At 70.2% G+C, this 55,998-nt stretch carries 50 protein-coding genes, 1 tRNA gene and 3 pseudogenes (1 of these 54 only partly in view); 22 read left to right on the forward strand and 32 right to left on the reverse strand.

Translation table 11 applies throughout. The annotated features are described in order from the left end of the window. Positions 1–96: 96 nt before the first annotated feature. Together ACWDEX_RS05610 and ACWDEX_RS05615 are read right to left on the reverse strand one after the other, a co-directional pair. The gene (locus ACWDEX_RS05610) at positions 97–1,401 is read right to left on the reverse strand and encodes an MFS transporter (RefSeq protein WP_450461912.1); all 1,305 of its coding nucleotides are present in this window, start codon (positions 1,399–1,401) and stop codon (positions 97–99) included. Beyond that, positions 1,398–2,081, reverse strand: coding sequence for a GntR family transcriptional regulator (locus ACWDEX_RS05615; protein WP_450461913.1), 684 nt, complete (start codon positions 2,079–2,081; stop codon positions 1,398–1,400). The genes ACWDEX_RS05610 and ACWDEX_RS05615 overlap by 4 nt, the downstream gene beginning before the upstream one ends. A gap of 206 nt (positions 2,082–2,287) precedes the next feature. Here ACWDEX_RS05615 and ACWDEX_RS05620 point away from each other — a divergent pair, with 206 nt between their 5' ends. Continuing rightward, positions 2,288–3,181 (forward strand): D-alanyl-D-alanine carboxypeptidase family protein, encoded by an 894-nt coding sequence (locus tag ACWDEX_RS05620; RefSeq protein WP_450461914.1) that lies wholly within the window; start codon positions 2,288–2,290, stop codon positions 3,179–3,181. A gap of 78 nt (positions 3,182–3,259) precedes the next feature. Here the strand turns inward: ACWDEX_RS05620 and ACWDEX_RS05625 are convergent, their stop codons facing one another. From ACWDEX_RS05625 to pdhA (ACWDEX_RS05635), 3 genes are read right to left on the reverse strand one after another with little or no spacing between them, the layout of a single operon-like run. Further along, positions 3,260–4,672, reverse strand: a complete 1,413-nt coding sequence (locus tag ACWDEX_RS05625) for a dihydrolipoamide acetyltransferase family protein (RefSeq protein WP_450461915.1) — start codon at positions 4,670–4,672, stop codon at positions 3,260–3,262. Positions 4,673–4,682: 10 nt separating this feature from the next. Further along, positions 4,683–5,660, reverse strand: a complete 978-nt coding sequence (locus ACWDEX_RS05630; RefSeq protein WP_450461916.1) for an alpha-ketoacid dehydrogenase subunit beta — start codon at positions 5,658–5,660, stop codon at positions 4,683–4,685. A gap of 1 nt (position 5,661) precedes the next feature. Further along, entirely contained in the window at positions 5,662–6,852 is a 1,191-nt protein-coding gene (pdhA, locus tag ACWDEX_RS05635; RefSeq protein WP_450461917.1) for a pyruvate dehydrogenase (acetyl-transferring) E1 component subunit alpha, read from the reverse strand. 484 nt (positions 6,853–7,336) lie between these two features. Between pdhA (ACWDEX_RS05635) and ACWDEX_RS05640 the strand changes: the two are divergent. Further along, positions 7,337–7,733, forward strand: a pseudogene (locus ACWDEX_RS05640) (phosphotransferase). A 173-nt stretch (positions 7,734–7,906) separates the two neighbouring features. On the opposite strand, the gene ACWDEX_RS05645 reads toward ACWDEX_RS05640, so the two are convergent. Then, a complete protein-coding gene (locus tag ACWDEX_RS05645; RefSeq protein ID WP_450461919.1) occupies positions 7,907–9,499 on the reverse strand; it encodes a protein kinase domain-containing protein in 1,593 nt (530 codons plus the stop codon). Positions 9,500–9,872: 373 nt separating this feature from the next. Between ACWDEX_RS05645 and ACWDEX_RS05650 the strand changes: the two genes are divergently transcribed. Next, on the forward strand, positions 9,873–11,507 hold the full coding sequence (locus ACWDEX_RS05650) for a protein kinase domain-containing protein (RefSeq protein WP_450461920.1): 1,635 nt from the start codon (positions 9,873–9,875) through the stop codon (positions 11,505–11,507). 96 nt (positions 11,508–11,603) lie between these two features. Here the strand turns inward: ACWDEX_RS05650 and ACWDEX_RS05655 are convergent, their stop codons facing one another. Together ACWDEX_RS05655 and ACWDEX_RS05660 are read right to left on the reverse strand one after the other, a co-directional pair. After that, positions 11,604–12,149, reverse strand: a complete 546-nt coding sequence (locus tag ACWDEX_RS05655) for a bacterial proteasome activator family protein (RefSeq protein WP_450462143.1) — start codon at positions 12,147–12,149, stop codon at positions 11,604–11,606. 574 nt (positions 12,150–12,723) lie between these two features. Continuing rightward, positions 12,724–13,101: a hypothetical protein gene (locus ACWDEX_RS05660; protein WP_450461921.1), complete on the reverse strand. Its 378-nt coding sequence runs from the start codon at positions 13,099–13,101 to the stop codon at positions 12,724–12,726. A gap of 70 nt (positions 13,102–13,171) precedes the next feature. On the opposite strand from ACWDEX_RS05660, the gene ACWDEX_RS05665 reads away from it, so the two are divergent. Then, positions 13,172–13,333: a hypothetical protein gene (locus ACWDEX_RS05665; RefSeq protein ID WP_450461922.1), complete on the forward strand. Its 162-nt coding sequence runs from the start codon at positions 13,172–13,174 to the stop codon at positions 13,331–13,333. 97 nt (positions 13,334–13,430) lie between these two features. Here ACWDEX_RS05665 and ACWDEX_RS05670 read toward each other — a convergent pair whose 3' ends face one another. Together ACWDEX_RS05670 and ACWDEX_RS05675 are read right to left on the reverse strand one after the other, a co-directional pair. Continuing rightward, positions 13,431–14,408, reverse strand: a complete 978-nt coding sequence (locus tag ACWDEX_RS05670) for an NAD(P)H-quinone oxidoreductase (protein WP_450461923.1) — start codon at positions 14,406–14,408, stop codon at positions 13,431–13,433. A gap of 10 nt (positions 14,409–14,418) precedes the next feature. Then, positions 14,419–15,153 (reverse strand): annotated as a pseudogene (locus tag ACWDEX_RS05675) (potassium channel family protein); the annotation flags it as partial. A 378-nt stretch (positions 15,154–15,531) separates the two neighbouring features. Here ACWDEX_RS05675 and ACWDEX_RS05680 point away from each other — a divergent pair. Continuing rightward, a complete protein-coding gene (locus ACWDEX_RS05680) occupies positions 15,532–16,482 on the forward strand; it encodes a potassium channel family protein (protein ID WP_450462144.1) in 951 nt (316 codons plus the stop codon). A gap of 83 nt (positions 16,483–16,565) precedes the next feature. Here the strand turns inward: ACWDEX_RS05680 and ACWDEX_RS05685 are convergent, their stop codons facing one another. From ACWDEX_RS05685 to pdhA (ACWDEX_RS05705), 5 genes are all read right to left on the reverse strand, one after another. After that, complete coding sequence (locus ACWDEX_RS05685) at positions 16,566–18,059, reverse strand: molybdopterin molybdotransferase MoeA (protein ID WP_450461924.1); 1,494 nt, start codon at positions 18,057–18,059, stop codon at positions 16,566–16,568. Further along, entirely contained in the window at positions 18,056–18,988 is a 933-nt protein-coding gene (locus tag ACWDEX_RS05690) for an NTP transferase domain-containing protein (protein ID WP_450461925.1), read from the reverse strand. Before ACWDEX_RS05690 ends, ACWDEX_RS05685 begins: the two co-directional genes overlap by 4 nt. A gap of 105 nt (positions 18,989–19,093) precedes the next feature. Next, complete coding sequence (locus tag ACWDEX_RS05695) at positions 19,094–20,560, reverse strand: dihydrolipoamide acetyltransferase family protein (RefSeq protein ID WP_450461926.1); 1,467 nt, start codon at positions 20,558–20,560, stop codon at positions 19,094–19,096. After that, positions 20,560–21,564 carry an alpha-ketoacid dehydrogenase subunit beta gene (locus ACWDEX_RS05700; protein ID WP_450461927.1) on the reverse strand — a complete coding sequence of 335 codons (1,005 nt, stop codon included), beginning with the start codon at positions 21,562–21,564 and terminating at the stop codon, positions 20,560–20,562. The genes ACWDEX_RS05695 and ACWDEX_RS05700 overlap by 1 nt, the downstream gene beginning before the upstream one ends. Continuing rightward, positions 21,561–22,706, reverse strand: coding sequence for a pyruvate dehydrogenase (acetyl-transferring) E1 component subunit alpha (pdhA, locus tag ACWDEX_RS05705; RefSeq protein ID WP_450461928.1), 1,146 nt, complete (start codon positions 22,704–22,706; stop codon positions 21,561–21,563). Before pdhA (ACWDEX_RS05705) ends, ACWDEX_RS05700 begins: the two co-directional genes overlap by 4 nt. 189 nt (positions 22,707–22,895) lie before the next feature. On the opposite strand from pdhA (ACWDEX_RS05705), the gene ACWDEX_RS05710 reads away from it, so the two are divergent. Next, positions 22,896–23,381: an Lrp/AsnC family transcriptional regulator gene (locus ACWDEX_RS05710; protein ID WP_450462145.1), complete on the forward strand. Its 486-nt coding sequence runs from the start codon at positions 22,896–22,898 to the stop codon at positions 23,379–23,381. A gap of 24 nt (positions 23,382–23,405) precedes the next feature. Here ACWDEX_RS05710 and ACWDEX_RS05715 read toward each other — a convergent pair whose 3' ends face one another. Together ACWDEX_RS05715 and ACWDEX_RS05720 are read right to left on the reverse strand one after the other, a co-directional pair. Further along, positions 23,406–23,996 (reverse strand): TetR/AcrR family transcriptional regulator, encoded by a 591-nt coding sequence (locus ACWDEX_RS05715; protein ID WP_450461929.1) that lies wholly within the window; start codon positions 23,994–23,996, stop codon positions 23,406–23,408. After that, a complete protein-coding gene (locus ACWDEX_RS05720; protein WP_450461930.1) occupies positions 23,993–25,507 on the reverse strand; it encodes a 3-hydroxyacyl-CoA dehydrogenase in 1,515 nt (504 codons plus the stop codon). The genes ACWDEX_RS05715 and ACWDEX_RS05720 overlap by 4 nt, the downstream gene beginning before the upstream one ends. Positions 25,508–25,655: 148 nt before the next feature. On the opposite strand from ACWDEX_RS05720, the gene paaN reads away from it, so the two are divergent. Next, positions 25,656–27,347 (forward strand): phenylacetic acid degradation protein PaaN, encoded by a 1,692-nt coding sequence (paaN, locus tag ACWDEX_RS05725; protein ID WP_450461931.1) that lies wholly within the window; start codon positions 25,656–25,658, stop codon positions 27,345–27,347. A gap of 6 nt (positions 27,348–27,353) precedes the next feature. Here the strand turns inward: paaN and ACWDEX_RS05730 are convergent, their stop codons facing one another. The 3 genes from ACWDEX_RS05730 to ACWDEX_RS05740 all read right to left on the reverse strand — a co-directional run bounded on the left by ACWDEX_RS05730 (position 27,354) and on the right by ACWDEX_RS05740 (position 30,385). Then, on the reverse strand, positions 27,354–28,121 hold the full coding sequence (locus ACWDEX_RS05730; protein WP_450461932.1) for a TrmH family RNA methyltransferase: 768 nt from the start codon (positions 28,119–28,121) through the stop codon (positions 27,354–27,356). Between the two features lie 120 nt (positions 28,122–28,241). Beyond that, positions 28,242–29,465 carry an HTTM domain-containing protein gene (locus tag ACWDEX_RS05735; RefSeq protein WP_450461933.1) on the reverse strand — a complete coding sequence of 408 codons (1,224 nt, stop codon included), beginning with the start codon at positions 29,463–29,465 and terminating at the stop codon, positions 28,242–28,244. Further along, positions 29,462–30,385, reverse strand: coding sequence for a DUF5819 family protein (locus tag ACWDEX_RS05740; RefSeq protein ID WP_450461934.1), 924 nt, complete (start codon positions 30,383–30,385; stop codon positions 29,462–29,464). The genes ACWDEX_RS05735 and ACWDEX_RS05740 overlap by 4 nt, the downstream gene beginning before the upstream one ends. A gap of 284 nt (positions 30,386–30,669) precedes the next feature. On the opposite strand from ACWDEX_RS05740, the gene paaA reads away from it, so the two are divergent. Genes paaA through ACWDEX_RS05765 form a run of 5 tightly spaced genes read left to right on the forward strand, consistent with a single transcriptional unit; the run spans position 30,670 to position 34,328 of the window. Then, the gene (paaA, locus tag ACWDEX_RS05745; protein WP_450461935.1) at positions 30,670–31,722 is read left to right on the forward strand and encodes a 1,2-phenylacetyl-CoA epoxidase subunit PaaA; all 1,053 of its coding nucleotides are present in this window, start codon (positions 30,670–30,672) and stop codon (positions 31,720–31,722) included. Positions 31,723–31,724: 2 nt separating this feature from the next. Further along, positions 31,725–32,012 (forward strand): 1,2-phenylacetyl-CoA epoxidase subunit PaaB, encoded by a 288-nt coding sequence (gene paaB, locus ACWDEX_RS05750; protein WP_450461937.1) that lies wholly within the window; start codon positions 31,725–31,727, stop codon positions 32,010–32,012. Beyond that, positions 32,009–32,728, forward strand: a complete 720-nt coding sequence (gene paaC, locus ACWDEX_RS05755; protein ID WP_450461938.1) for a 1,2-phenylacetyl-CoA epoxidase subunit PaaC — start codon at positions 32,009–32,011, stop codon at positions 32,726–32,728. The genes paaB and paaC overlap by 4 nt, the downstream gene beginning before the upstream one ends. After that, the gene (gene paaD / locus ACWDEX_RS05760) at positions 32,722–33,264 is read left to right on the forward strand and encodes a 1,2-phenylacetyl-CoA epoxidase subunit PaaD (protein ID WP_450461939.1); all 543 of its coding nucleotides are present in this window, start codon (positions 32,722–32,724) and stop codon (positions 33,262–33,264) included. The genes paaC and paaD overlap by 7 nt, the downstream gene beginning before the upstream one ends. Further along, positions 33,264–34,328 carry a 2Fe-2S iron-sulfur cluster-binding protein gene (locus ACWDEX_RS05765; protein ID WP_450461940.1) on the forward strand — a complete coding sequence of 355 codons (1,065 nt, stop codon included), beginning with the start codon at positions 33,264–33,266 and terminating at the stop codon, positions 34,326–34,328. The genes paaD and ACWDEX_RS05765 overlap by 1 nt, the downstream gene beginning before the upstream one ends. A gap of 291 nt (positions 34,329–34,619) precedes the next feature. Here ACWDEX_RS05765 and ACWDEX_RS05770 read toward each other — a convergent pair whose 3' ends face one another. The 3 genes and pseudogenes from ACWDEX_RS05770 to ACWDEX_RS05780 form a co-directional block, all read right to left on the reverse strand. Continuing rightward, entirely contained in the window at positions 34,620–34,949 is a 330-nt protein-coding gene (locus tag ACWDEX_RS05770; RefSeq protein WP_450462146.1) for a rhodanese-like domain-containing protein, read from the reverse strand. A gap of 86 nt (positions 34,950–35,035) precedes the next feature. After that, positions 35,036–35,920 carry a hypothetical protein gene (locus ACWDEX_RS05775; RefSeq protein ID WP_450461941.1) on the reverse strand — a complete coding sequence of 295 codons (885 nt, stop codon included), beginning with the start codon at positions 35,918–35,920 and terminating at the stop codon, positions 35,036–35,038. Between the two features lie 289 nt (positions 35,921–36,209). Continuing rightward, a pseudogene (locus tag ACWDEX_RS05780) lies at positions 36,210–36,461 on the reverse strand (flavodoxin domain-containing protein); the annotation flags it as partial. 96 nt (positions 36,462–36,557) lie between these two features. Here ACWDEX_RS05780 and ACWDEX_RS05785 point away from each other — a divergent pair. Then, positions 36,558–37,040 (forward strand): MarR family winged helix-turn-helix transcriptional regulator, encoded by a 483-nt coding sequence (locus tag ACWDEX_RS05785; protein ID WP_450461942.1) that lies wholly within the window; start codon positions 36,558–36,560, stop codon positions 37,038–37,040. A gap of 232 nt (positions 37,041–37,272) precedes the next feature. Here ACWDEX_RS05785 and ACWDEX_RS05790 read toward each other — a convergent pair whose 3' ends face one another. From ACWDEX_RS05790 to ACWDEX_RS05800, 3 genes are all read right to left on the reverse strand, one after another. After that, entirely contained in the window at positions 37,273–37,857 is a 585-nt protein-coding gene (locus tag ACWDEX_RS05790) for a TerD family protein (RefSeq protein WP_450461943.1), read from the reverse strand. A gap of 166 nt (positions 37,858–38,023) precedes the next feature. After that, on the reverse strand, positions 38,024–38,314 hold the full coding sequence (locus tag ACWDEX_RS05795) for a Sec-independent protein translocase subunit TatA (protein WP_450461944.1): 291 nt from the start codon (positions 38,312–38,314) through the stop codon (positions 38,024–38,026). Between the two features lie 126 nt (positions 38,315–38,440). Beyond that, positions 38,441–40,150 (reverse strand): LCP family protein, encoded by a 1,710-nt coding sequence (locus ACWDEX_RS05800; RefSeq protein WP_450461946.1) that lies wholly within the window; start codon positions 40,148–40,150, stop codon positions 38,441–38,443. 304 nt (positions 40,151–40,454) lie between these two features. On the opposite strand from ACWDEX_RS05800, the gene ACWDEX_RS05805 reads away from it, so the two are divergent. Continuing rightward, positions 40,455–40,856, forward strand: coding sequence for a hypothetical protein (locus tag ACWDEX_RS05805; RefSeq protein WP_450461947.1), 402 nt, complete (start codon positions 40,455–40,457; stop codon positions 40,854–40,856). 9 nt (positions 40,857–40,865) lie between these two features. Here the strand turns inward: ACWDEX_RS05805 and ACWDEX_RS05810 are convergent, their stop codons facing one another. The 5 genes from ACWDEX_RS05810 to ACWDEX_RS05830 all read right to left on the reverse strand — a co-directional run bounded on the left by ACWDEX_RS05810 (position 40,866) and on the right by ACWDEX_RS05830 (position 46,339). Then, the gene (locus ACWDEX_RS05810) at positions 40,866–41,162 is read right to left on the reverse strand and encodes a hypothetical protein (RefSeq protein WP_450461948.1); all 297 of its coding nucleotides are present in this window, start codon (positions 41,160–41,162) and stop codon (positions 40,866–40,868) included. A 207-nt stretch (positions 41,163–41,369) separates the two neighbouring features. Next, positions 41,370–44,042 carry a magnesium-translocating P-type ATPase gene (gene mgtA / locus ACWDEX_RS05815; protein WP_450461950.1) on the reverse strand — a complete coding sequence of 891 codons (2,673 nt, stop codon included), beginning with the start codon at positions 44,040–44,042 and terminating at the stop codon, positions 41,370–41,372. Continuing rightward, positions 44,035–44,436, reverse strand: a complete 402-nt coding sequence (locus ACWDEX_RS05820) for an ArsR/SmtB family transcription factor (RefSeq protein ID WP_450461951.1) — start codon at positions 44,434–44,436, stop codon at positions 44,035–44,037. The genes mgtA and ACWDEX_RS05820 overlap by 8 nt, the downstream gene beginning before the upstream one ends. A 94-nt stretch (positions 44,437–44,530) precedes the next feature. After that, a complete protein-coding gene (locus ACWDEX_RS05825; protein WP_450461953.1) occupies positions 44,531–45,652 on the reverse strand; it encodes a TerD family protein in 1,122 nt (373 codons plus the stop codon). Between the two features lie 111 nt (positions 45,653–45,763). Further along, entirely contained in the window at positions 45,764–46,339 is a 576-nt protein-coding gene (locus ACWDEX_RS05830; RefSeq protein ID WP_450461954.1) for a TerD family protein, read from the reverse strand. 200 nt (positions 46,340–46,539) lie between these two features. On the opposite strand from ACWDEX_RS05830, the gene ACWDEX_RS05835 reads away from it, so the two are divergent. Both ACWDEX_RS05835 and ACWDEX_RS05840 read left to right on the forward strand, forming a co-directional pair. After that, positions 46,540–46,923: a BlaI/MecI/CopY family transcriptional regulator gene (locus tag ACWDEX_RS05835; protein ID WP_450461955.1), complete on the forward strand. Its 384-nt coding sequence runs from the start codon at positions 46,540–46,542 to the stop codon at positions 46,921–46,923. Positions 46,924–46,928: 5 nt separating this feature from the next. Continuing rightward, positions 46,929–47,861, forward strand: coding sequence for a M56 family metallopeptidase (locus ACWDEX_RS05840; protein WP_450461956.1), 933 nt, complete (start codon positions 46,929–46,931; stop codon positions 47,859–47,861). A 392-nt stretch (positions 47,862–48,253) separates the two neighbouring features. Here the strand turns inward: ACWDEX_RS05840 and ACWDEX_RS05845 are convergent. After that, positions 48,254–48,340: transfer RNA gene (locus tag ACWDEX_RS05845), tRNA-Leu, on the reverse strand. Positions 48,341–48,946: 606 nt separating this feature from the next. On the opposite strand from ACWDEX_RS05845, the gene ACWDEX_RS05850 reads away from it, so the two are divergent. The 6 genes from ACWDEX_RS05850 to pknB all read left to right on the forward strand — a co-directional run. Then, positions 48,947–49,783: an FhaA domain-containing protein gene (locus tag ACWDEX_RS05850; protein ID WP_450461957.1), complete on the forward strand. Its 837-nt coding sequence runs from the start codon at positions 48,947–48,949 to the stop codon at positions 49,781–49,783. Between the two features lie 10 nt (positions 49,784–49,793). Then, complete coding sequence (locus tag ACWDEX_RS05855; RefSeq protein ID WP_450461958.1) at positions 49,794–50,315, forward strand: FHA domain-containing protein FhaB/FipA; 522 nt, start codon at positions 49,794–49,796, stop codon at positions 50,313–50,315. A 90-nt stretch (positions 50,316–50,405) separates the two neighbouring features. After that, positions 50,406–51,953 (forward strand): Stp1/IreP family PP2C-type Ser/Thr phosphatase, encoded by a 1,548-nt coding sequence (locus tag ACWDEX_RS05860; RefSeq protein ID WP_450462147.1) that lies wholly within the window; start codon positions 50,406–50,408, stop codon positions 51,951–51,953. 27 nt (positions 51,954–51,980) lie between these two features. Continuing rightward, a complete protein-coding gene (locus ACWDEX_RS05865; RefSeq protein WP_450461959.1) occupies positions 51,981–53,420 on the forward strand; it encodes an FtsW/RodA/SpoVE family cell cycle protein in 1,440 nt (479 codons plus the stop codon). Beyond that, positions 53,417–54,895: a peptidoglycan D,D-transpeptidase FtsI family protein gene (locus tag ACWDEX_RS05870; protein ID WP_450461960.1), complete on the forward strand. Its 1,479-nt coding sequence runs from the start codon at positions 53,417–53,419 to the stop codon at positions 54,893–54,895. The genes ACWDEX_RS05865 and ACWDEX_RS05870 overlap by 4 nt, the downstream gene beginning before the upstream one ends. Before the next feature lie 170 nt (positions 54,896–55,065). After that, positions 55,066–55,998, forward strand: partial view of a Stk1 family PASTA domain-containing Ser/Thr kinase gene (gene pknB, locus ACWDEX_RS05875; protein ID WP_450461961.1) — the 5' end (the start) only. Its footprint extends 1,023 nt past the window's final position; the window shows 933 of its 1,956 coding nt (coding positions 1–933); it begins with the start codon at positions 55,066–55,068; the stop codon falls past the right edge of the window.

Here is a 55,998-nt window from a genome sequence, read left to right on the forward strand (position 1 = left end):
TGTTGATGTCGCAATCCACACCGAACCCGGAAGGCCCTCACTCGTTCAAGATCACTCCACCGTGAACCCTGTCACCAACCTCCGTGGACAGAACAACTAGACCGCGGGCACGTGCACCGTCTCCACGCGGCTCGCCACCAGCCGCTCCCGCTCCCGGCGCACGGCCCGCCCCCGCAGCCTGAGGATCTGGCTCAGCCCCAGCGCCTGGAGAAAGAACACCGCGGAGAACGCCACGGTGTAGTCGTCGCCCGTCGCGTCCAGAAGCAGTCCGATCGCCAGCAGCGTCGTCATGGACGCGATGAAGCCACCCATGTTGGTGATGCCGGCACCCGTGCCCTGCCGCTCGGGCGGGTTCGCCGGGCGCGCGAAGTCGAAGCCGATCATCGAGGCCGGGCCGCAGGCACCGAGCACCACGCACAGCAGGGCCAGCAGCCACATCGGCGCGTGCGCCCCGGGGTAGAGGAGCGTGGCCGCCCACAGCACGGCCGTCGCCCCGATCGTGCCGAGCGCCAGCGGCAGCCGCGCCGTGTGGTGCCGGGCGATGATCTGCCCATACACCAGGCCGACGGCCATGTTCGACAGCACGACGAGTGTCAGAAGGTCACTGGCCGTCCCCCGCGACAGACCCTGCCCCTCGACCAGGAACGGCAGGCCCCACAGCAGCAGGAACACCATCGCCGGGAACTGCGTCGTGAAGTGCACCCACATCCCGAGGCGAGTGCCGGGCTCCTTCCAGGACGCCACGATCTGGCGCCGCGCATACGCCGCCCCGTGGTGCGGGGCCGGCGCCGGCTCGTGGCCCTCGGGGTGGTCCTTCAGGAAGAGGAGGAGCAGGACGAGGACGACGACTCCGGCGAGCGCGCTGCCGCCGAACGCCGCCGTCCAGCCCACCCCGTGCAGCAGCCGGGCCAGGACGAGCGTGGAGACCAGGTTTCCGGCCATGCCCACCAGACCGGCGAGCTGCGCGACCACCGGCCCACGGCGGGCCGGGAACCAGCGCGTGCCGAGCCGCAGCACGCTGATGAACGTCATCGCGTCGCCGCAGCCGAGCAGCGCGCGCGAGGCCAGCGCCATGCCGTACGACGCGGAGAAAGCGAATCCCAGCTGACCTGCCGTGAAGAGGATGCCGCCCATGGCCAGCACCTTCTTGGTGCCGAACCGGTCCACCAGCAGGCCCACGGGTATCTGCATGCCCGCGTACACGAGGAGCTGGAGTATCGAGAAGGTGGACAGGGCGGAGGCGCCCACATGGAAGCGGTCGACGGCGTCGAGCCCGGCCACGCCCAGCGACGTACGGAAGATGACGGCGACGAAATAGACCGAGACACCTATGCCCCACACGGCGACGGCACGCCGACCACCCGGCGGATCGCCGGGCAGGGACACGGAACGTGAACTCATCGCACCTCCCCCCGGGCCAGGTGGGAGAACCAGCTCACGTGCCGGTGGACGATGTCGACGGCCGCATCGGCGTCACCGGACCGCAAGGCACGGAGGATCTCCTCGTGCTCGGTGAGCGTCTTGGCGACCCGGTCGGGGTGCGAGTGCAGGACGGCGACCCCCATCCGTAGCTGACGGTCGCGGAGCTGGTCGTAGAGCCGGGAGAGGATCTCGTTGCCGCCGCTGCGCACGATCTCGGCGTGGAAGGCGCGGTCGGTGGCCGCCGCCCCGGCCAGGTCGCCGGCGGCTGCCTGCTCCTTCTGCCGTGCGAGCAGTTCCTCCAGGCGGGCGATCAGCCCGGGAGGGGCGTGAACGGCCTTGCGGACCGCGTGCTCCTCGACGAGCTGACGCGTCTCCACCACGTCCGCGATCTCCTGCACGGAGACCGGCAGGACGAGGGCCCCCTTCTTCGGGTAGAGCTTGATCAGCCCTTCCACCTCCAGCCGGAGCAGCGCCTCGCGCACCGGCGTCCGTGAGACGCCGACCTCCTCGGCCAGCTCGCCCTCGGTGAGTAGTGTCCCGCCTTCGTAGCGGCGGTCCAGGACACCCCGCTTGACGTGCGTGTACACGCGGTCGGCGGCGGGTGGCTGCTTGACGGGCGGCTTCTCGGGAGCAGGGGCGGCGGATGAGGCTGAAGGCATGCGCACATCATAGATACAACACGTACGCATGCCGACGGCCGTCCACGATACGGACGGGCACTATCGTCGCCATTTTTTTCCCGGCAACCGCACATCCTTTTGTGTCACTGGCGTGTCTCACGAGAAGGCGGCTTCTTCATCCGGCCGCCATTCAGGGGCATTTGGATGCATTCAGACGCATCAGAGACGCAATCGGAGCGTTCAACTTGAATACCGGCATCAAGGGCGTAAGGGCACGCAGAGCAGCCGCAACGGTGATCACCACCGCGGCCGTGCTTACCTCCGCCGCTCTCACCGCGGCGCCCGCACAGGCCGTGACGAAGCCCACCATCACCGCCAAGGGCGGCTTCGTGATGAACAACGGCACCGGCAAGAGCCTGTTCACCAAGGCCGCGGACACGCGGCTGTCCACCGGCTCCACCACCAAGATCATGACGGCCAAGGTGGTGCTGTCCCAGCCGAAGCTGAACCTGGACGCGAAGGTCACGGTCCAGAAGGCGTACAGCGACTACGTCGTCAAGAACAACGCCTCCCAGGCCCACCTGATCGTCGGCGACAAGGTCACCGTCCGTCAGCTGCTGTACGGGCTGATGCTGCCGTCCGGCTGCGACGCGGCCTACGCGCTCGCGGACAAGTTCGGCTCCGGCACCACCCAGGCCGCGCGCGTGAAGTCGTTCATCGGCAAGATGAACACCGCAGCCAAGGGCCTCGGCCTGACGAACACGCACTTCGACTCGTTCGACGGCATCGGCAAGGGCAGCAACTACTCGACGCCGCGCGACCTGACGAAGATCGCAAGCAGCGCGATGAAGAACTCGACCTTCCGCACCATCGTGAAGACGAAGTCCACGCAGCAGAAGGTGACGACCAAGAGCGGCGGCTACCGCTACTACAACTGGGCCAACACCAACCCGCTGCTCGGCACCTACAGCGGCGCGATCGGTGTGAAGACGGGCTCCGGCCCGGAGGCCAAGTACTGCCTGGTCTTCGCCGCCACCCGCGGCACCAAGACGATCATCGGTACGGTCCTGGCGTCCACCTCGGTCGACAACCGCACGGCTGACGCCAAGAAGCTGCTGAACTACGGCTTCGCGGTCTGAGCCACGTCATCCACGGCACGAAGGGCCGGCCGCTCGTCCGCGGCCGGCCCTTCGTCATGTGTCTGTGCGCTGTGACCGTCAGCCCCAGGTGATCAACCGCTTGGGCTGTTCCAGGATGGCCGCCACGTCGGCGAGCACCTTGGAGCCCAGTTCGCCGTCGACCAGGCGGTGGTCGAAGCTGAGCGCCAGGGTGGTGACCTGGCGCGGCTTGACCTTGCCCTTGTGGACCCAGGGCTGGAGCTTGATCGCGCCGACCGCCAGGATCGCCGACTCGCCCGGGTTGAGGATCGGCGTGCCCGTGTCGACGCCGAACACGCCCACGTTCGTGATGGTGACCGTGCCGCCCTGCATCGCCGCCGGGGAGGTCTTGCCCTCACGGGCGGTGGTCACCAGTTCGCCCAGGGCCTCGGCCAGCTGCGGAAGCGTCTTGTCGTGCGCGTCCTTGATGTTCGGCACGATCAGACCGCGCGGCGTGGCCGCCGCGATGCCCAGGTTCACGTAGTGCTTGCGGACGATCTCCTGGTTGGCATCGTCCCAGGACGCGTTGACGTCCGGGTTCCGCTTGATCGCCACCAGCAGGGCCTTGGCGATGAGCAGAAGCGGGTTGACCCGCAGACCCTGGAGGTCCTTGTCCTGCTTGAGTTCCTCGACCAGCTTCATCGTGCGCGTGACGTCGACCGTCACGAATTCGGTGACGTGCGGCGCGGTGAACGCCGAGCCGACCATCGCCTGCGCCGTGGCCTTGCGGACACCCTTGACGGGGATACGGGTCTCCCGTCGGCCGTCGTACGTCGCCACCGGCGCCGGCACCTCGACGGCCGCCGGCATCGCGGCCGGGGCGGGAGCCGCTGCCGGTACGGACGCCACCGCCGCGTGCACGTCCTCGCGCGTGATGACGCCGTCCGGGCCTGACGGTGTCACGGTCGCCAGGTCGACGCCGAGGTCCTTGGCGAGCTTGCGCACCGGCGGCTTCGCGAGCGGACGGGTCTGCTTGTCGTGCCCGTTCAGCGCGCCCTGCGAGGCCGTGGCCGTGGCCGTGGCCGCGGCCACGGGGAGAGCGTCCCCGGAGACCACCGGAGCTCCCTTGCGGGGGCGTCGCTTGGTGGACGACTCGGCCACCCCGTAGCCGACGAGGACCGGCTTGCGGCCCTCCTGCTTCGGCTCCTGTGCGGCGGGCTGCGAGAGCGAGGGCTCCTCGGCCGGTGCGGGCGCCTCCTCGGCGGGAGCGCCCCCGGCCACGTCGACCGCGATGATCGAGGTACCGACGTCCACCGTGGTGCCCTCGGCGAAGTGCAGTGCACGGACCACACCGTCATACGGGATGGGCAGTTCGACGGCTGCCTTCGCCGTCTCCACCTCGCAGACGACCTGCCCGTCGGTGACCGTGTCACCGGGCTGCACGTACCACTTGAGGATCTCGGCCTCGGTGAGTCCCTCGCCCACATCGGGCATCTTGAACTCGCGTACGGACGCGTCAGTCATCGTCGTCACGACCCTCTCCTCAGTACGCCAGGGCGCGGTCGACGGCATCGAGCACCCGGTCCAGGCCCGGCAGATACTCCTCCTCCAGCCGCGCCGGCGGGTACGGGGCGTGATAGCCGCCCACGCGCAGCACCGGCGCCTCCAGGTGGTAGAAGCACCGCTCTGTGATGCGGGCGGCGATCTCCGCACCCGAGCCGAAGAACACCGGCGCCTCGTGCACCACCACGAGCCGACGGGTCTTCTCCACCGATGCCTGGATGGAGTCGAAGTCGAGCGGGGAGACCGAGCGCAGGTCGAGCACCTCGAGGGACTTGCCCTCCTCCGCGGCCGCGGCCGCGGCCTCCTGGCACACCTTCACCATCGGCCCGTAGGCGGCGAGCGTGAGGTCCGTACCCTCCCGCGCCACCCGCGCCTTGTGCAGGGGTCCGGGGATCGCCTCCGGGTCGACCTCGGCCTTGTCCCAGTAGCGCCGCTTGGGCTCGAAGAAGATCACCGGGTCGTCACTCTGGATGGCCTGCTGCATCATCCAGTACGCGTCCGACGCGTTCGACGGAGAGACGATCTTCAGGCCGGCCACGTGCGCGAACAGCGCCTCGGGGGACTCGCTGTGGTGCTCCACTGCGCCGATGCCACCGCCGTAGGGGATGCGGACGACGACCGGGAGCTTGACCTTGCCCAGCGAGCGGGCATGCATCTTCGCCAGCTGAGTGACGATCTGGTCATATGCCGGGAAGACGAACCCGTCGAACTGGATCTCCACCACCGGCCGGTATCCGCGCAGGGCGAGGCCGATCGCCGTACCGACGATGCCCGACTCGGCGAGCGGGGTGTCGATGACCCGCTCCTCGCCGAAGTCCTTCTGCAGACCGTCGGTGACACGGAAGACGCCGCCGAGCTTGCCGACGTCCTCACCCATCACCAGGACCTTGGGGTCCGACTCCAGAGCCTTGCGCAGCGACTCGTTGATCGCCTTGGCGAGCGCCATCTTCTCGGCCATGTCACCGTCCCCCTTCTACGTCCGCGAACGACGCCTGGTAGGCGGCGAACTGGGCGCGCTCCTCGTCGACGAGCGCATGCCCGTCCGCGTACACGTTCTCGAAAATGGCGAACCGATCCGGGTCCGGCATGGCACGGACCGCTTCGCGCACCCGCCTTCCCAACGCCTCGCTCTCCGCCTCGAGTTCCGCGAAGAATCCTTCGTCCGCGTGGTTCGATGCCTCGAGATACGCGCGCAGCCGGGCGATCGGGTCCTTCGCCTCCCAGGCGGCCCGCTCGTCGTCGTGGCGGTAGCGGGTGGGGTCGTCAGAGGTGGTGTGCGCGCCCATGCGGTAGGTGAACGCCTCGACCAGGGTCGGGCCCTCGCCGTTGCGCGCCCGCTCCAGCGCCTGCTTGGTGACCGCCAGGCAGGCCAGGACGTCGTTGCCGTCGACACGCACGCCCGGGAAGCCGAAGCCCTGCGCACGCTGGTACAGCGGCACCCGGGTCTGCTTCTCGGTGGGCTCGGAGATCGCCCACTGGTTGTTCTGGCAGAAGAACACCACCGGGGCGTTGTAGACCGCGGCGAAGGTGAACGATTCCGCGACGTCGCCCTGGCTGGAGGCGCCGTCGCCGAAGTACGCGATCACGGCCGAGTCGGCACCGTCCTTGGCCACGCCCATCGCGTAGCCGGTGGCGTGCAGCGTCTGCGAGCCGATGACGATCGTGTAGAGGTGGAAGTTGTTGCTGTTCGGGTCCCAGCCACCGTTGTTCACACCGCGGAACATGCCGAGCAGGTTGGTCGGATCGACCCCGCGGCACCAGGCCACGCCGTGCTCGCGGTAGGTCGGGAAGACGTAGTCGCCGTCGTCCAGGGCCCGGCCGGAGCCGATCTGGGCGGCCTCCTGGCCGAGCAGCGAGGCCCACAGGCCCAGTTCGCCCTGACGCTGCAGCGCTGTCGCCTCGGCATCGAAGCGGCGGGTCAGCACCATGTCCCGGTACAGGCCGCGCAGCTGCTCGGGGGTGATGCCCTTGACGTACGGGTCGTACTCGGGGTTCTTGACCCGCTTGCCCTCGGGCGTCAGCAGCTGAACGATGTCGGGTTCGTCGCCCTTCTTGGGCGTGGTGCTGCTGGTGCGCTTGGTGCCGGTGGTGCTGGTCTTGCTTCCGGCGCTGCGTCGCGGCTTGCGCGCGGCAGTGCTCTCCACGGTCACGTGTGCTCCTCCGTCGGTCCGGCCCCCGGGTTCGCCGGGTGCCTGGGTCCCCCGCGCCCGTTCCGGGCTTGGGAGAGCGGCTCGCCCACGGCGCCCGGACACACACAGGGTGGGTGCGGCCCGTTTCACAGCAGGCGTGACAGGTGCCCCGGCGAGCGCCCTGCTGTAGGCACGTTACCCAGTGCTCCACATTTCTGTGAAACCCCTCCTGACCTGGGATTTTTCTTGGATTTCCAAGTAAATCGAGTAAGTCGGGAACACGCGCTGGTCACAGCCCTGCAGGAGCCGGAACAACGGCACGTTATCCCGCTCACCTGGAGCACGGGAAGACATCACCTGGGGTCGTTCTGATGGCGGGCCGCGTGTCGCTCGCGTCACGCGCAAAGAAGAACGCATCACCGCATTACTCCCCGAGATCGCCCATCACCCACCACGAGCCCACCGCACCCGGGTCATCAAGCGGCACACGCTGTGAGGGTCCGCGCTGACCTGTGAACCCGTCGAACAGGGGCTGCTCAACCGCGGCTACCGACTGCGCACGACGCGCGGCCGACCCCGAGGCCGCCGACCTCGCGTCGATCGCACGCCAGCACCGTGCCACCCAACGCCTGGCGGACCTGGGCGTCCCGGTGGCCCCGCCGCTGGCCGGCCACGACGGCCGTACGGTCGCGGTCATCGGCGGCCACGCGTACGCACTGCATCCGTGGATCGACGGTCGGCACCGGCACGGCGGCCAGCTCACGCTCAACGACTTCTGGATGCTGCGCTGGCACTACGAGCGCGGCGACACCCGCGCGGACGCCCAGTTCCCGGCGGCCTCGGCACTGGCGGTGTGGTGGACGCGCGCGTACGACACGGTGTGCCAGGCATTCACGTGCTGAGACCCGCACGACAGCCCCCGGCACAGGCCCGGACGCGGCCCGGACGGCCTCCCGGCTCTCCGGAAGCGCCCCACGAACGGCACACGCGCGTGGACCCGTTTCCGGGCCGCACGCGGGCGTGAAGGCCGTTTCCGCGCGGGGCGGTGGCCCCGCTGTTGCCGGGCGGTGACCCGTCAAGTCCCCGGCGTGGCACCCGGGTCCCCGCCGCCCACGCTGCCCCCGACGTTCCCCTCCGTCGCCGTCGGGTCCGGCTCACCGCCGCCCGTGGGCAGCGGCTCCGTCGGCTCCTCCGTGTCCGGAGGCTGCTCGGTGGTCTGTTCGTTGGTCGGCTGCTCCGGCTCCGTCGGCTGCTGGGCCGTCGGCTGCCGGCTGTAGGGCTGCGACGGCTTGTAGGTGTGCTTGTAGTCCGAGCCGCCGCCCGTGTTCGAGTGGTCGTCCGTGGACGTGTCGTCGTCGGTCGTGTTCTCCTGCGACGGTGTCTCGCTGGCCTTCTCGTCCTTCTGGGAAGCCGTGTCGCTCGGAGACTGCGTCGTGCTGGTGCCGCCGGGCTTCTCGCTGGTGTTGTTCATCGCCAGCGCGACGCCACCGGCGATGGCGATGACCGCGAGGACCGCGAGAATCCACAGCTTGCCCCGGCCGCTGCCCTTGTTGCCGTGCGCCTCGAAGCCGCCGTCATCCCCGTTGCCGTAGCCGGTGGGCAGGATGGACTGCGGGATCTGCGCGGTACCGGACTCGGGGTGCGGCATCGCCGTCGTGTGGGCGAAGCCCGCCGACGGTGTCTGCCGGCCGTCGTGCGCCTCCACCGGGCCGGTGTTCCAGGTACCCGTGTGGCTGCCCTGGTCGTACAGCATCTGCAGGCCGTACTGGACCAGCCCGCGCATCTCCTCGGCGGTCTGGAACCGGTCGTCCGGGTCCTTCGCCAGCGAGCGCATGACGAGCCCGTCCAGCTCCGGGGGCGATCCGTCCGAGACCTGGGACGGCGGCACCGGGATGTCCTGGACATGCTGGTACACCACGGACAGCGGGGTCTCACCGACGAACGGGGGTCGCAGCGCGAGCAGTTCGTAGAGGAGGCATCCCGTCGCGTACAGGTCGGAGCGGTAGTCGACAGCCTTGCCGAGGGCCTGTTCCGGGGAGAGGTACTGCGGCGTGCCCATGACCATGCCGGTCTGCGTCATCGTCGTGGACGCCCCGTGCAGGGCGCGGGCGATGCCGAAGTCCATCACCTTCACGGCGCCGTTGTGAGTGATGATGACGTTCGCCGGCTTGATGTCGCGGTGCACGATGCCGTGCTGGTGCGAGTACGCGAGCGCCTCCAGGACGCCCGAGACGATGATCAGAGCCTGTTCGGGGCCGGGCGCCTCGGCGTTGAGCAGCAGGTCGCGGATCGTACGGCCCTCGACCAGCTCCATCACGATGTACGGCACCGACTGACCGCCCACGTGGTCCTCGCCGGAGTCGTACACGGCGACGATCGCATGGTGGTTGAGCCCGGCCACCGACTGGGCCTCGCGCGTGAAGCGGGCCTTGGAGGTCGGGTCCTCGGCGAGGTCGGAGCGGAGCAGCTTGACCGCGACGGTCCGGCCGAGACGCACATCCTCGGCCGCGAAAACCTCGGCCATACCGCCCCGGCCGAGCCTGCGGGTCAGCCGGTACCGGCCGTCCCCGACCAGTCCGCCATTGCCCCACGCCTCCGGCGCGTCCGACATCCCGCCGCCACTCGCCTCGGGGTCGGACGGGCCCTGGGCGCGCTGCGTCTGTGCCATCAGTCCTCGCCGTCGTTTCTGCCCGCGGTCTGCGGTGGTTCTTACGGTCTCCGACGGGTCACGCTACAGGCTCCACGCAAGGCGCCGGTCCGAGATGGATTGGAGAGGGAGCGGTCATCCAACCCTCCACGGAAGCCGCGTGCAAATTCTGCGTACCGGTCGCACGTCCTCGTAACGCTTCCGCGACGCTTCTTGCGCGTACGGTCACGGAACGGGCACCGAACTTGACGTGTCACCGCCCTGGGGCAGACTTGGCCGGGAATAGCCAGTCGATCACGGAACAACCGCCGCCGATCGCCGAAAACATGACACCGATCACGGACCGCGGGAGCACAGTCAGCCGCTGCCGCCACGCCGATGGGGGACGCAGAACATGAGCCAGGACGGCGCACAGGGCCGGTATGGGGCGCGGTCGTTCGCCGGCGGCCGGTACCAGCTGCGCGACTTGCTCGGCGAGGGCGGCATGGCCTCGGTGCACCTGGCGCACGACACGGTGCTCGACCGCCAGGTCGCGATCAAGACACTGCACACCGAGCTGGGTCGCGAACAGGCCTTCCGCGAGCGGTTCCGGCGCGAGGCGCAGTCCGTGGCGAAACTCACGCACACGAACATCGTCTCGGTGTTCGACACCGGCGAGGACGAGCTCGACGGGATGACCACCCCGTACATCGTCATGGAGTACATCGAGGGCAAGCCGCTCGGCTCGGTCCTCGACGCGGACATCCACCAGTACGGCGCGATGCCGGCCGACAAGGCGCTGAAGATCACCGCGGACGTGCTGGCGGCCCTGGAGATCAGCCACGAGATGGGCCTGGTCCACCGGGACATCAAGCCGGGCAACGTGATGATGACGAAGCGGAACGTCGTCAAGGTGATGGACTTCGGCATCGCCCGCGCCATGCAGTCCGGTGTCACGTCGATGACCCAGACCGGCATGGTGGTCGGCACCCCGCAGTACCTGTCGCCGGAGCAGGCCCTCGGCCGGGGTGTGGACGCGCGGAGCGACCTGTACTCGGTCGGCATCATGCTCTTCCAACTGGTCACCGGTCGGCTTCCGTTCGAGGCGGACTCACCGCTCGCGATCGCGTACGCGCACGTCCAGGAGGAGCCGGTGGCTCCTTCGTCCATCAACCGCTCGCTGCCGCCCGCGGTGGACGCGCTGGTCGCCCGCGCGTTGAAGAAGAACCCGAACGAACGCTTCCCGAGCGCCGAGGCCATGCGCGACGAGTGCCTGCGCGTGGCCTCGTCGTTCACGGCCGCGGCGCCGAGCATCGTGCCGGGCGCGCAGACGTCGAGCGGCGCCGGCGTGGGCTCGGCGGTCTTCCCGCCGGTCGACCAGTCGACGCCGGGCCCGACGGGCCCTGTGCAGACGCCGTACCAGCCCAGCCCCTACGGCGGCCCCACCCCGGCCCCGTCGCCCGCGTACGGCTACCCGCAGCAGGGCGGCTACCAGACGCCGCCGCAGACCGCCGCGTACGCGCCCCAGCAGTACGCGACGACCCCGCCGCCCTACAACATCACACCGCAGCCCTCGGCACCGGCCGCAGACGGCTCGGGCGGGCGGAAGAAGAACCGGGCCGTGATCATCGGCTCGATCGTGGTCGCCCTGGCCGCGATAGGCGGCCTGATCACGGCACTGGTGAACAACGGCGGCGACAACGGCGACAAGGGCGGCAGCAGCGCGAGCCCGTCCTCGTCGGTGGTCGCGGGCCACCGGGGCCCGGACACGTCGAAGACGATCGAAACGACCAAGTGCACCGAGCCAGAAACTGCGTACAACGACCCGAAGAAGATCAAGCTGCCGGACTTCTCGTACAAGTACATCCGGTCCGTCAAGTCGTGCTTCCAGGACGCCGGTTGGGAAATGAAGGTCAAGTACGAGGACGACAACACCTGGGGTGAAGGGACCGTCCTGAGGCAGTACCCCTCCCCGGGCACCGATATGAACCCCAAGGACATGCCGACCATCGAGCTGTGGGTCTCGACGGGCAATCCCCCGCAGCAATGACCCGGGGCACGACCGGGACCGCCAGGCAGGCATAGACGAAGGGCCCGGCACGGCGCCGGGCCCTTCAAGCGTTCGGTACTCCCCCGCTCTGGTGCCTTACAGGTACGGCCCACCCGCGCGGCCACCCGCGCGGGCGTCCTCGTCGCCGTCGGGGGCGCCGACGCCCGGCGGGAGGGCGCGGCGCATCTGCTCCAACTGGGCCCGCGCCGCCATCTGCTGGGCGAACAGCGTGGTCTGGATCCCGTGGAAGAGGCCTTCCAGCCAGCCCACCAGCTGCGCCTGCGCGATGCGCAGTTCCGCGTCGCTAGGGGTGGTCTCGTCTGTGAAGGGCAGCGAGAGACGCTCCAGCTCCTCAACGAGTTCAGGGGCGAGACCGTCCTCCAGCTCCTTCACCGAGCTGGCGTGGATCTCCTTCAGGCGCTGCCTGCTCGCCTCGTCCAGAGGAGCGGCGCGCACCTCCTCCAGGAGCTGCTTGATCATGCTGCCGATGCGCATGACCTTCGCGGGCTGCTCCACCTGTTCCGTGATCGGGATCTCGCGGGAGTCATCGTCTGCGGTGCCGCCGAGAGCCATTCCGTCCTGGCCCACGACCAGGATCCTCTGGGCGTTCTCCGACGACCTCTCGTTCCTCGGCATCTCCATGCCGCCATTCTCTCGCACGCGTACACCTCACCATCCAGGTGCCCTCGGCAGAAAGTGATCCACCCTGAAACCCCGGCGTTTTTGGGCCCACCCGCCCTCCTGCAGCGCCACCCTCAGGCGAAGGACGCTCGGCGCGCGGCGGCCGGGTGCGTTCCATCGGACAGGTGTACCGGTCCCGCGGCCCGGTGAGGGGGCCGTGTCCGTGGCGGGTGGGACGAAGGAGTACCGCCGGGGGTTTCGCCACGCCCCCTCTCGGGCGCGCGGGTGGTGCGGCCCGGGATGCCGTGCGCCGGAGTCCGTGTGACGCTGGTGGCGTTGATCTTGCCGCCCGAGCACGGGAGGGGGTCACACGCGTGACTCCATGGCTCCGTACACCGTCGACGTTCCGCATATCCCGCGCGACTCCATGGCCCGGCACGCCGTCCCCGTTCCGAATACTCCGCCTGGCCGTCCTGCCGCCGGTCCTCACCACGACAGCCGTCATCAGCGCGTGCGGCATACCCTCCGCCTGCGGGGTACCGCCCGGGTACGGGATACGTACCGCGCACGGCACCCGGCCCGCCGCATGCGCCGTTCAGCCGACGTACGTCATTCGGCCGATGTACAGCGCCCCTTCGTCCGCGCCGCCGTCCGCACCGCCATCGGCGGCCCCTTCCCGGCCCCCCGCGCACACGGCGCCCCCCACGCCCGCCCGCGCGTCCTCCCCGGGGCACACCGCCTCCGGCGCCCCTGCCCGTCCGCATTCGCTCGCCCTCGCGCGACCCTCGGCTTCCGTCTCCTCCGCCCAGCCCTCGCCCGAACGATCCCTCGCCGGCAGCCGGGCCGGTGAAGGGCGCAGACGGCCCGGTCGGCCGGACTCCGAACCGGGGAACGAGGCGGAAGAGCCGCCGTACACGAGCCACGCCCCGGCGACTCCGCCGGAGGAGACGCCGGCACCGGAGGAATCCGGCACCGCGGCTCCCGATCCCGGCTCGGGAGGCCCCGACACGGGTGCCGGGGCGTCCGCCGGTGCGTTCGACCCCGTGGAGGGCTCCCGCGTGCCGCCGAAGGGCTCCGCCACCCCGGCCCGGCGGACCACCGCCTCCAAGCCGACCCTGGAGGTCCTGCCTCTCGGCAGCGGCCTGATCCTCGTAGGCCTGGGGCTGGGGCTCGCGCTCCTCGCGCTGCGGCTTCGACGGGGATAGGCGGCCTCCGCGGCCCGGCGGTTCCGCTCGGTCACGGACGGACGGCGCCACGACGGGGACCGTCCTCGCAGACCGCCGGACCGATCACCGTGCGGGCTTACAGGGCCAGCAGCACCTTTCCGATGTGCCCGCTCTCGTCCAGCACCCGGTGGGCCGCGGCCGCGTCGCTCATCGGCAGTTCGCGATCGATGACCGGGCGGACGTGCCCGGAAGCGATCAGTGGCCAGATGTGCTCCCGCACCGCCGCCACGATCGCCGTCTTCTCGCTGAGCGGCCGTGCCCGCAGCGAGGTCGCGGTGATCGCCGCCTGCTTCCGCAGCAGGGTGCCGATGTTCAACTCGCCCTGCACACCACCCTGGAGACCGATGATCGCGAGCCGTCCGTTCACCGCGAGCGCCTGGACGTTGCGGTCCAGGTACTTCGCGCCCATGTTGTCGAGGATGACGTCCGCGCCCGTGCCCGCCGTGGCCTGCCGGACCTCCTCCACGAAGTCCTGCTCGCGGTAGTTGATCAGCACGTCCGCGCCCAGTTCGGCACAGCGGTCCAGCTTCTCCTTGCTGCCCGCCGTGACCGCGACCCTCGCGCCCACCGCCTTGGCGAGCTGGATCGCCATCGTGCCGATGCCGCTGGAGCCGCCGTGCACGAGCAGCGTCTCGCCCGGACGCAGATGGGCGATCATGAACACGTTGGACCAGACCGTGCAGGTCACCTCGGGCAGTGCGGCGGCCTGCCGTACATCGAGCCCGCCGGGCACGGGCAGGAGCTGCCCGGCCGGGACGGCCACCTTCTCGGCGTATCCGCCGCCCGCGAGCAGCGCGCACACCTCGTCGCCCACCGCCCAACCCGAGACGCCCGGACCGAGCGCGGCGATCCGTCCGGAGCACTCGAGTCCGGGGTACGGGGACGCACCGGGCGGCGGGCTGTAGCGGCCCTGCCGCTGAAGGAGGTCGGCGCGGTTGACGGCACTGGCCACCACATCGACGAGCACTTCGCCCTCGGCGGGTACGGGATCGGGGACCTCGGCCCATACCAGCGCCTCGGGCCCACCGGGTTCAGGAATCGTGATCGCGTACATGAGGGGGACGCTACCGTTCCCGGCGGGGGCGCTCAGAACCCAGCGCGGGACGCGCCTCGGTCCCGTGCGGACGGGCGTCCGGTGCCTCCTCGGTGTCCGGCGACACCCGCACGATCGTGATCAGCCGATCCGTCAACTGGAGCGTGCCGATGGCCGGGTCGTCGTAGCCGAGCACCCGATGGCCGCGTACGACGCTCACCACCAGGTCCTCCGCCTCCCGCACCCCACGGCCCACCTCGGCCTTGGTGACGGGCCGTTCGACGAGATCGAGCCCGCTGCCCTGCTGGATGAGGTCCTCCATCACCATGCCGACGGAGGGGCTGAACACGGAGAGTCCGAGGAGCCGTCCGGCGGCGCTGGCGCTGGTGATCACCGCGTCGGCGCCGGACTGCTGCAGCAACGGCGCGTTCTCCTCCTCCCGTACAGCGGCCACGATCTTCGCCGACTGGTTGAGCTGGCGCGCGGTCAGCGTGACGAGGACGGCCGTGTCGTCCCGTTGCGTGGCGACGATGATCTGCCGCGCCTTGTGCACCTCGGCCCGCTGCAACACGTCGTTGCGGGTGGCGTCGCCGACGACGCCCGCGTATCCCTTGGCGATCGCCGCGTCGATGGCCTTGGAGTTGGGGTCCACCACGACGACCTGTTCCTTCTTCAGGCCCGTCGCGCACACGGTCTGGATCGCCGACCGCCCCTTGGTCCCGAAGCCCACAACGACGGTGTGATCCCTCAAGGCCGCCCTCCAACGTTTTGACATGAGTACCCACCGGTGCATGCACACGGGTGATCAACCCGACGTGCACCGGACACAGCATCGACCGTACCGGGACAAGCGCTGCGTAACGACGGCAGGAGAGGCACGGTCCGCCGCTGACCGGGGGCAGCCGCCCCTCACGCCCGGCGGTCCGGGAACATGGACCTCAACGACCTCGACACGCCATCACAGAGGAAGCGTGGGATGAGCCTCCCCAAGCAATCACTGTCTGACCGGACCCGGCTCCCGATCTTGCGGTCGCTCCGGCAAAGGACGCGAGCCGACGGCTTGCCCCCTGAGGGAGACCAGTCCGTCAAGCTGCCCGCCGGGGTCAGCGTTCCCCCCTTCCAGCAAGTGCTCCGGCGCCTGGCCATGGCCTTGTTCGTGCTCGCCGCGACCACGCTGATCGTCTGGGCGGACCGCGACGGCTACCACGACAACGCGAATGTGAACGCGGGTGACGGCGTCGATCTGCTCGGCTCCGCCTATTACGCGACGGTCACCCTCTCCACGACCGGATACGGCGACATCACCCCGGTCAGCGCCTCCGCCCGGCTCACGAACGTCCTGGTCATCACTCCGCTGCGGGTGCTGTTCCTGATCATCCTGGTCGGCACCACTCTCGAAGTGCTCACCGAGCGCACTCGTCGTGAGGTGCGCGTCCACCGCTGGCGTGCGCGCATCCGGGACCACGTGGTCGTCGTCGGATACGGCACCAAGGGGCGGTACGCCGTCGAGACCCTTCTGGGCCAGGGGACGGAGAAGGAACGGATCGTAGTGGTCGATCCACTGCCCAAGGCGGTCGAGGCCGCCGGCAGCGACGGGCTCGTAGCCGTGCTCGGCGACGCCACCCGGGCCGATACGCTGCGCAAAGCGGAGTTGCAGAGCGCCACTCAGGTAATCGTCGCTCCACCGCGTGATGACACCGCGGCCCTGGTCACGCTCACCGCACGCCAGCTCAACAAGCGGGCCTCCATCGTGGCGGCCATCCGGGAGGACGAGAACGCCCCCCTCCTGAAGCAGAGCGGCGCCAATACGGTGGTCACCAGTTCAAGCTCTGCCGGGCGCTTGCTCGGTGTCTCCGTGGCGAGCCCGAATACCGCCGTCACCCTGGAAAGCCTCATGACCTACGGCAGGGGGCTCAACCTCGTCGAGCGCCCGGTTTCCCAGGACGAGGTGGGGCGTTCGCCACGCGAGAGCGCCGATCTGGTGGTTGCCGTCGTACGCGGCCGTCAGTTGCTGGACTACCGGGAGCCTGAGGTGAGCACCCTCCAGCGCGGAGACCGTCTGATCGCGATCCAGCGGTCCGTATCCAGCGACTGAGGTTCCTCACCGTCGGGGCCGCGCGGACCGGGCGACGGGCGTTTCACGTGAAACACTCCCCGATCCGACTCCGTCGTCCACGCTCATCCCGAGAACGCCCACGGCAGGTCGAGGAGTTCCACTTCCTCTCCGAAGCGGGCACCGCCCGGCGGTACGACCGCCAGGCCCTCGGCGGTCGCGATGCCGCGCAGCATGGCCGGGCCGTGGAAGTGCAGCGGCACGGCCCCGTCGTCGCGTACGGCGACGGGGATGAGCCGCGTGTCGTGCGGATGACCGTGGACGCTGCCCTTCAGCGGCAGTGTGTACGGTTCCGGGGCCACGCGACCTGCCAGGGTGCGCAGTAGCGGTGCGGCAAGCGTGAGCAGGCCGGAGACGGCCGCCAGGGGGTTGCCGGGCAGCCCGACGAGGTACTGGTCCTCCCGGGTGCGGGCGAGCGCCATGGGGTGACCGGGACGTACCTTCACACCGTCGACGAGAAGTTCGGCGCCGATGCGGCGCAGGGTGGGACGGACATGATCGACGGGCCCGGCGGCCGTGCCGCCGGTGGTGATGATCAGGTCGGCCGTGGAGGAGATGACCGCCTGGTGCAGCGCCTCGGCATCGTCGCCGAGTCTGCGGACGGACACCACGTCGGCGCCGAGCGCGCGCAGCCACGGCGGCAGCATCGGGCCGAGCGCGTCCCGGATCAGACCGTTCTCGGGCAGCCCCTGGGTCAGCAGTTCGTCGCCCAGGACCAGTACTTCGGCACGCGGACGTGGCAGCACGCGGAGGGTGTCGTAGCCGGCGGCCGCGGCAAGCCCCAGCACGGCCGGGGTGACCTGGGAGCCGGGGGGAAGCAACTGGTCGCCGGCATGGCATTCCTGACCGCGGGGCCGGATGTCCTGCCCGTGCGCGACCATCGAGGTCGACTCTGTTCGATCGGAGCCGAGTGCTTGGGGGACGGTGGCGTGCAGCCTCCCCTTGTCGTCGGTGCGACCGTGTTCGCTGCGCAGGACGGCCGTGGTATCCGGCGGAACACGCGCGCCGGTGGCGATCCGCACGGCCTCGCCGTCCTCGAGGGGCGCCGGTTCCGCGTGCCCGGCGAGGATCCCCTTCTCCCGTACGGCCCAGGGACCGGGACCCGCGACGGCCCAGCCGTCCATGGCCGAGGTGTCGAAGGCGGGAAGGTCGGTGAGTGCGGTGAGGGACGTGGCGAGCACCATCCCGAGGGCGGCGTCGAGGGGCAGGCCGACGGGTTCCCGCCGCGGCGCGGACCGTGTGGCGCGCTCGGCGGCTGCGCGGGCCTCGGGCCAGGCAGTGGCGCTGTGGTGGGCGCGGTGCCCGGAGACGGTGGAGGGGAGGTCGGCCGCGGTCCGGCGCTCCTGGACGCAGGCCTGGGTACCGGAGTGCGACGTGGTGCGCGGGCGCGGGTCCCGCACGAGGGCGAGGGCCTCTTCGAAGTCGAGGTCGTGCTGCTCCCGGGCGTGCTGGTCCTCGGACCGACGGCCGCGCCCGCTGCTGTCGTCGTCCACGGCCAGGTCCTCCTGCGCATCGCGTTCGTCGGTGTCCGGGCGTCCCGGGACGCCCCTTGGGGTCATCCGGCGTCCGGCTCGGCCGTGGCGGCGTCCTCGTCCGCCCAGCGCAGGGCCAGCGCGGCGGCTTTGCGGGCGGCCTCGGCGACCGCCTCGGGCCCACCCCCGGCCTGTGCGGCGGCATAGCCGACGAGGAAGGTGGTCAGCGGGGCCGCGGGGCGCGCGACGCCATGCGCGGCGTCACGCGCGAGGTCGAGGAGAACGCCGGTGTCGACATCCAGGTCGATGCCCAACTCGTCCTTGGCTGAGGAAATCCATTCATCCAACACATGCCCATGTTCCCTGATACGGGATCGGGCGGCGGCGATGGCCTCCCAGGTGTCGCAGTCGAAGGACGCGACCGGGTCGGAGACACGGGTGAGGTCGAGTCCGGCGACCAGGCGTCGTACCGGGAGACCGGTGAGCCCGCTCTGCCCGGCGCCTCCACCGCGCCCACCACGGCGGGAATCGCCGGGGTCCGCGGTGGCCAGCCGGGCCAGCTCCCGGCGCAGCGCTTCACTCCGGTAGGCGGCTACGAGTGGCTGGTCGTGACCCTCGGGGTCGGTGAGCAACACCCCTTCGGCAGCGCTCGTCCGAAGGGTGTCCAGCAGCCGTCGTATGGTCCCCTGTTCCAGAAATGGCAGGTCGGCGGAGAGCACGACCACATGCGCCGCGGTGGTCCGCCTCAGGCCCGCCTCGAGCGCGGCGACCGGGCCCGCGCCCGTCGGCTCCTCGCAGGCCCAGACCACGCGGTGCGCGGTGGGCCTGGGCTCCGCCACGACCACCGTGGTGGCCGCGCCGGAGCAGGCGGCGAGCACACGGTCGAGCAACGCCCGCCCGCCGACACGCACCCCGGGTTTGTCGGCTCCGTCGAGCCGCCGGGCGGCACCGCCGGCGAGCACGACGGCGTCGTACACCTCGGTGCCGTGGTCGGCGGGCGGCTCGTTCACGCTCATGCCCCCAAGTATGGGCGCGGGTGGATCAAGGCACCCGCGCCCCTCAGCAGCCGTGTGCTGAACCTCCCTCACACCGTCGGTGGGTGCCGAGGCGCGGCCGCCTGGTCAGAGCGTGCGCAGCAGCACCGTCGGCTGCTCCACGCAGTCCGCCACGTACCTCAGGAAGCCGCCCGCCGTACCGCCGTCGCACACCCGGTGGTCGAAGGTCAACGAGAGCTGCACGACCTGCCGCACCGCAAGCTCGCCGTCGTGCACCCAGGGTTTGGGGACGATACGGCCGACACCGAGCATGGCCGCCTCGGGGTGGTTGATGATCGGTGTGGAGCCGTCGACGCCGAACACTCCGTAGTTGTTCAACGTGAAGGTCCCGCCGGTCAGTTCCCCCGGCGTGAGCGTTCCGGCGCGCGCGGCCTCGGTCAGCCTTGCGAACTCCCCGGTCAGCGACTCGGCGTCCCGCGTGTGCGCGTCCCGTACGACGGGGACGACGAGCCCCCGCTCGGTCTGCGCGGCGAACCCGAGGTGCACCCGGTCGAGTCGGACGACCTCTCTGGCCTCCGTGTCGACGGTGGAGTTGAGTTCGGGGAAGCGGGCGAGCGCGGCGGTGCAGATGCGGGCGAGCAGCGCGAGCAGGGAGATCTTGGCGCCCCCGGTCGCGTTCATGGCCGTCCGCGCGCGCATGAGTTCCGTGGCGTCTGCGTCCACCCAGCAGGTCGCGTCGGGGATCTCGCGCCGGCTCCGGGAGAGCTTGTCGGCGACGGCCCCGCGCACTCCCCGCAGGGGGACCCGGGTGTCGGACCCGCGCGCGCTGGTGTCTCCTCCGGCCATGGGCGCCGCCTCGGGCGTGGTGGCGGGTGCTCCCGGCGTGCGGGGGCTCGCCGAGGTCCCGGCCGGCCGTCCGCCGGCGGCCCTGAGGACGTCCTCCACATCCGCCCGCAGGATCAGTCCGTCGGGACCCGAGCCCGCCAGCTTCCGCAGATCGACGCCGTTCTCACGGGCGAGCCTGCGCACGAGCGGGGAGATCACCGGGACCGGACCGTCGGGGTGCCCCGGGTCGGCCTCACGGTGCGTCCGACCGAGGGCGGCGCGTTGCGGGGCGGCCGTGTGCGGCAGCGTCGACGGGGCTGTGGACACCGGCGCCGCGGCGGCCGGGGCGAGGCTGAGGGCGGCCGGGGCCGTGACGACGCCGGGTTCGTCCGCCCGGGGTACCCCGTCCGTCAGTCGCGCACCCGGCTGCGGCGGACGCACCCGGCGGCGCCGGGCCGGAGACGCCGAAGTGCCGTACCCGACCAGCACGTTCCCGGAGGGCTCCGCGGCCGCTTCCTCGGGGGCGCCGACGGCAACAGTCAACAGCGGTGCGCCGACGGGCAGTTCCGCGCCCTCCTCGCCGAAGCGGGCCGTGACCACACCCCCGTAGGGGCAGGGCACCTCGACCATCGCCTTGGCCGTCTCCACCTCGACGACCGGCTGGTCGACCGCGACCACGTCCCCGACCTGCACCAGCCAGCGGACGATCTCCGCCTCGGTCAGTCCCTCACCGAGGTCCGGCAGCCTGAACTCCAGCACCTGTGTCATCAGCTCTCGGCCTCCCACTGCAGGCGCCCCACGGCGTCCAGGATCCGGTCGACGCCCGGCAGATGGTGCCGCTCCAGCATCGGCGGCGGATAGGGGATGTCGAATCCGGCCACCCGCAGCACCGGCGCCTCCAGGTAGTGGAAGCAGCGCTCGGTGATGCGCGCGGCGATCTCCCCACCCGGCCCGCCGAAACCGGTCGACTCGTGCACCACCACGGCCCGGCCCGTACGGCGTACGGACGCGGTCACCGTCTCGTCGTCGAACGGCACCAGGGAGCGCAGGTCGACCACTTCGAGGTCCCAGCCCTCGGCACCTGCCGCCTCGGCCGCCTCCAGGCAGACGGGCACCGACGGGCCGTAGGTGACGAGCGTGGCACTGCGACCCGAACGCCGCACCACCGCACGGCCCAGCGGGGCGACCGCCTCGGGCTCCTCGGGGTTCCAGGTGTCCTTCGACCAGTACAGCCGCTTCGGCTCCAGGAAGACCACCGGGTCGTCGGAGTCGATGGCGGCGCGCAACAGCCCGTACGCGTCGGCGACGGTCGCGGGCGTGACGACATGGAGCCCGGGAGTCGCCATGTAGTACGCCTCGGAGGAGTCGCTGTGGTGCTCGACGCCTCCTATGCCTCCCCCGTACGGGACGCGGATGGTGATCGGCAGCGGCATCGCGCCACGCGTGCGGTTGCGCATGCGTGAGACATGACTGACCAACTGCTCGAACGCGGGGTAGGCGAACGCGTCGAACTGCATCTCCACGACCGGTCTGAGGCCGTACATCGCCATGCCGACAGCGGTGCCCAGGATGCCTGCCTCGGCGAGCGGTGTGTCCGTGCAGCGGTCGTCGCCGAACTCCTCGGCCAGCCCGTCGGTGACGCGGAAGACGCCGCCGAGCGTGCCGACATCCTCGCCCAGGACGTGCACGGACGAGTCGGCCGCCAGAGCGTCGCGCATCGCGCGCGTGAGGGCCTGGGCCATGGTGGCCGGCTTGAGGGCCACAGTCGTCATCGTCCGGCTCCTTCCGGGCCTGCGGCCTCCGCTGCCAGCTCCGCCTGCAGCTGGGACTGCTGCTCCAGGAGCTGGGTGGTGGGCTGTGCGTACACATGGGCGAAGAGATCCATGGGGTCGAGCACCGGATCCTGGTTCATACGCGCCCGCAGGTCCGCCGCCATCACCTCTGCGTCCTCACGCGCCGCTTGTACGGCGTCCTCCTCCAGCAGCCCGCGTTCCGTCAACTCCCGCTCCAGCAAGACGATCGGGTCATGATCACGCCAGGCCTCGATTTCGTCCTCGCCGCGGTAGCGGGTCGCGTCGTCGGCGTTGGTGTGAGCGTCGATGCGGTACGTCACCGCCTCGACGAGCGTGGGGCCGCCGCCCTCGCGCGCGTGCCGTACGGCCTCGCCGAGGACCTCGTGCACGGCCGCCGCGTCGTTGCCGTCGACCAGGCGGCCCGGCATGCCGTAGCCGACGGCCTTGTGGGCCAGGGAGGGCGCCGCGGTCTGCTTGTCGAGCGGGACCGAGATCGCGAAGCCGTTGTTCTGTACGAGGAAGACGACCGGCGCCTGCCAGACCGCGGCGAAGTTCATGGCCTCGTGGAAGTCGCCCTCGCTGGTGCCGCCGTCGCCGACCATCGCGAGCGCGACCACGTCGTCGCCCTTCAGACGCGCGGCGTGCGCGAGTCCCACAGCGTGCGGAAGCTGGGTGGCCAGCGGGGTACTCAGGGGCGCCACACGGTGTTCGTACGGGTTGTAGCCGGTGTGCCAGTCGCCGCGCAGCAGGGTCAGGGCCTCGACGGGGTCGACGCCGCGGGCGACGGCGGCGAGCGTGTCGCGGTAGCTGGGGAAGAGCCAGTCGCGCTCCTCGAGAACGAGCGCGGCGGCGACCTCGCAGGCCTCCTGCCCGGTGCTGGAGGGGTAGACGGCCAGACGGCCCTGCTTGGTGAGCGCCGTCGCCTGCGCGTTGTACCGGCGGCCGAGCACCAGCTGGGCGTACAGCCGGCGCAGCAGCTCGGGGTCGGCCTTCCCGGCCGCCTCGGTGCCGAGAACGCGGTACGGCAGCGTGTCGGGCAGCAGCGGAGCGGGGTCGGTGCGGGGCTGCCAAGCGGGCGGCGGCGAGGGCCGGTAGGCACCCCGCTGCTCCATGACCGTCATAACGGCACCTCCTCGTGGGAGCGGCTTCAGGCACGCCACGGGAGTGATGCGCCTCACCTACCGATTGTTCGGTCGTCGGCACATTTTGGCTACAGGTGCCTCCAGGCTGTGGACAAACGGTTCTCCACAACCTGAGATGGACGCAGTACGTCCATGGTAAAGAGGCGGGGGCACATGGCATCTGAACAAATGGCCGAGCCGCCGGAGCACGGACCCATGACGCCGCCCCCACGCCCTCTCGACGCCATCGACCAGGACATCCTGCAGATACTCCAGGCGGACGGCCGCGCCTCGATACGGTCGGTCGCCGAGCGCGTCCACGTCTCGCGGGCCAACGCGTACGCGCGGATCAACCGGCTCGTCGAGGACGGCGTGATCCGCGGTTTCGGGGCCCGCGTGAACCACGAACGCGCGGGTCAGGGCACCTCCGCGTACATCACTCTGAAAATCGTGCAGAACTCCTGGCGCGCGGTCCGCGAACAACTGCGCCTGCTCCCCGGCGCCTCCCACATCGCCTTGGTGGGCGGCGACTTCGACGTACTGCTGCTGGTGCACACCCCCGACAACAGGGCGCTGCGCGAGCTGGTCCTCACCCGGCTCCAGGCGATCCCCGAAGTGCTCAGCACGCGCACGCTGCTGGTCTTCGAAGAGGAGGACCTGGACCCGGAGGGCTGATCCCGAAGGGCGGACCGCCCGGCCTCAGCGGTCCCTGTGCAGCCCCGAGAAGACCAGCCGCACGACGGCGTCGGCGACTTCACGCTCGCCCATGCCGCGCCCGTCCGGCCGGTACCACTCCACGATCGAGTTGATCATCCCGAAGACCAGCCGCGTCGCGAGCCTCACCTCCACGTCGCCGCGCACGTCCCCGTCGGCAGCCGCCGCCTTGAGCAGCTCGGCGACCCGGTGGTCGAACTCGCGGCGCCGCTCCAGGGCCCAGCGCTCGGTGCCGGTGTTGCCACGCACGCGCAGCAGCAGCGTCACGTAGGGCAGCTCGGCAGTGAGCACCTCGACCATGCGCCGTACGACGTACTCCAGCCGCTCCACGGCGCGCCCCTCGCGCGCGTGCTGCTCGTCAAGGATCTCGAAGAGGCCGTCCAGTGCCCTGCTGACGGCCCGGCGCAGCAACTCCTCCTTGCCCGCGACGTGGTGGTAGATCGATGACTTGGAGATGCCGGCCGCCCTGGAGAGATGCTCCATGGAGGTGCCGTCGTAGCCGCGCTCGTTGAAGACCTGCACGGCGACCGAGAGCAGGCTCTCCGGGGTGTACGTGTCGCGCTTGGCGGTGGTCATGAGGTGCCCTCCCGCTTCTCCGGTGCGTACGCGTGACGGTAGAGCGCGAGAGATGGCGCGTACCGTCCGCAGGGGTCGCGCAGGTGCAGGTCGTCGAGAACGTCGTAGGCCCAGCTGCGGCCGAGCCTGCGGCTCCATTCGAAGGGGCCGAGGGGGTAGTTGACACCCAGGCGCATCGCGGTGTCGATGTCCTCCTCGGTGGCCACGCCCTTGGCGACGGCGTCGTGCCCCAGGTCGACGATCCGGGCCACCGTACGGGCGACGATCATGCCGGGTACGTCCCCGATGACGCTGACGTCCTTGCCGAGCGCCTGGAAGAGCCCGGTGGCCTCGGCGAGAGTCCCCGGGGAGGTGTCCTGGGAGGCGGACAGGGCGATGCGGGTCGCCCTGCGATAGTCGAGTGCCAGGTCGAAGTAGACGACGTCGCGGAACTCGACGGAGGTCTGCCCGTCGGCGAGGACCAGTTGGCCGCCGCTCGGCAGCACCAGGCGCGTCCCGCGGTCCTCCTCGTCCTCACGCACGGATATGCCCGCTTCGCGGATCAGCGTGAGGAGTTCACCGGCGGGGCCGAGGTCGCCCTCGGCGACGACGTACGCGGGCGCCTGCGCCTTCTCCGCGGTGTGCGGCTCGGGGCGCTCGGCGTCGTCCCCGTACGCGTACCAGCCCTGTCCGGTCTTGCGGCCGAGTCGGCCCGACTCGACCAGCCGCCGCTGGGCGAGCGAGGGCGCGAAGCGCACGTCCTGGAAGAAGGACTGCCACACCGAGTGGGTGACGGACTCGTTGACATCCTGCCCGATCAGGTCGGTCAGCTCGAAGGCGCCCATCCGGAAGCCGCCCGACTCGCGCAGCACCGCGTCGATGGTGGCCGGGTCGGCGGCCTGCGCCTCGTAGACCGCGAACGCCTCGGCGTAGAAGGGCCGTGCGATGCGGTTGACGATGAACCCCGGGGTGTCCGCGCAGGCGACCGGCGTCTTGCCCCAGGCGCGGGCCGTCTCGTACGCGCGCGTGGCCGACGTGACGTCGGTGGCGAACCCGGAGACGACCTCCACGAGCGGCATCAGCGGCGCCGGGTTGAAGAAGTGCAGACCGACGAGGCGGCCGGCGTTGCGCAGGGCACCGCCGATGGCTGTCACGGACAGGGACGAGGTGTTGGTGGCGAGCAGGCAGTCGTCGCCGACGATGTCCTCCAGCTCCCCGAACAGTTGCTGCTTCACCTCGAGGCGCTCCAGGACCGCCTCGACGACGAGCGAGCAGTGCGCGAGCTCGGCCAGGCTTTCGGCCGGCAGCAGGCGGGCACGGGCCGCGTCCCGCTCGGCACCGGTGAGCCGGCCCTTCTCGACGAGCCGGTCGAGACGGGCGCCGATCGCGTCGGTCGCCTCCTGGGCGCGCCCGGGCACGGCGTCGTACAGCCGCACGGGGTGGCCCGCGACCAGCGCGACCTGGGCTATGCCCTGGCCCATGGTGCCGGTGCCGACGACGGCCACGGGGCTGCTGAGGTCGAGTGCTGTCATGTGCGCGATCCTCCCGCACGACGTTTTCCACAGATGCGGCGGACCCCCTTGTCCCGACCGATCGTTCGGTTACTCTAACTCTGTCCGGCTGTTCCTGCCCAGGTCAGAGCTCAAGGGAGAGCTCAACAAGACGAGGAGTTGGTCCCGCATGGCCGCCGAACTCACCGCGCACCAGCTGATCGCCCAGCACCGGCCCACCCTCGACCGGGCACTGGAAGTGATCCGGACACGCGCGTACTGGTCCCCGCACCCCGAACACCCCAAGGCCTACGGCGAGAACGGCAGCCTGGACGCGGCAGCGGGCAAAGCCGCTTTCGACGCCCTCCTGGGCTCCCGTCTGGACCTCGGTCAGCCCGGCACGGACGACTGGACGGGCGGCGAAGTGTCGCCGTACGGAATCGAGCTGGGAATCAGCTACCCCCACGCGGACATCGACGTCCTGCTGCCCGCCATGCGCGCGGGACAGCGGGCGTGGCGGGACGCGGGCGCGGAGACACGCGCGGTGGTGTGCCTGGAGATCCTCAAGCGCATCAGCGACCGGACGCACGAGTTCGCGCACGCGGTCATGCACACCAGCGGCCAGGCCTTCATGATGGCGTTCCAGGCGGGCGGCCCGCACGCACAGGACCGTGGCCTGGAGGCGGTGGCGTACGCGTACGACGAGCAGGTCCGCACGCCCGGCACCGCGGAGTGGACCAAGCCACAGGGCAAGCGCGACCCGCTGGCGCTCACCAAGACGTTCCAGCCTGTCCCACGCGGCATCGCGCTGGTCATCGGCTGCAACACCTTCCCGACGTGGAACGGCTACCCGGGCCTGTTCGCGTCCCTCGCCACGGGCAACGCGGTCCTGGTGAAGCCCCACCCGCGCGCGGTACTGCCGCTCGCGCTCACCGTGCAGGTGGCCCGTCAGGTCCTGGCGGAGGCGGGCTTCGACCCCAACCTGGTGGCGCTGGCCGCCGAGCGCCCCGGCGAGGGCATCGCCAAGACGCTGGCCGTGCGCCCCGAGATCCGGATCATCGACTACACGGGCTCGACGGCGTTCGGCGACTGGCTCGAGACCAATGCCCGCCAAGCCGAGGTGTACACGGAGAAGGCCGGCGTCAACACGGTGATCGTGGAGTCGACCGACGACTACAAGGGGATGCTGTCGAACCTGGCGTTCTCCCTGTCGCTGTACAGCGGCCAGATGTGCACCACCCCGCAGAACCTGCTGATCCCGCGGGACGGCATCTCCACCGACGAGGGCCCCAAGTCGTACGACGAGGTGGTCGCCGATCTCTCGCGGGCGGTCGGCGGCCTGCTGGGCGACGACGCGCGCGCGAACGCGCTGCTCGGCGCGCTCGTGAACCCGGACGTCAAGGCCCGTCTGGATGCGGCGGCCGGGCTCGGCGAAGTCGCGCTGGCCTCACGGGAGGTCACCCACCCGGACTTCCCGAAGGCGGTCGTCCGCACGCCGGTGATCGTGAAGCTCGACGGCGCCAAGCCGGACGCGGAGGCCGCCTACATGAGCGAGTGCTTCGGTCCGGTGTCCTTCGCCGTCGCGGTCGACTCGGCCCGGGACGCGGTGGAGCTGCTGCGGCACACCATCAGGGACAAGGGTGCGATGACCGTCGGCGCGTACACCACCTCCGAAGAGGTCGGGCAGGCCGTCGAGGAGGTCTGCCTGGAGGAGTGTGCCCAGCTCTCGCTCAACCTGACCGGCGGGGTGTACGTCAACCAGACGGCCGCCTTCTCCGACTTCCACGGCTCGGGCGGAAACCCGGCGGCCAACTCGACCCTGTGCGACGGGGCGTTCGTGGCGAACCGCTTCCGGGTGGTGGAGGTGCGCCGGGAGGCGTAGGGCGGCTCAGGCCGGTGCGCCCGCGGTAGCACTCCAGTGGTACAGCGTCATGGCCACACTGGTCGCGAGGTTGTAGCTGGAGACCTGGGGGCGCATCGGCAGCGACACCAGGTGGTCGGTGCGGGCGCGGAGGTCGGCGGACAGGCCGGTGCGCTCGGAGCCGAACGCCAGCACGGCGTCGTCCGGGAGCTTCAGCCCCCGGATGTCGTCGCCCTCCGGGTCCAGCGCGAACACCGGGCCCGGTGGCAGTTCGCCCACGGCCAGCCGCTCCACGGCGGTGGCGAAGTGCAGGCCGGCCCCGCCGCGGACGACCGTGGGATGCCAGGGATCGAGCGTGCCCGTCGTGACGACTCCGGTCGCGCCGAATCCGGCGGCGAGCCGGATCACCGCCCCCGCGTTGCCGAGGTTGCGCGGGTTGTCGAGGACGACGACAGGGGCGGTGCGGGGCGTGCGCCTCAGGGTCTCCAGATTGGCCTCGCGCGAGGGGCGCACGGCCAGAGCGGCGACCCCGGTGGGATGCGGGCGCGGCACGAGGGTGCGGTACGTACCCTCCGGGACCTCGGTCAGGAGCGCGTCCAGGACGTCCCGTACGTCGGGCGCCAGTTCACCGGCCAGGGCGAGCGTGGCCGGCCGGTCGGTGGTGACAGCGACGGGCACGCGCGCGTCGAAGCGCAGCGCGTGCTTGAGCGCGTGGAAGCCGTCGAGCAGGACCGAGGTGTCGGCGAGCCTGCGCCAGATGCTCAGCGGGTCGGTACCGCGGGACGGATCCGTCATGCAGTGCAGCCTACGTGCGCTGCGGGCCGCGAAGCTCACCCACGGTCCTGCGGGAAGGTCTGTGCGGGCCCGCGCTGTACAGGCGCCGCGTGTCTCACGGCAGGCGGCCCGCCGGGAAGCTCATGCCGTGGTGCCCACCTGCGTGGGCCCCGCCGTCTCCTCGGTCGGCGGCTGCTGCCCGCCCGGGCTGCGCGGAGTACGGCGTGCGCGCGCGGCAGCCGCCCGTCCACACGCGCGTGCGGTCCATTCGCCCAGCCGCCGCAGGAAGGACGTCGGCAGGAACACCGCGTCCGCGGCGATCATCGTGAGCGAGAAGAACGGCAGCCCGAGAACCACGGCGATCACCGCGTGCTCGGTCATCAGGAGCGCCAGCAGCACGTTCTTCACCCGCCGGTTGAGCAGGGCGAACGGGAAGGCGACCTGCGCGGCGACCGTCCCGTACGTCACCAACAGCACCATCACGCCGTGCGAGGACAACAGGTCGGACAGGGCGGGCCAGGGCGAGAAGTAGTCGAGGTGGAGCGGGTAGTAGACGGCCGTGCCGTCCTGCCAGCGCGAGCCCTGGATCTTGTACCAGCCGGCAGTCGAGTAGATCAGACACGCCTCGGCCATGATCACCAGCAGGGCGGCGTTGTGGACGAGGTTGGCGACGACGTCCAGCAGTATCCGCGGCTCCGCGTGGGGGGCGCGTCGGACGAGGTACCACCACAGGCCCTGCACGGCCCACAGCCCCCAGAACACCGTCAGCCAGCCGCCGCTCATCCGGCCCGCACCGGTCGCCAGGACCAGCGCGAAGCCGAGCAGAGCCCACAGGGCCGGTCCCACCCGGTCGGGACGGGGCCGCCCGCCCCACGCGTGTTCCGCGTGGGTACGCCGGGTGCGACGCGCGTCCAGCGACCACACCTGCCCGCAGCGCGTGAACACCAGGTAGATCGCCGCCAGATGGATGACGTTGTCGCCACCGTCCCCCATGAAGACGTTGCGGTTCTGCAGCGACAGGACGCCCACCATGAACAGCACGGACATCGTTCGGGTGCGCCAGCCGACCAGCAGCAGGACGCTCGAGAGCAGGGCGAGGAGATACACCGTCTCGAACCACACCCGGCTGTCGGACCACATCAGGACCGTGAAGGCGTGGTTGCCCTCGACGAGCCGCCTGGCCAGGTCCCAGCTCCAGGGGCCGTCGGGTCCGTACATCTCCTGCCGGTGCGGGAACTCCCGCAGCAGGAACAGCAGCCAGGTGGCGGCGAAGCCGATGCGGACGACCGCGGTCTGGTAGGGGCCGAGGGAGGCCTCGGTGACACGGTTGATGCCGTGCGTGACGGAACGAGCGATGCGGTTCATCGGGCACCCGCCCCCGTCCGCACAGCCTCGGGCAGTGACCACCAGGGCAGTTGCCGGTACACCGGCGCGGTGGGGATGTGCTCGTCGCTCCACTTGGGGGGCGGCACGTTGGTGATGCGGCAGCGGACCTGGACGCGGTCGACGGTCTCGCCGTGGCGAAGGGCGGTGCGCTCGCGGCCGAGGCGCAGCACGACAACGCGGCGCAGGTAGCCCTCGGACAGGGCGCCGCGAAGGCCCTGTGGGCGGTTCTCGCCGTCGTGCGAGGCGACGTAGAAGTCCCAGGCGCGGCGCAGTTCGTTCTGCTGGACATGGCTCGGCAGCGGGTTGCCGACTATGGCGGCGCCGTCGAGCGCCGACAGGTCGTACCAGCCGGTCGTCCGCTCACCGCCGTCCCGGGTGAGCACTTCGGCACGGGCCTCGATGTCGACGTTCTGCTGCAAGGGGTTGGGCGCGAACAGCTTCCAGTTCTGCTCGAACTCCGGGTAGACCCAGGTGTCGATCGCCTTGCCGTACTCCTTGGTGACGGTGTTCGCGGGCGCGACGTGCAGGAACACCATCCCGAGATGCACACACGCGACGAGGGCGACAACCGCGAGGGCAAGCGCGGCGACGATCTGGTAGCGCAGGGACAGGGCGGCCATGCCGGTGCGGGGGGCGGGTTCGGGCTCCGGGCCGCCGGTCACCGCGGGAACCGGCCCCCCGGCGCCGTCTGCCCCCAGGGCGGCAGGGACAGGCGCAGGTACGGACGGGACCGACGTGTCCGGGGCGGGATCGCTCCTGTCCCGCGGACCCGCGGCGCCCTCACGGGGCGGACCTCCGGGTACGTCGCTCGCGGCGCCCTCGGGCAGCGGGGACAACGGGTCGCCGGTGGAGCCGTCCGCCTCCCTCCCGGCGCCCGGTCCCTCGTCGTACGCGTCCATCCCGCCCCGTCTCCCGAGCTTCCCGTGACCGGCGCCACCGGCCTGGGTCGCCTGCTGTCTCCGCCGTCGAAAGCACGGGCCGCATCACCCGTTCGCGGCACACCTCGGCGCTCGCACCGGAACGGTACTCAGGACCACCCGCCCCGCACAGCTCGACGAACACGGCGGCCGGCAGCGGCGCGGAGGTTGTCCACAGCGGTTGACACCCTACGCGGCTCGTCCCACCATGGAATCGACCGGACCGAACGATCGGTCGGGAGCAGCGAGTGGTCGAGGGGGACCGCATGGCGACAGCAGCGCACCAAACGGCCCGAGCGGACGGCACGGCAGAGGCCGACACAGCGGTGTACCAGGCTGTCTTCGACGCCGCCGTCGCCGCCGACGAGCGCATCGAACCGCGCGACTGGATGCCCGACGCCTACCGGACCACCCTGATCCGGCAGATCGCTCAGCACGCGCACTCCGAGATCATCGGCATGCAGCCGGAGTCCAACTGGATCACGCGCGCTCCCTCACTGCGCCGCAAGGCGATCCTGATGGCCAAGGTCCAGGACGAGGCGGGCCACGGGTTGTACCTGTACAGCGCCGCGGAAACGCTCGGCACCAGCCGCGAGGAGCTGCTCGACAAGCTGCACGCGGGCCGCCAGAAGTATTCGTCGATCTTCAATTACCCCACGCTGACCTGGGCGGACGTCGGCGCCATCGGCTGGCTGGTGGACGGTGCCGCGATCACCAACCAGGTGCCCCTGTGCCGCTGTTCCTACGGCCCGTACGCGCGCGCGATGGTCCGCGTCTGCAAGGAGGAGTCGTTCCACCAGCGCCAGGGATACGAGCTGCTGATGGCCCTCAGCAAGGGCACGCCGGAGCAGCACGCCATGGCGCAGGACGCAGTGGACCGCTGGTGGTGGCCGTCCCTGATGATGTTCGGTCCGCCGGACGACGAGTCCGCGCACTCCGCGCAGTCGATGGCCTGGAAGATCAAGCGGCACTCGAACGACGACCTGCGCCAGCGCTTCGTCGACATCTGCGTGCCCCAGGCGGAGTCGCTGAACCTCACCCTCCCCGATCCGCAGCTGCGGTGGAACGAGGAACGCGGGCACTACGACTTCGGCCCCATCGACTGGACCGAGTTCCGGGAGGTCCTCAAGGGCAACGGCCCCTGCAACGAGCAGCGGCTGTCCCAGCGCAGGCGGGCGCACGACGAGGGCGCCTGGGTACGGGAGGCTGCCGCGGCGTACGCGGCGAAGCACAACGGCACTAGGGGCGCGGCCGACGGCCAGACCCGCGTGGCCGTCGGAGCGTCGGCGGACAGGGCCGACACGAACGGGGAGGCGTGACGATGACGACCAAGGAATGGCCCCTGTGGGAGGTCTTCGTGCGCTCGCGCCGCGGCCTCTCGCACACCCACGCGGGCAGTCTGCACGCCCCGGACGCGGAGCTGGCGCTGCGCAACGCGCGCGACCTGTACACACGGCGCGGCGAAGGCGTCTCGATCTGGGTCGTGCCATCCGCCGCGATCACCGCGTCCTCACCCGACGAAAAGGACGCGTTCTTCGATCCGGCCGCCGACAAGCCCTACCGGCACCCGACGTTCTACGAGATCCCCGAGGGGGTGAAGCACCTGTGACCGCCACCGTGCACACCGGGGCCGCCCTGGCCCTCGGCGACGATGCCCTGGTGCTCTCGCACCGCCTGGGGGAGTGGGCGGGCCATGCTCCGGTGCTGGAGGAGGAGGTCGCCCTCGCCAACATCGCGCTGGACCTGCTGGGCCAGGCCCGCGTCCTCTTGTCTCTGGCGGGCGACGAGGACGAACTCGCCTACCTCCGCGAGGAACGCGCCTTCCGCAACCTGCAACTGGTCGAACAGCCCAACGGCGATTTCGCCCACACCATAGCCCGCCAGCTGTACTTCTCCACCTACCAGCGGTTGCTCTACGCTCAGCTCGCCGCCGGGGACGGACCGTTCGCGGGCCTCGCGGCCAAAGCGGTCAAGGAGGTCGCCTACCACCAGGACCACGCCGAGCAGTGGACCTTGCGGCTCGGCGACGGCACGGAGCTGAGCCATGAGCGGATGCGCCGCGCATGCGAGGCACTGTGGCGGTTCACAGGAGAGATGTTCCAGCCGGTCGAGGGCGTGGAGGTCGACTGGGCCGGACTGAAGGCCACCTGGCTGGAGACGGTGGGCGACGTACTGCGCCGCGCCACCCTGGAGGTCCCTGAGGGGCCGCAGGCCGGAGCGTGGACCGCGGGCGCCGGACGGCAGGGACTGCACACCGAACCCTTCGGGCGGATGCTCGCGGAGATGCAGCATCTGCACCGCAGTCACCCGGGGGCGTCATGGTGACGGCCACGGCTCTCGAAGAGGAACTGCGTCGGCTCGCCGGCTCCGTCCCCGACCCCGAGCTGCCCGTGATCACTCTGGAGGAGCTGGGCGTCCTGCGGGCCGTCCATGTGCGCGGCACGGATGCGGTGGAGGTCGAGCTGACCCCGACGTACACGGGATGCCCCGCGATCGAGGCGATGTCCCTGGACATCGAGCGGGTGCTGCACCAGCACGGCATACGGGAGGTCGTCGTACGCACGGTGCTCACCCCCGCATGGTCGACGGACGACATCTCCGACGAGGGCCGGCGCAAACTGCAGGAGTTCGGTGTAGCGCCACCACGCCTACGCCACCCGCAGGCGTCCGGGCCGGTGGCGATACAGCTGGGCGCCACACATACGGTCGCCGACTCCCCCGAGCCGGACGGTCCTGTGTGCTGCCCGCACTGCGGGTCCGCCGAGACCGAACTGCTGAGCCGTTTCTCGTCCACCGCGTGCAAGGCCCTGCGCCGCTGTCTGGACTGCCGCGAACCGTTCGACCACTTCAAGGAGCTGTGATGGCCCGGTTCCACCCGCTTCCGGTGGCCGCGGTCGACCGGCTCACCGACGACTCCGTGGCCCTGACCTTCGCCGTGCCGCCCACGCTGCGCGAGGAGTACCGGCACATGCCCGGCCAGCATCTCGCCCTGCGCCGCACCGTCGACGGCACGGAAATACGGCGCACCTACTCCATCTGCTCTCCCGCGCCGGCACCGGACCAGGAGGGTCCGCGCACCCTGCGGGTCGGGGTGCGGCTTGTCGAGGGGGGTGTCTTCTCCTCGTTCGCGCTCAAGGAGGTCGCCGTCGGGGACGAGCTGGAGGTGATGTCCCCGGCAGGACGGTTCACGCTGGAGCCCGCGCCCGGCCTGTACGCGGCCGTGGTGGGCGGCAGCGGAATCACGCCCGTACTGTCGATCGCGGCGACGCTGCTGGCACGGGAACCCCAGGCACGGTTCTGCCTCGTCCGCAGTGACCGAACGTCTGCCTCGACGATGTTCCTGGAAGAGGTCGCCGACCTGAAGGACCGCTTCCCCGACCGTTTCCAGCTGGTCACGGTGCTCTCCCGGGAGGAACAGCAGGCGGGCCTGCCGTCCGGGCGGCTCGACCAGGAGCGACTGTCCGGGTTGCTGCCCACCCTTCTTCCGGTGGAGAGGGTCGCGGGCTGGTTCCTGTGCGGGCCGTTCGGGCTGGTGCAGTCGGCGGAACGGGCACTGCGCGGGCTCGGGGTGCAGCGGACCCTTATCCACGAGGAGATCTTCCACGTGGACGACGGCACCGTGACCACGCCGTCCATACCGTCCCCCGCGCACAGCACGGTGACCGCACGGCTCGACGGGCGTGGCGGAACCTGGCCGGTCGACGACGGCGAGTCACTGCTGGAGACGGTGCTGCGCAACCGGCCCGACGCGCCTTATGCCTGCAAGGGCGGGGTGTGCGGGACCTGCCGCGCCTTCCTGGTTTCCGGGCAGGTACGAATGGACCGCAACTACGCGCTGGAGCCGGAGGAGACCGAGGCGGGTTATGTGCTGGCATGCCAGTCGCATCCGCTCACGGAGACGGTGGAGCTGGACTTCGACCGGTGAGGAGGGTTCTGCGCCGACGGATGCCGGCCGACAGTTCCTTCACTGATCCACCTCGCCCGACCATTCCCCACCAGCATGGTCCAAGCTGACACACCGTCAGCTTCGCGATCAGCCAGGAGGGGAAGGCCGGGCACTTCGCCTCCGGCGAGGGAGCAGCACCGCTGCTGCCGGTCACGGTTCGCTGCCCCTCGGCCCCGCCGCGGCACACGATGAGGCGGTGCGAGACCTGGTAGCGGCGCATCCGCTGGAACGAGCGGGCCGCCCGGTCCGGGGCAAGCCCCCGCGACCGGTCTACAGCACGATGCCCGGCTCGCCCTTGGCGTCCAGGACGGGTCGGCCCTCCGCGGCCCAGACCTGCATGCCACCGTCGACGTTCACCGCCTCGACGCCCTGCTGGACCAGGTACATCGCCACCTGGGCCGAACGGCCACCGGAGCGGCAGATCACATGGACCCGGCCGTCCTGCGGCGCCGCCTGCGTGAACTCGCCGTACCTTTCGACGAATTCACTGATGGGGATGTGCAGCGCTCCCTCGGCGTGACCCGCCTGCCACTCGTCGTCCTCGCGGACATCCAGCAGGAAGTCGCCGTCCTTGAGGTCCGCGACCTCGACCGTGGGCACACCAGCTCCGAAATGCATACTCCGACGCTACCCGACGCGGGCGCTGACGTGCCCGGACCCTGTTGGATCAGGCCGTACACGACATCTCAGCCGCGCAACGCCGCCAACTCGGCTTCCTTCTGCGCGACCTGGGCCAGCAACTGTTCCGCGATCTCCTCCAGGAGACGGTCGGGGTCGTCGGGAGCGAGCCGCAGCATGGAGCCGATCGCGCCCTCCTCCAGCTCACGGGCGAGGAGTGTGAGCATTTCCTTGCGTTGGGCGAGCCATTCGAGGCGGGCGTACAGCTCCTCGCTGCGGCTCGGCCTGCGTTCCTCGGGGACGGGCCCGGCGGCCCATTCCTGGGCGAGCTCCCGCAGCAGGGCCTCGTCACCACGGGCGTAGGCGGCGTTGACCCGGGCGATGAACTCGTCGCGCCGCTTCCGCTCGTCCTCGCCCTGGGCGAGGTCCGGGTGGGCCTTGCGGGCGAGTTCCCGGTAGAGCCTGCGGGCCTCCTCGCTGGGGCGGACGCGCTGCGGGGGCCGTACGGGCAGGTCCGTCAGCATGGCCTGGGCCTCCGGGAACAGACCGTCGGAGTCCATCCAGCCGTGGAACAGTTCCTCGACGCCCGGCATCGGCATGACCTGGGCGCGTGCCTCGTGGGCACGGCGTATGTCCTCGGGATCACCGGTGCGGGCAGCCGTCGCCTCAGCGATCTCCGCCTCCAGTTCGTCGAGGCGTGTGTACATCGGCCCGAGCGTCTGGTGGTGCAGCCGCGAGAAGTTCTCGACCTCGACGCGGAAGGTCTCCAAGGCGATCTCGTACTCGATCAACGCCTGTTCGGCGGCCCGCACGGCCCGCTCCAGCCGCTCCTCCGGACGCGCACCCGCGCCGTCCGCACCGGGGTCGGCTGCTTCACCGGGGCTGCCACTCTCGGCGACCGGCTTCTCGGCAGCGGACACGGACTCGCTCTGCTCGGCTTCGGGCGTCGTCACCAGACCAGCGTATGACACGGCGGGGGCGGTCCACGCTCGCGTGCGGGACAGGGGACAGGGCACGCGTTCCGTACGGTGAGCGGGCCTTCCCCGCGCTCCCAGCCCCTCGCCTCCCCCGCAATGCCCACGCCGCACCACCGTCACCACCCCCGTCGCTCTACCGACCACCACCCACCCCCGCATCGCTTGGCGCGCGGTAACCGCGAAGAGGGCTTTCACGCGTGCAGCAGGTGAGGGGGTGGTCGGGTGGCCGGTCTTCAGCCGCGTCGATGTCGTGGCAGTAGCGTGCCGACGGTGTCCCGAACGCGAACGCATCGGCCCACGCCAGGTCCTCGATCGAGGCCTCGGCGATCGCGGAGGTGGCGTCGGCGTGTGCCCGCCACAGCGGGTTGGCGTCGATCGCGCTGTCCGGTGCCAGTTCGGCGACCCGCCGCAGCCGCACTTCGGCGCCGGCCGAGGTGGCGCCCTCGGCGACGGCCTGGGCGAGCGTGTGAACCGTGCCTGTCGCGCTGTAGTAGATGACGGCGACCTTCGCGGTCATGTCTGCCTCCCGCAACGTGCTGTAAGCTTCGTTATCCGCATAACCTTATGCAGATAATGTTATGCGGATAACTAACTCTGTCAAGGGAGAGCGCTCATGGACTTCGACCAAGCCGACGCCGTCAACCAGGCCATCCGCCTGCTGAGCCTTCGTCACCGCGCAAGAACAGCGGAGCTGCTGGCCCCGCTCGGCCTGCATCCCGGCCAGGAGGCGCTTCTGCTCGAACTGGCCCGTACCGGCCCGATGATCCAGGCGCAGCTCAGTGAGGCACTCAGCGTCGAGCCGCCCAGCGTCACGCTCATGGCCCGCAAGCTCGAAGCCTCCGGCCATGTCCGCCGCACACCCGCCCCCTCCGACAAGCGCGCCAGCATCGTCGAACTCACCGACAGCGGCCGCGCGCTGGCCGACCAGGTCAAGCAGATGTGGTGCACGCTGGCGGAGGAGACCGTGACCGGCCTGCCCGCCCAGACCGTGGCAGAGCTACCCGGGGTCCTCAGGGCCTTGGCCGGCAACGTCGACACCAGACGCTCCGCCACCCGCACGGCCGCCGGGGCGGCGGGTACGACACGACGGCCGTAAGTCGTGTACGTCGCGGTGGGGTTGGGGTGGCAACCGGGTGTGCCGGGAAAAAGAGCAAGCCCGTCCATGGCCCGCACCCCGGTCTACGCCCGCAGCTCGCGGATCAACGCCCTTGTCATCGCGGTCACTTGGAGGTGTGCCGGGCAATGCGACAGGGCCAATGTCACCTGTCGGGGCGCTCGTCCGTTCCCCGCGCCCCTGGGCCACGGGGAACGGACAGCACACATACGCACTACTTGCTGACGGCGAAACGCATCAGGGCGTGCTCGTCGCCCTGCTTGATCTTCCCGGTCACGTTGATCACTTCGAGCTTCCAGGTTCCGCCCACTCGCACGGCCTTGGCCACGGCGCAGCCGTTGTCCTGGGTGAGCAGGCTGGGCCAGATGTCGGCGACCTGCTGGGAGCTTCCGCCGGTCGCGTCGTACACCTTGAAGCTGATGTTGCGCGCCTTCTGGAAGGAGCTTCCCTTCTTGAAGGCGGCGGCGACGAACACGATCGAGGTGATGTTGGACGGTATGCGTGCGAACTCGACCGTCACCGTCTCGTCGTCACCGTCCCCGCGGCCGGTCTGATTGTCCCCGCTGTGCACCAGCGAGCCGTTCCCCATGGGGTCCAGAGAGTCCAGGCCGGCCAGGCGTACCGGGTCCGAGCCCTGCATGGCGATGGCGATGAGGTCCAGGTCGGTGCCGACCTTGCGGCGGAGCATGCCCATGACTCCACCGCTGGCACCCCCCGTCGGGTCCCAGGACGCGCCGATCGACAGATGGGTCACTCCGTCCAGATCCGCCGGGCCGTCTTCCTTAGTGAGTGTGATCATGCGTTCATCCTCCTTGATGAAGGGACTGCGACACCGAGAGTGTGCCGGGAGCTTCGGCTGCTGCACCCAACGGGGTCGCGGTCCGCGCACACGAGCCGTCGCCCGGGCAGGGACCTCGGTGCCCCGGGCAAGAGGAGCGCCCGAGCCGGCTCCTGCCCCGTACGCCTCAGCGAACTGTGTCGCTTTCGGCGGCCGGACGGGCCGTCGCGGTCTCACCGGGAGCCGACTGGACGACCCGCGGTGCGGGCCCGGCGGACGCGTTCTCGGGGGCAGCGGAGGGCCGAGGGCCGTCGCCATCCTTCTTGGCCTTGGCCTCGCTCTTGAAGCTGCGCATCGACTTGCCCAGACCGCGAACGGCGTCCGGCAGCTTCTTGGACCCGAACTTGGACCCGAACAGAGCGATGATCACGATCGCCACGATCAGCAGCTGCCAGGGTTCCAGCCCGTTGCGGAGCATCCCGCCCACCCTTTCTTCAGCCGACGGCGTGCGGGCCAGGCATTCCGCACCCGCTGTCACAATTGCTGCCTTGCGCAACTGTACAACTCTGAGGCGTGACGGACGTGGACGCCCTCGACAGCCGTTTCAGTCGTCCGAGTCGGGTTTGCCGCTCGCCGCCGCGTACGCCTGGGTCGGCGTCATGGGGACTCCGTTGAGGCTCACCGTCTTGTAGCGGCTGACCTTGGCGCAGGTGTTGCTCTGGTCAGCCGTGGAGGCATGGGCGTTGGAGACGGCGGCCTTGGTGTCGGCGGGCGCGGGCGAGGACGTGCCGCCCGGGTAGCTGGTGCCGCTGGGCCAGTCGCTGCCGACCACCAGGGCCAGGCCGGTACCGGTGCCCTGCTCGAGGTGCGAGGCGGACAGGCCCAGCGCCTCGGCGACCGTCCGGGCCTGGGCCTTCTGGCCCCTGCCGTAGGTGAGGGTGGTGGTCGTCGCAGGGCTCGGGGCGTTGGCCGTGGTCGTGTCGGAGCTGAAGCCCTTGTCCACGAGTGCGGTGGCGATGACGGAGGCGCGACCGGTGATGCCGGTGCCGTTCTTCACCGTCACCGCGATCTGCGAAGCGGGCACAGGGGCGGCCGTCGCCTTGCCGGTTGCCGAGGCCGCCGCGGACTTCTTGCCCGAGCCGGTGGTCAGCGACTGGTCGTTGGCGATGGTGGCGAAGAGCGCCTTGGCACCGGCGCCCGCCACCACCCGGTCCTTGTCGTTCGGGTCGGGGTCCGTCTGCATCGTCGTGAAGGTCATCCGCTTGGCGGGCACCTTGTTCAGGTCGTCCGCGAGGGAGATCAGCTTCTTCACGCTACCCAGGTCGTCGTCCACGGTCAGCGCCTTGGTCGCGGCGTCCGCGAGACGGTACACCGCGGCCGGATCGGTGAGCGTGCCCGCGCTCTTGAACTTGCGGATCATCGCGCTCAGGAATATGTGCTGGGAGACCGTACGGCCCAGGTCACTTCCGTCGCCGAAGCCGTGCCGGGAGCGCACGAACTCCAGTGCAGCCACTCCCTTCAGGGTGTGGTTGCCCTTGGACAGCTTCAGGTGCGAGTAGGTGTCGTAGACGTCGTCACTGACGCACACGGAAACGCCGCCGACCGCGTCCGACATCTTGACCACGCCGGAGAAGTCGAGCTTGACGAAGTGGTCGATGGGGATGCCGGTGAACTGGTGGACGGTGGCCACCTGGCAGGACGGGCCGTACTGGAGCGCGCTGTTGATCTGCCCGTGGTAACCGGGGGTGGACTGACCGGACCCGCTGTCCTTGCAGGCCGGAATCTGGACCATCGTGTCGCGGGGAATGCTCATCACCGTGGCGTTCGAGCGGTCGGCGGATATGTGCACCACCATCTGCACGTCCGCGTTGCCGCCGGTCTGCACACCGGTCTTCGAGCAGCCGCCGCCGAGCTTGCAGTCCGCCTCGCTGTTGCGGCCGTCGGAGCCCATCACCAGGATGTTGATCGGGGTCCGGCCGAACGCGTCGGCCTTCTCCGTGCCGCCCTTGCCGTCGAGCGAGACGCTCTGGATGTTGCCGTTCAGATGCTCGTAGAACCACCAGCCCGCACCCGCGGTGACCACGATCAGCACGGACAGGGTGATCGCGGCGAACTTCAGGATCCGCTTGCCGCGGCCCGCCGGGCGGGCGCGCCGCCTCGACCGTGTGTCGCCGAGCGAGCGGGAGGCCGCTCGGGCCCCGGCTCTTCCCCCTGCTGGGCGCGCGCCGTCGGCTCCGGCCCTACGCCGTCCGGACACCTGAGTGGTGCGGCTGCGTGTGGCCTGACCGCCCCGTCCGTCCCACGGCTCGCTCATCTCCCACTCCCATGAACGGTCGGGCCCATCAGACCGGGCCGTCGAGGTGCGGCCGGGCATGCACGGCGTGTACGAACAGACGGAGGCGGACCCCCAACTTGCTTGCGTGATTGCGCAATCTAGCAAACAAACTGTCCGAGCAGCACGATCCACACACAATTCCCAGGTGAGGCATCTCATGGCACCGCCCCCCTGGGGAGGCCCGCCCGCGCGAACCGGCACTCCCGCCCGGGGCGCGCCCCGGGCGGAAAAGTTCGGTGATCACGTCTTACGCCGTGATTCAGGACGAGTTACGGTGACCACCATGCGGTGGGGGGATCACCCGTCATGGGTCCGGTGGGTGGCGGCCGCGTACGTGATCGGGTTCCTCGAAGGCACCGGAGCCCACGCGTACTTCCTTGCCACCGACGGGCTGCACACGTACAACTACGCGTCGACGCCGGTCCAGTTCCTGTTTCACGGACTTCTACTGCTGGACCCGCTGGTCGCACTGCTGATCATTCTGCGGCGCCACCAGGGGCCGCCACTGGCCGCCGTCGTCATGGTCGCCGACCTGATCGGCAACTGGGCCACCGTCGGGAGCGCCGTCTGGGCACACCCCGTCGCCTTTCTCCGCCCTGTGGGGTTGTTGCCGATGACGGTCTTCGGCATCTTCGTCCAACTCACATCCCGTCCGCTACGCCGAGCCCTGATGAGTGAAGGATGACGAACGGGTTCAGTGCGGGCTCCGTCCGTACCGCGCGGTGATCCACGCGGCACCGCGCTCGGCCAGGGCCCGTCTCCGCCCCCAGCGCGACCGCCGCACAGGCATGGGCGAGGTCCGGGTCTCGGGCATCGCGGCCGCCAGGACGGCGAGATGGCCGGCGGCTCGCGACAGTTCCGACTGGAGCGCTCGGCGCCGCTCGGGAGACCTGGCCCTCGAGAACGCCGAATAGAGTCCTTCGACCTCGGCCAGGGCAGCACCCAACCGCAGATTCGTATCCCGTACTCGCTGCATGTCCCCGCGCGGCATGAACGCCCCTCCTTGCACCGACAGCCGGGGGCCGCCCCCCGGCTGACTTCAATTATTGCGCAATGAGGCAACCCATCTGGCTCAACTCTGAGATCAGCGGTAACAGTTGGCCCCGCTGTGCGGGACCGGCTCAGTTACTTCAGGCCGCGGCGACGGCGCGTCTCGACCCGCGTGAGCGCTCACCATCGGCCCAGGTCCACCTGCGTCTCACAGCACTGCGTCCGGTGCGTCACCACGTCGCCGGTAACGCGCCCTTGCCGCCATGAGACCCGCGGCGTAGAGGGCGAGGACTGCTGTGAGCAAGAGGTAGTAGAGAAGTGGCAAGGGGGGCAGGCCGAGTGCGTGGCCGAGGGGAGAAGGTGGCACGGCCAGCCCGATGACGGCCAGGGCGATCGCGGCCCAGGCGACCGGCCCGGGTTTGCGGCGCCCGGCGCTGCCATGGCCGGCGCGGAGCAGGAGCATCACCAGGGCCTGGGTGAGCAGGTTCTCGGTGAACCAGCCGGAGTGGAACACGGCCTCGTCGTCCCCGGTCCCCGGCCCGTGCAGGGCGAGCGCGAGGATGCCGAAGGTGGCGAGGTCGGCGACCGCGTTGAGCAGCCCGAAGCCGATGATGAAGCGCAGGAGGTCGCGCGGGCGCAGCACGGTCGGCCGGCGCAGCGCCGACGGGTGGGGCCGGTCGTAGGCGAAGGCGAGCTGGGCGGCGTCGAAGCACAGGTTCTGGGTGAGGACCTGTGCCGGGAGCATCGGCAGGAACGGCAGGAGCAGGCCCGCGGAGAGCATCGCGAGCACGTTGCCCAGGTTGGAGGAGAGCGTGATGCGCAGGTAGGTGACGATATTGCCGCTCGCGTGCCGGCCGGCACCGATGGCGTGGGCGATCGCGGTGAGGTCCTTCTCGGCGAGCACCACGTCGGCACCCTCGCGGGCCACGTCGGCAGCGTCGCGGGGGGCGATGCCGACGTCGGCCGCGCGCAGGGCGGGCAGGTCGTTGACGCCGTCGCCGAGGAAGCCCACCGTATGGCCGTCGGCACGCAGCGCCTGAGTGATCCGGGCCTTGTGTTCCGGGGTGCAGCGGGCGAAGACGGTCGTACGGCGGACGAGGCCGGGAAGCTCGGTGTCGGTGAGGGCGTCGATCCGGTCGGCGGTGAGCACGCCGTCGTCGCTGACGGGGATGCCGAGGTCGCGGCAGGCGCGGGCGGCGGTGCCCGGGTGGTCGCCGGTGAGGACCTTGACGGTGACGCCTCGGCCGGTGAGGTCCTTGAGCGCGTCGGCGGCGGTGGGCGCGAGCGCGTCGCGCAGGGTGATCAGACCGCGGAAGGTGAGGCCGCGTTCGTCGGCCGGGGTGTAGCCACGGCTGCGGGCCGGGCGTTCCGCGGTGGCGACGGCCAGGACCCGCAGGCCCTCGTCCGCCTCGAGGGCGGCGAGCCCGCGTAGCCGTTCGCGCTCCTCGTCGTCCAGAGCACTGCGCTCCAGGACGGCCTGAACGTCTCCCTTGACCACCAGCGTGTGCGTGCCGAGCCGGCCTGGTGTGCGGAGGACGACAGTGGCGAGACGACGGACCGGGTCGAAGGGAACGGCCGCGACCCCGTCATGCGCCATGAGTTCGTCCTCGTCCGCCGCGTCCAGGATCGCCTCGTCGAGGGCGTCGGGCTGGGGCAGGTCGGCGAGTTGAAGAGTCCACCACGCGTTGACGGCGGCCAAGCGCAGGACTTCGGGGTCGTGCTGACCGTCCGGGCCGAGCGAGCGGTCGGCGACCGGCCGGTCCTGAGTGAGGGTGCCGGTCTTGTCCACGCACAGCACGTCCACGGCACCGATGTCGTGCAGGGCAGGCAGCCGCTTGACGATCACCCCACGCGTACGGGCCAGCAGCGAGGCCCCGCGCGCCAGACAGGTGGTGACGAGGACCGGCAGCATCTCAGGTGTCAGCCCGACCGCCACCGCGACGGCGAACGGCAGCGTCTCCAACCCGCGTCCGCGCAGCGCCGCGTTGGCCATGAGGACCAGCGGCGGGGTCAGCAGCATGAACCGGATGAGGATCCAGGAAATGCCGTGGACGGACCGGTCGAAGGCGGTCTTCTCCTGTCGTTCGACCGTGCGGACTTGGGCGGCGGCGAACCGGGTCCGCGCGCCGGTCGCGATGACGACCGCGGTGGCGCTGCCGGAGGTGACGCTGCTGCCCTGGAAGCAGCAGTGCGCCTGCCCGAACACCCCGCCCGCCGTTCCGCGCGGAATGTCATCGGCGCTCTTGGCGAGGGGGGTCGACTCCCCTGTCAGCGCCGACTGGTGCACCGTCAGTCCGCTCGCCCGCAGCAGCCGTACGTCCGCCGGCACCAGGTCGCCGGGTCCCAGGCGGATCACGTCTCCCGGGACCAGTTCGTCCACCGGGAGCTCCCGGCTCACCGGCTCGGCGTCCTCGTCGGCGCGCCGCAGCACGGTGGCGGTGGTGGCGACCAGTTCTCGCAGCGCGGCCGCGGACCGGTCGGCGCGATGCTCCCCCGTCGCGCGCAGTGCGCAGCTCACCACGACCAGCAGGAGGATCACCGAAGCGGTCCCCCAGGCGAAGACGGCTGCCGACACCAGCCCGAGGCACCCCAGCACCGCGGTGAACGGGTCCCGCAGGCTTCGGACGAACAGCCTCGGCCAGGAGACTTCCTGCCTGGCCGGAAGCGTGTTGTCACCGAACCGGGCCAGTCGCTGTTCGGCCTCTGCTTCCGTCAGGCCGCGCGGACCGGCGTCCAGCTCGCGAAGCACTTCGAGCAAGCTCCGCACGGAGCGGCCCGGGGGGAGGGCCTCGACGACGTCTCGGTCGTTGCCGAACGCCGTAGCGGCGCCGGGATGCGGCGTTCCCGCGTTCTGCCTGGAGGCCGCGGTGGTCTCAGCCACCGATCCCGCGCAGCCGGTGTACCGGTGCGGAGGCGTGCTGGGAGCGCGCGGTCAGCTGACCGACCATCACGCGCACCAGCGTCACGACATCGGGGTCGTCGATGTAGTAGACCTGCCGGCGGCCTTCACGCCGTGAGCGCACGAGTCCGGCGAGCTTCAGCTTGGCCAGGTGCTGACTGACCGCAGGCAGCGCACCACCCACCCGGTTGGCGAGGTGCGTGACGTCGCTCTCGCCCTGGGACAAGGCCCACATCAGGTGCAGTCGGGCGGACGAGGCAAGCAGACCGAACGCGGCAGCGGCGGCGGCCAGCACCTCGGCGGGCGGGTCCTCGAAGCCACCGTCGATCTCCGTCACAGCCCTCTCCCGTCCCGCCCCGTTCAAGCCGACGCACATGCGCCCACCCATGGTAGGCGCAGGGTCCCGTCAGCGGTGCGCCGCAGGGAGCACCCGGCCGCCTTCACCGGTGGCTGTACGCCGGGTCGACGGGTCAGTCCTCGTAGTAGTTGTTGACGACGACGTCCGGTTCGTCGTCGTCGAACGCCTCGTTCAGCAGCGCACCACCGACGAGACCGGCCGCACCGGCACCGATGAGTGCACCGGTGCCGAAGCGGCGACCGCCGCCCTGCTGCTGGTGCTGGTGCTGGTGGTCGTGGTGATCTCCGTACGGCTGCCCGTAGCCCTGCTGCGGATAGCCCTGCTGTGGATAGCCCTGCTGTGGATAACCCTGCTGCGCGGGCTGCGGGTACCCCGGCTGGGGCGGGGTGTAGAACGGCGGTGCCGTGGTCTGCACTCGCTGGGCACACCCACCGCAGGCCTGGACCGGCCGCGGAACACCCCACTGCGGGGACCACGTCACCGTCGTCGCGCCCGGACCGTGGTTGGGGTCGAAGAAACAGGTCACGGAGGAACTCCCGGTGGGTTGCGGTGATACGGCGAACGCCGGAGCCGGCGGGGAGACGAGGGTCGGTGTCGGCGTTGTGGCCGGCACGTACGTACTGGTGCTCACCTGCGGTGGGGCGGCGGGGGCCGGGCTCGGTGTCGGCTCCCGCAGGACGTCCACGCCGTAGTCGGTGGCGATGCCGGCCAGGCCCGAGGCGTAGCCCTGGCCGACCGCGCGGAACTTCCAGTCCGAGCCGTGCCGGTACAGCTCGCCGAAGACCAGCGCGGTCTCGGCGGACAGGCCGCCGGCCGCGAGGTCGTAGCGGGCCAGCTCCGTGCCGCTCTCGTCATCGAGGACGCGGATGTGCGCCCGGTGCACCTGCCCGAAGCTCTGGCCGCGGGATGCGCCCTCGTACAGGGAAACCAGGAAGACGATCTTCTCTGCCTGGGCAGGGACCCGGTCGAGGTCGACGTGGATCTGCTGGTCGTCCCCGCCGACCGGGCTGCCTCCGCCGTAGTGGCGGACCGACCCGTCGGGGCTCGTCAGGTTGTTGAAGAAGACGAAGTGCTCGTCGGACAGCACCTTGCCGGACTGGTTGCACAGCAGGGCACTGGCGTCCAGTTCGTAGCCGGTGTTCGCCTGCCAGCCCAGCCCGACCGTCACCGCAGTCAGGCCGACGGCCTGCTTGCTGAGCGACACATTGCCGCCCTTGGTCAGGGACACACTCATGTACGTCCTCCGCAGCTACTTCCGCTTCCCGCGTCCATAGTGATCAACGCGAGCCTAGTCGCTTCCAGTTCCCCGTTTGCGCAAGGCGTTGAGCGAAGTTCTCGGCTTGTCTCAGACGTTGACGCCGAAGTCGGCGGCGATGCCCGCCAGGCCGGAGGCGTAGCCCTGACCGACGGCCCGGAACTTCCACTCGGCGCCGCTCCGGTACAGCTCGCCGAAGACCATGGCGGTCTCGGTCGAGGCGTCCTCGGACAGGTCGTAGCGGGCGAGTTCGGCGCCGCCGGACTGGTTGACTACGCGGATGAACGCGTTGCGCACCTGGCCGAAGCTCTGACCCCGCCCCTCGGCGTCGTGGATCGACACCGGGAAGACGATCTTGTCGACTTCGACGGGCACGGCGGCGAGGTTCACCTTGATGGACTCGTCGTCACCCTCGCCCTCACCGGTGAGGTTGTCGCCGGTGTGCTGGACCGAACCGTCCGGGCTGTTGAGGTTGTTGTAGAAGACGAAGTGCTGGTCGGACACGACCTTGCCCGAGGCGTCCAGCAGCAGGGCGGAGGCGTCGAGGTCGAAGTCGGCGCCCGTGGTGGTCCGCACGTCCCAGCCCAGCCCGACCACGACCGCGATCAGCCCCGGCGCCTCCTTGCTCAGCGACACGTTGCCACCCTTGGCCAGGGAAACACCCATGGTTCGTCCCTCCACACGCGATCGGTTCGGATCCTCGCTCGGGACCCGTCTTGAATCTACAACACTGTAGATATAGCGGTCGGTCGGCGCGAGGAAACGCCCCCAGCAGGAGCGTGAACCGGCCATGGCCGCCCGCTTTGTACGATGTGACGCTCCTTTGGCGTGAGGAGTTGAGAGGGCGGGCAGAAAGGAGACAGCGCGTGGCGGAGCCGGATCCGCGCCGTAGGCGCAGGGCACAGGGCGCGTTGGAGACTCGGGTGCTTGCCGCGCTGCACGAGGCCGAGGGCCCGGTGACCGCGGGCTGGGTACAGGAGCATCTGGCCGCCGACCTCGCGTATACGACCGTGATGACGGTCCTGGCCCGCCTGTTGGCGAAGAACGCCGTCACGCGCAGGCGAGAAGGACGGTCCTTCGTATGGCTGCCCGCGGCGGACGAGGCCGGACTGGCCGCGTTGAAGATGCGCAAGGTTCTGGACGGCGAGCAGGACCGCCGTGCGGTGCTGGCCAGTTTCATCACCGCGCTGCCGGAAGGCGACGAGCAGACGCTTCGCGAACTGCTGGAGCAGGCCGGCGACGAGGACTGAGACGCATGGGCATCTTCGTTCTTCTCCCCCTGGTTCTGCCGTTGACCGCTTGGCCCATCGCGCGCCTGGCCGAACAGCGCCTCCATCCCCGCACGGCCACGGTGCTGCTGACCGGTGTCTCCACCGCCATGGCGCTGTGCAGCACGGTGTGCCTGGCGCTGCTGATGGTGGTCGGCACGGCACAACTGCCGGGCAATCCACTGCCCGACGGCTGGTCGGATCCTGAGGTCCGCGAGAGCGTGCCGCGACACGAGGTCGCCGGAAAGGCCGCGATCCCGGCGCTGCTCGCGGTCCTCGCCGCTTGCGGCCGCGCCTTGTTGCGCCACTCCCGGGTACGGTGGCGGGCCCACCAGGCACTGAAGGGTCTGCCTCGCACAGAGGTCGCCGTTCTCTCCGACTCCCGGCCCTACGCCTACGCGCTGCCAGGCGGCACGCGCGACCGCATCGTGGTGTCCACGGCGATGCTCACCGGCCTCGCCTCCCGGGAGCGCCGCGCCCTGTTCGCCCACGAGCGCAGCCATCTCGGCGCACGGCACCACCGCCACCTGCTGCTCGTACAACTGGCGGCGTGCGCCAACCCGTTCCTTCGACCGTTGCGAACCGCTGTGAGCTACACGGCCGAGCGATGGGCGGACGAGGACGCCGCTCGGGCCGTCGGCAGCCGTAAGACCGTCGCCCGCGCGATCGGCAAGGCAGCGCTCGTCTCGCGGGGCACCCCGGCACCCACACTCGCGGCCCTCGCCGCTTCGGGCCCGCTTCCCCGCCGGGTCGCGGCCCTCCTCGGGCCGGAGCCCGCCGCACGTTCCTGGCCGCCGGTGTTCACCACGGTGAGCCTGGCCCTGTGGACCGCGGCCACCGGGGTCCTGCTCTCGGCGATGTTCTCGGCCAACTCGGCGTTCACCCTGCTGCTGCTTCTGCACGCGGCAACGCCACTGTGACTCTCGACGGTACGGGGCCCGGCAGGTTGCCATCGGGCTCCCTCTTCGCCGCGTGACTTCCGGCAGCACGCTCACGTTGCCGAAGGTTCAGCGCTCCCGCCGTGTCCGCGGCATCAGGGGCACAAACGATCACGGTCGCCCTCCCGGTGGCCACGCCAACCGAGGCAAGATCAGGGAGTGGCGCCGAAGACCTGGCGCCGACCGACACCCTCGCACCAGCCGCTCAGCCGGGAGGTCCCCGAGAGCGGCTGGTGCACCGAAAAGAAGCCGGGTCTCGTCGTGAGATACCTCACAGTCAGGACGGCCGCCAGGCAGTGCGGTGTACCGGACTCGGGAAACGAGAAACGGGCCCCTGCCGTGACTTCCGTCACTAGCAGAGACCCGTATCTCGATGGTGCGCGAGGGGGGAGTTGAACCCCCACGCCCTTGCGGGCACTGGAACCTGAATCCAGCGCGTCTGCCTATTCCGCCACCCGCGCATTGGGTGTGTCTTCCGGCTCCGGCTCCTTGCGGTGCTGGCGCCTTCCGACATCGAGAACATTAGCACGCTGGACAGGGTGGCTTCACATCCCTTTCCCGCCCGACGCCCTCGCCTGATGCCGGAAACCCCCGCCCGACCAGCCACGACCCGGAACCAGGGGCCGCGGCCAGGGGGGACCGCCCACGGATCCGGGCCCGACAGCCGACGGACGGCAAGACAGCGGACCGCCGGCCGGCACTGGGGCCACGGGGTCACCCTTCCCGGCCACGCCGCCCGGCCCCCGCCGCGTCGGCAACGGCCCGGCAACATCTCGACGTGAATCGGTTCACGTATCAACCTCGTACCGGTCCTGCCCATCTCTACAGAAGGCGGACGGGGTCCACAGTCCGGTGCGGGACACTGGTCCGTGGCCGCCTCTACGATCCATGCCAGGAGGTACGTGCAGGACGAGTCGGAGGGGACGTCCGGAGGGAACTTCGGAGGCGTCGACACCCATCGACAGGGCCGACAGGGGGAACCAGCCGATTTTCCGGCGCGTGGATACGATCAGTAAGCAGTACCAGGTAGGCAGTACGCAGGGCGGCAGCAAAGGAGGAGGTGCCCCATGGGAGTCCTGAAGAAGTTCGAGCAGCGTCTCGAAGGTCTGGTCAACGGCACCTTCGCCAAGGTGTTCAAGTCCGAGGTCCAGCCAGTGGAGATCGCCGGTGCGCTCCAGCGGGAGTGCGACAACAACGCGACCATCTGGAACCGCGACCGGACCGTAGTCCCCAACGACTTCATCGTGGAGCTGAGCGCGCCGGACTACGAGCGCCTCAGCCCCTACTCGGGCCAGCTCGGCGACGAGCTCGCCGGCATGGTGCGCGACTACGCGAAACAGCAGCGCTACACCTTCATGGGCCCCATCAAGGTCCACCTGGAGAAGGCCGAGGACCTCGACACCGGCCTGTACCGGGTGCGCAGCCGTACGCTGGCCTCCTCCGCCAACCAGCAGGCGCCCGATTCCGCCCCGGCCGGACGGCGGGCCCCCGGTGGCTACGGCTACCCGCCGGCCGCCACGCCCACGGGCGCTCCCCCTATGCCGTCCACGCCGCCGCCCGGCGGACGCCCCGCCGCCGCGCCCTACGGCCAGCGGCCCCCGGCCGCGCCGACGACCGGCGGGCGCACGCGCTACTGGATCGAGATCAACGGCACCCGCCATCAGATCTCCCGCCCGACGCTGGTGCTGGGCCGCAGCACCGAAGCCGACGTGCGGATCGACGACCCCGGCGTCTCGCGCCGGCACTGTGAGATCCGGACCGGAACGCCCTCGACGATCCAGGATCTCGGGTCCACCAACGGCATCGTGGTGGACGGGCAGCACACCACCCGCGCTACGCTCCGCGACGGCTCGCGGATCGTCGTGGGCAGCACCACCATCATTTACCGGCAAGCCGAAGGGTGAAGCGGGGGCAATGTCAGAGCTGACCCTCACGGTCATGCGGCTGGGTTTCCTGGCCGTACTGTGGCTGTTCGTGATCGTGGCCGTGCAGGTCATCCGTAGCGACCTGTTCGGCACGCGCGTCACACAGCGCGGCTCACGCCGGGACGGAGGGCGGCCACAGCAGGCCCCCCGGCAGGCCCGCCAGGCGGCGCCTCCACAGCAACGCCAGCAATCGGGCGGCGGCCGCCAGCGCCGCGGTGCCCCCACGAAGCTGGTCGTCTCCGAAGGCTCCCTGACGGGCACGACGGTCGCGCTGCAGGGCCAGACCATCACGCTCGGCCGCGCGCACGACAGCACGATCGTGCTGGACGACGACTACGCCTCCAGCCGGCACGCCAGGATCTACCCCGACCAGAACGGCCAGTGGATCGTCGAGGACCTCGGGTCCACCAACGGCACCTACCTCGACCGCACCCGGCTGACGACCCCCACACCGATTCCGCCGGGCGCGCCGATCCGTATCGGCAAGACCGTCATCGAGCTGCGGAAGTAGTACGACAATGAGCGAGCGGAGCGAGCACGCGGCAGTGGCCCCGACGACGGGCCTCGGCGCGCTCCCGACCGGAGGGTGGGCACCGTGCGGATGTACCCGGAGCCGACGGGCGAGGTGCGCATGAGTCTGTCACTGCGCTTTGCCGCCGGATCGCACAAAGGCATGATCCGTGAAGGCAACGAGGACTCCGGTTACGCCGGTCCGCGCCTGCTCGCGATCGCCGACGGGATGGGCGGCCAGGCCGCCGGCGAGGTCGCCTCCTCCGAGGTGATCTCCACCATCGTCGCCCTCGACGACGACGTCCCCGGATCCGACATCCTCACCTCCCTCGGCACCGCGGTGCAGCGCGCCAACGACCAGTTGCGCGCGATGGTCGAGGAGGACCCCCAGCTGGAAGGCATGGGGACCACGCTCACCGCACTGTTGTGGACCGGCCAGCGGCTCGGGCTCGTCCATGTCGGCGACTCCCGCGCGTACCTGCTGCGCGACGGTGTCCTGACGCAGATCACACAGGACCACACCTGGGTGCAGCGACTCGTCGACGAGGGCCGCATCACCGAGGAGGAGGCCACCACCCATCCGCAGCGGTCGCTCCTCATGCGGGCGCTCGGCAGCGGCGACCATGTCGAGCCCGACCTGTCGATCCGTGAGGTGCGCGCCGGCGACCGGTACCTGATCTGCTCGGACGGGCTGTCCGGGGTCGTCTCCCACCAGACGATGGAGGAGACCCTCGCCAGCTACCAGGGACCACAGGAGACCGTGCAGGAGCTGATCCAGCTCGCGCTGCGCGGCGGCGGCCCCGACAACATCACGGTCATCGTGGCCGACGTCCTCGACCTGGACACCGGAGACACCCTCGCCGGGCAGCTGTCCGACACCCCGGTCGTGGTGGGCGCGGTCGCCGAGAACCAGCACCACCTGCACGACAACGGCATCATGCAGACGCCCGCCGGCCGGGCCTCGGGCCTCGGCCGTCCGGTGTCCGGACAGGGCGGCGGAGGCGAGTTCGGGCCTCCCGGCAGCGGTGACACCACCGGCTACGTCCCGGCGGACGGCTACGACTCCTACGGCGACGAGGACTTCGTCAAGCCGAAGAAGAGCCGCAAGTGGCTCAAGGGATCGCTCTACTCGGCCCTGGCGCTCGCCGTCGTCGGCGGCGGGCTGTACGGCGGCTACCGCTGGACGCAGACGCAGTACTACGTCGGCGCCGAGGGCGAGCACATCGCGCTGTACCAGGGCATCAGCCAGGACCTGGCCTGGGTGTCGCTGTCGAAGGTGCAGAAGGACCACCCGGAGATCGAACTCAAGTACCTGCCGCCGTACCAGCAGAAGAAGGTCAAGGCGACCATCCCCGAGGGCGACCTCGAGGCGGCCCAGGCGAAGGTCTCCGAGCTCGCCGTGCAGGCGTCCGCGTGCAAGAAGGACGCCGAGCGCCGTACCGCGGAGAGCCAGAACAAGGACAAGGCCCGACGCGCCACGGAAACCTCCCCGACCTCCCCGATGTCCACGACCGCCCCGACACCGAACCCGTCGGCGTCGACGCCGGCGGGCCAGACCCAGACCGCACCCACTTCCACACCCGGCCCCAGCCTCTCGGAGGAAGAGCAGAAGGTCGTCTCACTGTGCGGTAAGCAGTAAGCGAGCCGTGAGAGGGCCTGTCACACCATGAGCAGCAGTACGCACTCGACGACGCACCACACGTCCACGATCGGCGCGATCGGCGCGCCGAGCCGCCGCAACACCGAACTGGCGCTGCTGGCGTTCGCCGTCGTCATCCCGGTGTTCGCCTACGCCAACGTCGGCCTCGCCATCAACAACTCGGTGCCGCCCGGCCTGCTCAGCTACGGCCTCGGCCTTGGTCTGCTGGCCGGCGTGGGCCATCTCGTCGTACGGAAGTTCGCCCCGTACGCGGACCCGCTGCTGCTGCCACTGGCCACCCTGCTCAACGGGCTCGGCCTGGTGGTCATCTGGCGGCTCGACCAGTCCAAACTGCTGCAGTCCATCCACCAGGCCGGCTCGGCGGCGCCCCGCCAACTGCTCTACACCGCCCTGGGTATCGCGCTGTTCGTGGTCGTACTGATCTTCCTCAAGGACCACCGGGTACTCCAGCGCTACACGTACATCTCCATGGTCGGCGCGCTGATCCTGCTGCTGCTGCCACTGGTACCGGGGCTCGGCGCCGAACTCACCTACGGCGCCAAGATCTGGATCTCGGTCGCCGGATTCTCCATCCAGCCCGGTGAGTTCGCGAAGATCGTCCTGGCGATCTTCTTCGCCGGCTATCTGATGGTGAAGCGGGACGCGCTCGCGCTCGCCAGCCGCCGCTTCATGGGCCTGTACCTGCCGCGCGGCCGCGACCTCGGCCCGATCCTCGTCGTCTGGGCGGTCTCGATCCTCATCCTGGTCTTCGAGACCGACCTCGGTACGTCGCTGCTGTTCTTCGGGATGTTCGTCATCATGCTGTACGTGGCGACCGAGCGGACAAGCTGGATCGTCTTCGGTCTGCTGATGGCCGCGGTGGGAGCGGTCGGCGTGGCGAGCATCGAACCGCACGTGAAGTCGCGTGTCTCGGCCTGGCTCGACCCGATGAAGGAGTACGCGCTCAGCCATGCTGGTGTGAAGGGTCACTCCGAACAGCTCCAGCAGGCCCTGTGGGCGTTCGGCTCCGGCGGCACCCTCGGCTCCGGCCTCGGCCAGGGCCACTCCGACCTCATCCGGTTCGCCGCCAACTCCGACTTCGTCCTCGCCACCTTCGGTGAGGAGCTGGGCCTGGCCGGCCTCATGGCGATCCTGCTCATCTACGCCCTGATCGTGGAACGCGGCGTGCGCACCGCCCTCGCCGCCCGCGACCCGTTCGGCAAGCTGCTCGCCGTCGGACTGTCCGGCGCCTTCGCGCTCCAGGTCTTCGTCGTCGCCGGCGGCGTCATGGGGCTCATCCCGCTGACCGGTATGACGATGCCCTTCCTGGCCTACGGCGGATCCTCCGTCATCGCCAACTGGGTACTGATCGGCATCCTCCTGCGCATCAGCGACACGGCACGCAGACCCGCCCCGTCCCCCGCACCGAACCCCGACGCCGAGATGACCCAGGTGGTCCGCCCGTGAACAAGCCCGTACGCCGGATCGCGATCTTCTGCGGCCTCCTGGTCCTCGCGCTGCTCGTTCGCGTCAACTGGCTCCAGTACGCCAAGGCCGACAGCCTCAAGAACGACAAGGACAACCGTCGCGTCAACATCACCCGCTACGCCTCGCCGCGCGGCGACATCATCGTCGGCGGCTCCTCGGTCACCGGGTACGTGGAGACCAAGACCGACGCACTCAACGACCTGAAGTACAAGCGCACGTACAAGGACGGCCCCATGTGGGCGCCCGTCACCGGCTACGCCTCGCAGGTGTACGGCGCGACCTTCCTCGAGGGTGTCGAGGACGGCATTCTCACGGGCACCGACGACAAGCTCTTCTTCCGCAACACCCTGGACATGCTCACCGGCAAGCCGAAGCAGGGCGGAAACGTCGTCACCACGCTCAACGCCGCGGCGCAGAAGGCGGCTTACAACGGGCTCAAGGGCCACGGCAAGGGCGCCGTCGTCGCCCTGGAACCGTCCACCGGCAAGATCCTTGCGCTGGCCTCCTACCCGTCCTACGACCCCGGGTCGATCGCCGGCCAGAACGACGGCGAAGCCTGGAAGAAGCTCCAGGAAGAGAACAACCCCAGCAACCCGATGCTGAACCGGGCGCTGCGCGAGACCTACCCGCCGGGCTCCACCTTCAAGGTGGTCACCGCGGCCGCCGCGCTGGAGAACGGCAAGTACACCTCTGCCGACCAGCACACCGACTCCCCGCTGCCGTGGATCATGCCGGGCACCACCAAGCCGCTGGAGAACGAGAACAACATCCCCTGCAAGAACGTCAGCATGCGCGAGGCGCTGCGGATGTCCTGCAACAGCGTCTTCGGCAAGATCGGCGCGGACCTCGGCAACGACAAGATGCTCGACCAGGCGGAGAAGTTCGGCTTCAACAAGGAGCAGTTCACCCCGGTCCGCTCCAACGCCTCGGTGTTCTCCAAGGACATGAACAAGTCGCAGACCGCGCTGTCCTCGATCGGCCAGTACAACACCGCAGCGACCCCGCTGCAGATGGCCATGGTCGTCTCGGCGATCGCCAACGACGGCAAGCTGATGAAGCCGTACATGGTCGACAAGCTCCAGTCGCCCAATGTCGACACCCTGGAGCAGACCCAGCCGGAGGAGATGAGCCGCCCGCTGTCCGAGCGGAACGCCCAGATCCTGCAGTCGATGATGGAGACGGTCGTCAAGGACGGCACCGGCAAGAACGCGCAGATGGGCAATGGCATCACCGTGGGCGGTAAGACCGGTACCGCCCAGCACGGTCTGAACAACAGCGAGAAGCCCTACGCCTGGTTCATCTCCTACGCCAAGATGAGCGACGGCAGCTCGCCGGTCGCCGTGGCCGTGGTGGTCGAGGACGACAACGCCAACCGTGGCGACATCTCCGGTGGCGGCCTGGCCGCCCCCATCGCGAAGAACGTCATGAAGGCGGTCATCGACAGCAGGCAGTGACCCCCGTCACGTCCCCTTCACATCAGCGCACGTTGCGATACCGGTCCTGTATCGGGTGGCGGATGTGGCCAGGTCATGCTCAGCGAGCCGGGTACCGTATGCCCGGACAGCACACCGCCGGACCACACACGGGTGTGGTCGGGGCCGACGGAGAGGGCTGGTAGGAAGCTATGGAAGAGCCGCGTCGCCTCGGCGGCCGGTACGAGCTGGGCCATGTGCTCGGTCGTGGTGGCATGGCCGAGGTCTACCTCGCGCACGACACCCGCCTCGGCCGCACCGTGGCAGTGAAGACGCTGCGCGCCGACCTGGCGCGCGACCCTTCCTTCCAGGCCCGGTTCCGCCGGGAGGCCCAGTCGGCCGCCTCGCTCAACCATCCCGCGATCGTCGCGGTGTACGACACGGGCGAGGACTACATCGACGGGGTCTCGATCCCGTACATCGTCATGGAGTACGTCGACGGCTCCACACTCCGTGAACTTCTCCACAGCGGCCGCAAGCTGCTGCCGGAGCGGTCCATGGAGATGACCATCGGCATCCTCCAGGGCCTGGAGTACGCCCACCGCAGCGGCATCGTCCACCGTGACATCAAGCCGGCGAACGTCATGCTGACGCGCAACGGCCAGGTCAAGGTGATGGACTTCGGCATCGCCCGCGCCATGGGCGACTCCGGCATGACGATGACGCAGACGGCGGCGGTCATCGGCACCGCCCAGTACCTCTCGCCGGAACAGGCGAAGGGCGAACAGGTCGACGCCCGCTCCGACCTGTACTCGACGGGCTGCCTCCTCTACGAGCTGCTGACGGTCCGTCCCCCCTTCGTCGGCGACTCCCCGGTCGCGGTCGCCTACCAACACGTCCGCGAGGATCCCCAGCCCCCGAGCGTCTTCGACCCCGAGATCACGCCCGAGATGGACGCGATCGTGCTGCGGGCACTGGTCAAGGACCCCGACTACCGCTACCAGAGCGCCGACGAGATGCGCCAGGACATCGAGGCCTGCCTCGACGGACAGCCCGTCGCGGCCACGGCGGCGATGGGCGCGGTGGGTGCGCCGGGCTACGGCGGCTACCCCGACGACCAGCCGACGACGGCCCTGCGCTCCGAC

This window comes from Streptomyces sp. NPDC001020, assembly GCF_053599115.1.

Bases quoted from the DNA above. Each gene is read 5' to 3' on its own strand.
- ACWDEX_RS05610 (WP_450461912.1), bottom strand. From the start codon at position 1,401: ATGAGTTCACGTTCCGTGTCCCTGCCCGGCGATCCGCCGGGTGGTCGG.
- ACWDEX_RS05615 (WP_450461913.1), bottom strand. From the start codon at position 2,081: ATGCCTTCAGCCTCATCCGCCGCCCCTGCTCCCGAGAAGCCGCCCGTC.
- ACWDEX_RS05630 (WP_450461916.1), bottom strand. From the start codon at position 5,660: ATGGCCGAGAAGATGGCGCTCGCCAAGGCGATCAACGAGTCGCTGCGC.
- ACWDEX_RS05645 (WP_450461919.1), bottom strand. From the start codon at position 9,499: ATGGCACAGACGCAGCGCGCCCAGGGCCCGTCCGACCCCGAGGCGAGT.
- ACWDEX_RS05650 (WP_450461920.1), top strand. From the start codon at position 9,873: ATGAGCCAGGACGGCGCACAGGGCCGGTATGGGGCGCGGTCGTTCGCC.
- ACWDEX_RS05655 (WP_450462143.1), bottom strand. From the start codon at position 12,149: ATGGAGATGCCGAGGAACGAGAGGTCGTCGGAGAACGCCCAGAGGATC.
- ACWDEX_RS05670 (WP_450461923.1), bottom strand. From the start codon at position 14,408: ATGTACGCGATCACGATTCCTGAACCCGGTGGGCCCGAGGCGCTGGTA.
- ACWDEX_RS05680 (WP_450462144.1), top strand. From the start codon at position 15,532: ATGGCCTTGTTCGTGCTCGCCGCGACCACGCTGATCGTCTGGGCGGAC.
- ACWDEX_RS05685 (WP_450461924.1), bottom strand. From the start codon at position 18,059: ATGACCCCAAGGGGCGTCCCGGGACGCCCGGACACCGACGAACGCGAT.
- ACWDEX_RS05690 (WP_450461925.1), bottom strand. From the start codon at position 18,988: ATGAGCGTGAACGAGCCGCCCGCCGACCACGGCACCGAGGTGTACGAC.
- ACWDEX_RS05695 (WP_450461926.1), bottom strand. From the start codon at position 20,560: ATGACACAGGTGCTGGAGTTCAGGCTGCCGGACCTCGGTGAGGGACTG.
- ACWDEX_RS05700 (WP_450461927.1), bottom strand. From the start codon at position 21,564: ATGACGACTGTGGCCCTCAAGCCGGCCACCATGGCCCAGGCCCTCACG.
- pdhA (WP_450461928.1), bottom strand. From the start codon at position 22,706: ATGACGGTCATGGAGCAGCGGGGTGCCTACCGGCCCTCGCCGCCGCCC.
- ACWDEX_RS05710 (WP_450462145.1), top strand. From the start codon at position 22,896: ATGGCCGAGCCGCCGGAGCACGGACCCATGACGCCGCCCCCACGCCCT.
- ACWDEX_RS05715 (WP_450461929.1), bottom strand. From the start codon at position 23,996: ATGACCACCGCCAAGCGCGACACGTACACCCCGGAGAGCCTGCTCTCG.
- ACWDEX_RS05720 (WP_450461930.1), bottom strand. From the start codon at position 25,507: ATGACAGCACTCGACCTCAGCAGCCCCGTGGCCGTCGTCGGCACCGGC.
- paaN (WP_450461931.1), top strand. From the start codon at position 25,656: ATGGCCGCCGAACTCACCGCGCACCAGCTGATCGCCCAGCACCGGCCC.
- ACWDEX_RS05730 (WP_450461932.1), bottom strand. From the start codon at position 28,121: ATGACGGATCCGTCCCGCGGTACCGACCCGCTGAGCATCTGGCGCAGG.
- ACWDEX_RS05735 (WP_450461933.1), bottom strand. From the start codon at position 29,465: ATGAACCGCATCGCTCGTTCCGTCACGCACGGCATCAACCGTGTCACC.
- ACWDEX_RS05740 (WP_450461934.1), bottom strand. From the start codon at position 30,385: ATGGACGCGTACGACGAGGGACCGGGCGCCGGGAGGGAGGCGGACGGC.
- paaA (WP_450461935.1), top strand. From the start codon at position 30,670: ATGGCGACAGCAGCGCACCAAACGGCCCGAGCGGACGGCACGGCAGAG.
- paaB (WP_450461937.1), top strand. From the start codon at position 31,725: ATGACGACCAAGGAATGGCCCCTGTGGGAGGTCTTCGTGCGCTCGCGC.
- paaD (WP_450461939.1), top strand. From the start codon at position 32,722: ATGGTGACGGCCACGGCTCTCGAAGAGGAACTGCGTCGGCTCGCCGGC.
- ACWDEX_RS05765 (WP_450461940.1), top strand. From the start codon at position 33,264: ATGGCCCGGTTCCACCCGCTTCCGGTGGCCGCGGTCGACCGGCTCACC.
- ACWDEX_RS05785 (WP_450461942.1), top strand. From the start codon at position 36,558: ATGGACTTCGACCAAGCCGACGCCGTCAACCAGGCCATCCGCCTGCTG.
- ACWDEX_RS05790 (WP_450461943.1), bottom strand. From the start codon at position 37,857: ATGATCACACTCACTAAGGAAGACGGCCCGGCGGATCTGGACGGAGTG.
- ACWDEX_RS05795 (WP_450461944.1), bottom strand. From the start codon at position 38,314: ATGCTCCGCAACGGGCTGGAACCCTGGCAGCTGCTGATCGTGGCGATC.
- ACWDEX_RS05800 (WP_450461946.1), bottom strand. From the start codon at position 40,150: ATGAGCGAGCCGTGGGACGGACGGGGCGGTCAGGCCACACGCAGCCGC.
- ACWDEX_RS05805 (WP_450461947.1), top strand. From the start codon at position 40,455: ATGCGGTGGGGGGATCACCCGTCATGGGTCCGGTGGGTGGCGGCCGCG.
- ACWDEX_RS05810 (WP_450461948.1), bottom strand. From the start codon at position 41,162: ATGCCGCGCGGGGACATGCAGCGAGTACGGGATACGAATCTGCGGTTG.
- ACWDEX_RS05820 (WP_450461951.1), bottom strand. From the start codon at position 44,436: ATGTGCGTCGGCTTGAACGGGGCGGGACGGGAGAGGGCTGTGACGGAG.
- ACWDEX_RS05825 (WP_450461953.1), bottom strand. From the start codon at position 45,652: ATGAGTGTGTCCCTGACCAAGGGCGGCAATGTGTCGCTCAGCAAGCAG.
- ACWDEX_RS05830 (WP_450461954.1), bottom strand. From the start codon at position 46,339: ATGGGTGTTTCCCTGGCCAAGGGTGGCAACGTGTCGCTGAGCAAGGAG.
- ACWDEX_RS05840 (WP_450461956.1), top strand. From the start codon at position 46,929: ATGGGCATCTTCGTTCTTCTCCCCCTGGTTCTGCCGTTGACCGCTTGG.
- ACWDEX_RS05850 (WP_450461957.1), top strand. From the start codon at position 48,947: ATGGGAGTCCTGAAGAAGTTCGAGCAGCGTCTCGAAGGTCTGGTCAAC.
- ACWDEX_RS05855 (WP_450461958.1), top strand. From the start codon at position 49,794: ATGTCAGAGCTGACCCTCACGGTCATGCGGCTGGGTTTCCTGGCCGTA.
- ACWDEX_RS05860 (WP_450462147.1), top strand. From the start codon at position 50,406: ATGTACCCGGAGCCGACGGGCGAGGTGCGCATGAGTCTGTCACTGCGC.
- ACWDEX_RS05865 (WP_450461959.1), top strand. From the start codon at position 51,981: ATGAGCAGCAGTACGCACTCGACGACGCACCACACGTCCACGATCGGC.